At 41.6% G+C, this 57,671-nt stretch carries 54 protein-coding genes (2 of these 54 running past the window's edge); 37 read left to right on the forward strand and 17 right to left on the reverse strand.

Annotated elements, in window-relative coordinates; all coding sequences use genetic code 11:
* On the reverse strand, positions 1-1,112 hold the 5' portion of the coding sequence (gene paaZ / locus F895_RS09520) for a phenylacetic acid degradation bifunctional protein PaaZ (RefSeq protein ID WP_005241329.1). It extends 991 nt beyond the left edge of the window; the window shows 1,112 of its 2,103 coding nt (coding positions 1-1,112); it begins with the start codon at positions 1,110-1,112; the stop codon falls past the left edge of the window.
* A 265-nt stretch (positions 1,113-1,377) separates the two neighbouring features.
* Here paaZ and paaA point away from each other — a divergent pair, with 265 nt between their 5' ends.
* From paaA to F895_RS09455, 13 genes are all read left to right on the forward strand, one after another.
* Entirely contained in the window at positions 1,378-2,316 is a 939-nt protein-coding gene (paaA, locus tag F895_RS09515) for a 1,2-phenylacetyl-CoA epoxidase subunit PaaA (protein ID WP_005241330.1), read from the forward strand.
* 34 nt (positions 2,317-2,350) lie between these two features.
* Complete coding sequence (gene paaB / locus F895_RS09510) at positions 2,351-2,641, forward strand: 1,2-phenylacetyl-CoA epoxidase subunit PaaB (RefSeq protein WP_004807366.1); 291 nt, start codon at positions 2,351-2,353, stop codon at positions 2,639-2,641.
* Positions 2,642-2,653: 12 nt separating this feature from the next.
* Positions 2,654-3,409: a 1,2-phenylacetyl-CoA epoxidase subunit PaaC gene (paaC, locus tag F895_RS09505; RefSeq protein WP_005241331.1), complete on the forward strand. Its 756-nt coding sequence runs from the start codon at positions 2,654-2,656 to the stop codon at positions 3,407-3,409.
* A gap of 16 nt (positions 3,410-3,425) precedes the next feature.
* Positions 3,426-3,926, forward strand: coding sequence for a 1,2-phenylacetyl-CoA epoxidase subunit PaaD (gene paaD, locus F895_RS09500; RefSeq protein WP_005241332.1), 501 nt, complete (start codon positions 3,426-3,428; stop codon positions 3,924-3,926).
* A gap of 23 nt (positions 3,927-3,949) precedes the next feature.
* The gene (locus F895_RS09495) at positions 3,950-5,011 is read left to right on the forward strand and encodes a 2Fe-2S iron-sulfur cluster-binding protein (protein ID WP_005241333.1); all 1,062 of its coding nucleotides are present in this window, start codon (positions 3,950-3,952) and stop codon (positions 5,009-5,011) included.
* Between the two features lie 10 nt (positions 5,012-5,021).
* Complete coding sequence (locus tag F895_RS09490; protein ID WP_010589750.1) at positions 5,022-5,795, forward strand: enoyl-CoA hydratase-related protein; 774 nt, start codon at positions 5,022-5,024, stop codon at positions 5,793-5,795.
* Complete coding sequence (paaG, locus tag F895_RS09485; RefSeq protein ID WP_005241336.1) at positions 5,795-6,586, forward strand: 2-(1,2-epoxy-1,2-dihydrophenyl)acetyl-CoA isomerase PaaG; 792 nt, start codon at positions 5,795-5,797, stop codon at positions 6,584-6,586. The genes F895_RS09490 and paaG overlap by 1 nt, the downstream gene beginning before the upstream one ends.
* 2 nt (positions 6,587-6,588) lie before the next feature.
* The gene (locus F895_RS09480; RefSeq protein ID WP_005241338.1) at positions 6,589-8,127 is read left to right on the forward strand and encodes a 3-hydroxyacyl-CoA dehydrogenase; all 1,539 of its coding nucleotides are present in this window, start codon (positions 6,589-6,591) and stop codon (positions 8,125-8,127) included.
* 12 nt (positions 8,128-8,139) lie between these two features.
* Positions 8,140-9,351: a 3-oxoadipyl-CoA thiolase gene (pcaF, locus tag F895_RS09475; RefSeq protein WP_005241340.1), complete on the forward strand. Its 1,212-nt coding sequence runs from the start codon at positions 8,140-8,142 to the stop codon at positions 9,349-9,351.
* 47 nt (positions 9,352-9,398) lie between these two features.
* Positions 9,399-10,688, forward strand: coding sequence for a phenylacetate--CoA ligase PaaK (gene paaK / locus F895_RS09470; protein ID WP_005241342.1), 1,290 nt, complete (start codon positions 9,399-9,401; stop codon positions 10,686-10,688).
* Positions 10,689-10,750: 62 nt separating this feature from the next.
* Positions 10,751-11,710, forward strand: a complete 960-nt coding sequence (gene paaX, locus F895_RS09465; protein ID WP_005241344.1) for a phenylacetic acid degradation operon negative regulatory protein PaaX — start codon at positions 10,751-10,753, stop codon at positions 11,708-11,710.
* On the forward strand, positions 11,697-12,299 hold the full coding sequence (locus tag F895_RS09460) for a carbonic anhydrase (protein WP_005241353.1): 603 nt from the start codon (positions 11,697-11,699) through the stop codon (positions 12,297-12,299). The genes paaX and F895_RS09460 overlap by 14 nt, the downstream gene beginning before the upstream one ends.
* A gap of 215 nt (positions 12,300-12,514) precedes the next feature.
* Positions 12,515-13,969, forward strand: a complete 1,455-nt coding sequence (locus F895_RS09455; RefSeq protein ID WP_005241355.1) for a benzaldehyde dehydrogenase — start codon at positions 12,515-12,517, stop codon at positions 13,967-13,969.
* 54 nt (positions 13,970-14,023) lie between these two features.
* On the opposite strand, the gene pobR is transcribed toward F895_RS09455, so the two are convergent.
* Entirely contained in the window at positions 14,024-14,839 is an 816-nt protein-coding gene (gene pobR / locus F895_RS09450) for an IclR family transcriptional regulator PobR (RefSeq protein ID WP_005241357.1), read from the reverse strand.
* Between the two features lie 139 nt (positions 14,840-14,978).
* On the opposite strand from pobR, the gene pobA reads away from it, so the two are divergent.
* Positions 14,979-16,163: a 4-hydroxybenzoate 3-monooxygenase gene (gene pobA / locus F895_RS09445; RefSeq protein WP_005241360.1), complete on the forward strand. Its 1,185-nt coding sequence runs from the start codon at positions 14,979-14,981 to the stop codon at positions 16,161-16,163.
* A gap of 111 nt (positions 16,164-16,274) precedes the next feature.
* On the forward strand, positions 16,275-17,003 hold the full coding sequence (locus F895_RS09440) for an alpha/beta fold hydrolase (RefSeq protein ID WP_005241361.1): 729 nt from the start codon (positions 16,275-16,277) through the stop codon (positions 17,001-17,003).
* A gap of 119 nt (positions 17,004-17,122) precedes the next feature.
* Here F895_RS09440 and F895_RS09435 read toward each other — a convergent pair whose 3' ends face one another.
* Positions 17,123-18,499 (reverse strand): ABC1 kinase family protein, encoded by a 1,377-nt coding sequence (locus F895_RS09435; protein WP_005241363.1) that lies wholly within the window; start codon positions 18,497-18,499, stop codon positions 17,123-17,125.
* A gap of 194 nt (positions 18,500-18,693) precedes the next feature.
* Complete coding sequence (locus F895_RS09430; RefSeq protein WP_005241366.1) at positions 18,694-18,999, reverse strand: hypothetical protein; 306 nt, start codon at positions 18,997-18,999, stop codon at positions 18,694-18,696.
* Between the two features lie 165 nt (positions 19,000-19,164).
* On the opposite strand from F895_RS09430, the gene ybaK reads away from it, so the two are divergent.
* From ybaK to F895_RS09350, 16 genes are all read left to right on the forward strand, one after another.
* A complete protein-coding gene (gene ybaK / locus F895_RS09425) occupies positions 19,165-19,632 on the forward strand; it encodes a Cys-tRNA(Pro) deacylase (RefSeq protein WP_005241368.1) in 468 nt (155 codons plus the stop codon).
* 334 nt (positions 19,633-19,966) lie between these two features.
* Positions 19,967-21,751 carry an IucA/IucC family protein gene (locus F895_RS09420; RefSeq protein ID WP_005241370.1) on the forward strand — a complete coding sequence of 595 codons (1,785 nt, stop codon included), beginning with the start codon at positions 19,967-19,969 and terminating at the stop codon, positions 21,749-21,751.
* Complete coding sequence (locus F895_RS09415) at positions 21,744-23,225, forward strand: lysine N(6)-hydroxylase/L-ornithine N(5)-oxygenase family protein (protein ID WP_005241377.1); 1,482 nt, start codon at positions 21,744-21,746, stop codon at positions 23,223-23,225. The genes F895_RS09420 and F895_RS09415 overlap by 8 nt, the downstream gene beginning before the upstream one ends.
* Positions 23,222-25,039: an IucA/IucC family protein gene (locus F895_RS09410; protein WP_005241379.1), complete on the forward strand. Its 1,818-nt coding sequence runs from the start codon at positions 23,222-23,224 to the stop codon at positions 25,037-25,039. The genes F895_RS09415 and F895_RS09410 overlap by 4 nt, the downstream gene beginning before the upstream one ends.
* A 30-nt stretch (positions 25,040-25,069) precedes the next feature.
* Positions 25,070-25,708 carry an acinetoferrin biosynthesis acetyltransferase AcbD gene (gene acbD / locus F895_RS09405; RefSeq protein ID WP_005241381.1) on the forward strand — a complete coding sequence of 213 codons (639 nt, stop codon included), beginning with the start codon at positions 25,070-25,072 and terminating at the stop codon, positions 25,706-25,708.
* On the forward strand, positions 25,705-26,076 hold the full coding sequence (locus F895_RS09400) for a hypothetical protein (RefSeq protein ID WP_005241383.1): 372 nt from the start codon (positions 25,705-25,707) through the stop codon (positions 26,074-26,076). Before acbD ends, F895_RS09400 begins: the two co-directional genes overlap by 4 nt.
* Positions 26,073-27,323, forward strand: a complete 1,251-nt coding sequence (locus F895_RS09395) for an MFS transporter (RefSeq protein WP_005241385.1) — start codon at positions 26,073-26,075, stop codon at positions 27,321-27,323. Before F895_RS09400 ends, F895_RS09395 begins: the two co-directional genes overlap by 4 nt.
* 9 nt (positions 27,324-27,332) lie before the next feature.
* On the forward strand, positions 27,333-29,591 hold the full coding sequence (locus tag F895_RS09390) for a TonB-dependent receptor (RefSeq protein ID WP_005241387.1): 2,259 nt from the start codon (positions 27,333-27,335) through the stop codon (positions 29,589-29,591).
* Between the two features lie 25 nt (positions 29,592-29,616).
* On the forward strand, positions 29,617-30,873 hold the full coding sequence (locus F895_RS09385) for an MFS transporter (RefSeq protein ID WP_005241389.1): 1,257 nt from the start codon (positions 29,617-29,619) through the stop codon (positions 30,871-30,873).
* Between the two features lie 203 nt (positions 30,874-31,076).
* Positions 31,077-33,200, forward strand: a complete 2,124-nt coding sequence (mtlD, locus tag F895_RS09380; protein ID WP_005241391.1) for a bifunctional mannitol-1-phosphate dehydrogenase/phosphatase — start codon at positions 31,077-31,079, stop codon at positions 33,198-33,200.
* Positions 33,201-33,282: 82 nt separating this feature from the next.
* A complete protein-coding gene (locus F895_RS09375) occupies positions 33,283-33,906 on the forward strand; it encodes a 2'-5' RNA ligase family protein (protein ID WP_005241393.1) in 624 nt (207 codons plus the stop codon).
* A gap of 2 nt (positions 33,907-33,908) precedes the next feature.
* The gene (gene cobU / locus F895_RS09370; protein ID WP_005241395.1) at positions 33,909-34,427 is read left to right on the forward strand and encodes a bifunctional adenosylcobinamide kinase/adenosylcobinamide-phosphate guanylyltransferase; all 519 of its coding nucleotides are present in this window, start codon (positions 33,909-33,911) and stop codon (positions 34,425-34,427) included.
* A 1-nt stretch (position 34,428) separates the two neighbouring features.
* Positions 34,429-35,499 carry a nicotinate-nucleotide--dimethylbenzimidazole phosphoribosyltransferase gene (cobT, locus tag F895_RS09365; protein WP_005241396.1) on the forward strand — a complete coding sequence of 357 codons (1,071 nt, stop codon included), beginning with the start codon at positions 34,429-34,431 and terminating at the stop codon, positions 35,497-35,499.
* Positions 35,489-36,094, forward strand: a complete 606-nt coding sequence (locus F895_RS09360) for a histidine phosphatase family protein (RefSeq protein WP_010589745.1) — start codon at positions 35,489-35,491, stop codon at positions 36,092-36,094. The genes cobT and F895_RS09360 overlap by 11 nt, the downstream gene beginning before the upstream one ends.
* 110 nt (positions 36,095-36,204) lie before the next feature.
* Entirely contained in the window at positions 36,205-37,788 is a 1,584-nt protein-coding gene (locus F895_RS09355; protein ID WP_005241398.1) for a histidine-type phosphatase, read from the forward strand.
* A gap of 100 nt (positions 37,789-37,888) precedes the next feature.
* Positions 37,889-38,632 (forward strand): adenosylcobinamide-GDP ribazoletransferase, encoded by a 744-nt coding sequence (locus F895_RS09350; protein WP_005241399.1) that lies wholly within the window; start codon positions 37,889-37,891, stop codon positions 38,630-38,632.
* A gap of 60 nt (positions 38,633-38,692) precedes the next feature.
* Here F895_RS09350 and F895_RS09345 read toward each other — a convergent pair whose 3' ends face one another.
* The 5 genes from F895_RS09345 to F895_RS09325 form a co-directional block, all read right to left on the reverse strand.
* Positions 38,693-40,156 carry a PepSY domain-containing protein gene (locus tag F895_RS09345; protein ID WP_005241400.1) on the reverse strand — a complete coding sequence of 488 codons (1,464 nt, stop codon included), beginning with the start codon at positions 40,154-40,156 and terminating at the stop codon, positions 38,693-38,695.
* A 3-nt stretch (positions 40,157-40,159) separates the two neighbouring features.
* Positions 40,160-42,271: a TonB-dependent receptor gene (locus F895_RS09340; protein ID WP_005241401.1), complete on the reverse strand. Its 2,112-nt coding sequence runs from the start codon at positions 42,269-42,271 to the stop codon at positions 40,160-40,162.
* 73 nt (positions 42,272-42,344) lie between these two features.
* Positions 42,345-42,848: a hypothetical protein gene (locus F895_RS09335; protein ID WP_005241402.1), complete on the reverse strand. Its 504-nt coding sequence runs from the start codon at positions 42,846-42,848 to the stop codon at positions 42,345-42,347.
* 338 nt (positions 42,849-43,186) lie between these two features.
* Positions 43,187-44,278 carry a 3-deoxy-7-phosphoheptulonate synthase gene (locus tag F895_RS09330; RefSeq protein WP_005241405.1) on the reverse strand — a complete coding sequence of 364 codons (1,092 nt, stop codon included), beginning with the start codon at positions 44,276-44,278 and terminating at the stop codon, positions 43,187-43,189.
* A gap of 118 nt (positions 44,279-44,396) precedes the next feature.
* Positions 44,397-45,284 carry a sulfite exporter TauE/SafE family protein gene (locus F895_RS09325; protein WP_005241407.1) on the reverse strand — a complete coding sequence of 296 codons (888 nt, stop codon included), beginning with the start codon at positions 45,282-45,284 and terminating at the stop codon, positions 44,397-44,399.
* 215 nt (positions 45,285-45,499) lie between these two features.
* Here F895_RS09325 and F895_RS09320 point away from each other — a divergent pair, with 215 nt between their 5' ends.
* Entirely contained in the window at positions 45,500-45,874 is a 375-nt protein-coding gene (locus F895_RS09320) for a hypothetical protein (RefSeq protein ID WP_005241408.1), read from the forward strand.
* A gap of 35 nt (positions 45,875-45,909) precedes the next feature.
* Entirely contained in the window at positions 45,910-46,101 is a 192-nt protein-coding gene (locus F895_RS09315) for a hypothetical protein (protein ID WP_005241410.1), read from the forward strand.
* A gap of 56 nt (positions 46,102-46,157) precedes the next feature.
* On the opposite strand, the gene F895_RS20275 is transcribed toward F895_RS09315, so the two are convergent.
* From F895_RS20275 to F895_RS09300, 3 genes are read right to left on the reverse strand one after another with little or no spacing between them, the layout of a single operon-like run.
* Positions 46,158-46,436, reverse strand: coding sequence for a hypothetical protein (locus F895_RS20275; RefSeq protein ID WP_005241411.1), 279 nt, complete (start codon positions 46,434-46,436; stop codon positions 46,158-46,160).
* Positions 46,433-47,992: a PepSY-associated TM helix domain-containing protein gene (locus F895_RS09305; RefSeq protein WP_005241416.1), complete on the reverse strand. Its 1,560-nt coding sequence runs from the start codon at positions 47,990-47,992 to the stop codon at positions 46,433-46,435. Before F895_RS09305 ends, F895_RS20275 begins: the two co-directional genes overlap by 4 nt.
* A 2-nt stretch (positions 47,993-47,994) precedes the next feature.
* Positions 47,995-48,288, reverse strand: coding sequence for a hypothetical protein (locus tag F895_RS09300; RefSeq protein WP_005241418.1), 294 nt, complete (start codon positions 48,286-48,288; stop codon positions 47,995-47,997).
* A 246-nt stretch (positions 48,289-48,534) separates the two neighbouring features.
* Here F895_RS09300 and lpxB point away from each other — a divergent pair, with 246 nt between their 5' ends.
* Positions 48,535-49,713, forward strand: a complete 1,179-nt coding sequence (gene lpxB / locus F895_RS09295; RefSeq protein ID WP_010589744.1) for a lipid-A-disaccharide synthase — start codon at positions 48,535-48,537, stop codon at positions 49,711-49,713.
* 43 nt (positions 49,714-49,756) lie between these two features.
* Here the strand turns inward: lpxB and F895_RS09290 are convergent, their stop codons facing one another.
* Positions 49,757-50,626, reverse strand: coding sequence for a DUF2797 domain-containing protein (locus F895_RS09290; RefSeq protein WP_005241422.1), 870 nt, complete (start codon positions 50,624-50,626; stop codon positions 49,757-49,759).
* 37 nt (positions 50,627-50,663) lie between these two features.
* On the opposite strand from F895_RS09290, the gene F895_RS09285 reads away from it, so the two are divergent.
* Together F895_RS09285 and F895_RS09280 are read left to right on the forward strand one after the other, a co-directional pair.
* Positions 50,664-51,125 carry a DUF6231 family protein gene (locus F895_RS09285; protein WP_005241424.1) on the forward strand — a complete coding sequence of 154 codons (462 nt, stop codon included), beginning with the start codon at positions 50,664-50,666 and terminating at the stop codon, positions 51,123-51,125.
* A gap of 118 nt (positions 51,126-51,243) precedes the next feature.
* Positions 51,244-51,858, forward strand: coding sequence for a YidB family protein (locus F895_RS09280; RefSeq protein WP_005241428.1), 615 nt, complete (start codon positions 51,244-51,246; stop codon positions 51,856-51,858).
* Positions 51,859-51,923: 65 nt separating this feature from the next.
* On the opposite strand, the gene F895_RS09275 is transcribed toward F895_RS09280, so the two are convergent.
* Genes F895_RS09275 through speB form a run of 3 tightly spaced genes read right to left on the reverse strand, consistent with a single transcriptional unit; the run spans position 51,924 to position 55,813 of the window.
* On the reverse strand, positions 51,924-53,429 hold the full coding sequence (locus F895_RS09275) for a purine-cytosine permease family protein (protein WP_010589743.1): 1,506 nt from the start codon (positions 53,427-53,429) through the stop codon (positions 51,924-51,926).
* A gap of 53 nt (positions 53,430-53,482) precedes the next feature.
* Positions 53,483-54,799: an MFS transporter gene (locus F895_RS09270; protein WP_005241435.1), complete on the reverse strand. Its 1,317-nt coding sequence runs from the start codon at positions 54,797-54,799 to the stop codon at positions 53,483-53,485.
* A gap of 51 nt (positions 54,800-54,850) precedes the next feature.
* Entirely contained in the window at positions 54,851-55,813 is a 963-nt protein-coding gene (gene speB, locus F895_RS09265; RefSeq protein WP_005241436.1) for an agmatinase, read from the reverse strand.
* Positions 55,814-55,959: 146 nt separating this feature from the next.
* Here speB and F895_RS09260 point away from each other — a divergent pair, with 146 nt between their 5' ends.
* A complete protein-coding gene (locus F895_RS09260) occupies positions 55,960-56,838 on the forward strand; it encodes a LysR family transcriptional regulator (protein WP_005241438.1) in 879 nt (292 codons plus the stop codon).
* A gap of 75 nt (positions 56,839-56,913) precedes the next feature.
* Here F895_RS09260 and F895_RS09255 read toward each other — a convergent pair whose 3' ends face one another.
* Positions 56,914-57,671: the 3' portion of a porin gene (locus tag F895_RS09255; RefSeq protein WP_005241439.1), read on the reverse strand. Its footprint extends 343 nt past the window's final position; 758 of the gene's 1,101 nt are visible here — the last part of the coding sequence; its start codon lies beyond the right edge, outside the window — the gene reads right to left on this strand; its stop codon occupies positions 56,914-56,916.

Genomic DNA, 57,671 nt, shown 5'->3' on the forward strand with positions numbered 1-57,671 from the left:
TCAGCAACTTTCGCAGCTACATCCAGTTTTTGTTTAGGGCTGGCCAACGCGCCCATGGTGGTGTCTTGTTTTTGTGGATCACCTACGACGACTTTTTCCAGTTTAGCACTGAGTTTTTGTTGGACTTGTTCAAGTAATGCTTGTGGTACAAAGGCACGGCGAATGGCAGTACATTTTTGTCCTGCTTTGGTGGTCATTTCAAGGAAGACTTCTCGTACAAATAAATCAATAGTTGCTTCATTTGCCGATGGGCTGAGAATTGCACTGTTTACCGAATCTGCTTCCATACTGAATGGAATTGAATATTGGTTCAAGTGAGGATGATTGCGAAGCTTTTGTCCTGTAGAGGCTGAACCTGTAAAGGTGACACAGTCTTGTGGGCCTAAGTGATCAAAAAGATCATCAATTTGTCCGCAAATCAGTTGTAGAGAACCTTTCGGTAGGATGCCAGTCGCAATAATTGACTCCACTACGGCTTGAGTCAGTTGAGCACCATCAGTGGCGGGTTTGACGATACAAGGCACACCAGCCAATAGCGTCGGCGCAATTTTTTCCAGCATGCCCCAAATCGGGAAGTTAAAGGCATTGATATGTACTGCGACACCAGCTTTAGGACTCAGAATATGCTTGGCGCCAAAAGTGCCGTTTTTAGAGAGCTGAATCCAGCTATCTTCAGTGATAATTTTTTCGTCATTGAGTTCTCGGCGTACCAGACTTGAATAGGCAAATAAGGTTTGGATGCCACCCTCAATATCAATCCAAGCATCTTTTCGTGTTGCACCAGTGGCGTAGGCAAACGTATAAAACTGTTCTTTCTGCTCCAGTAGCTGCTGGGCAATTTGTTTTAAAGCATTGGCACGTTGATGAAAGGTCCAGTTTGCCAGCTCAGTACCATGCTGTTTGGCATATCGCACGGCTTGATGCATGTCGATGCCATGACTGCTGACGCTATAGATCGGTTCGCCAGTAATGGCATGTACAACGGTACGTCGTTCTTCATGGCTTGAATGCCATGTTCCATAAACATAAGAAGGCAGTTGTGGCAGCTGTTGAGTTGGGTTTTGGTATTCAGTGTCCTGTGCCGTTTCTACATGTTGTGCTTGTTCAAGCATAATCAAACTCCATTTTTATGTGATACATCAATTATAGAAATATTTAAAATATGATTCATAATTTCATATCGATTGAGCATAAAGTCAACCATAATTTATTTATAGAGCTTAATTTAATTTTTATTTATTTTATTAAAATTATTAAATACAGTAACTTAAATTCGATTTGCTGATTGATTTCAATTTGATACAAAAATATTAATTGACTTTGTTTTTTGTGTATCGAAAAATAGGTTCATGGATGGAATTCTCAAGGGAATCTACAATGGAAAATAAGTATCAGAAATTTGAGCATAACATAGCCAATGACATCACCATTGAAGCCAAAGATGAAATGCCTGAGGCGTATCGCAAAACTTTGATTCGTCAGATTGGGCAACATGGTCATTCAGAAATTGTCGGTATGCTCCCAGAAGGCAACTGGATTACCCGTGCACCGACCTTGAAACGTAAAGCCGTGTTATTGGCAAAAGTTCAGGATGAGGCAGGGCACGGTCTTTATCTTTACAGTGCAGCTGAAACCTTGGGTGCAGATCGTGATGAGATGATGGAAAAATTGATTGATGGAAAAATGAAATATTCCTCCATCTTCAATTATCCAACTATCAGTTGGGCCGATGTCGCGGCAATTGGTTGGTTGGTCGATGGCGCTGCAATTGTCAATCAGGTGGCCTTATGTCGTACCTCTTATGGCCCTTATGCACGTGCCATGGTGCGGATTTGTAAAGAGGAAAGTTTCCATCAGCGTCAAGGTTTTGAAGCCATGATGGCATTGGCGGCGGGTTCAGCAGAACAAAAACAAATGGCGCAAGATGCGGTGAACCGTTTCTGGTGGCCTGCATTGATGATGTTTGGCCCAAGTGATGATCACTCACCGAATAGTGCGCAAAGCATGGCATGGGGAATCAAGCGCTTTAGTAATGATGAGTTACGTCAAAAATTTGTCGATAACACCGTACCGCAAATCTTACAGCTTGGCTTGACCGTGCCTGATGCGGATTTGAAATGGAATGAGGAAACTGGTCATTACAGCTATGGCGAGATTGACTGGCAAGAATTTAATGAGGTGATTGCGGGTCGTGGCCCTTGTAATCATGAACGGATCGAAGCACGCCGCAAGGCTTGGGAAAATGGCAAGTGGGTGCGTGATGCAGCCGTTATCTACGCCAAAAAACAGCAAAACCAAGTCGGTAAAGTCGCTTAAAACAGAATTGATGGAAAAATTTAAGGATATCGCAATGGAAAATAACAACAACTGGTCACTTTACGAAGTGTTCGTGCGGAGTAAGCAGGGTTTAAGTCACCGTCATGTCGGTAGTTTAAGAGCACCAGATGACGAGATTGCGTTGCAGCATGCGCGTGATGTGTATACCCGCCGCAATGAAGGCATCAGCATCTGGGTGGTGCGTTCAGAACTGATTAAATCTTCGCAGCCAGATGAAAAAGCCGAGTTTTTTGAACCTGCACTGGACAAAGTTTATCGACATCCCACCTTTTATCACATCCCTGATGGCATTGAGCACATGTAAGGGAGGATGAAAATGACCAATATCGCTTTATCTAAATTTTTATTACATATCGGTGATAGCCAACTGGTATTGGCGCAACGTTTGGCTGAATGGTGCGGTCATGCGCCAGAGCTGGAAATTGATATTGCTTTGGCCAATATCGGTCTGGATTTACTGGGTCAATCTCGAAATTTTTTGACCTTGGCAGGCCAATACGAAGCTGAAAAACGTGATGAAGACCAATTGGCTTATTTCCGCAACGAACGTGAATTTTTTAATTTATTGCTATGTGAACAGCCGAATGGTGATTTTGCACAAACCATCGTACGCCAATGGCTGATCGATCATTACCATGTGTTGCTATTAAACGCTTTAACTCAATCCGCAATGCCAGAAGTCGCTGCATTGGCGGTGAAATCTTTAAAAGAAGCCAAGTATCACATTCGTTTTTCCACCAGCTGGATGGAGCGTTTAAGCCTCAGCACAGCAGAAGCACATCAACGTGTACAACAGGCATTAGACAATTTGTGGCGTTTTAGTGCGGAACTGTTCGAATTGACCGCAGAAGAACAAACATTGGTTGAGCAAGGTATCCTTCCTGATTTATCCAGCGAAAAAGCAAAATGGGATCAGGTCGTAGCTGCCGAACTGAAGCGTTTTGAACTCAGCGTTCCTGTAAATGGTGCCTACCGTCGTGGGGCCAAACAAGGTTTGCATACTGAACATCTGGGTTATCTGTTGGCTGAAATGCAATCCCTGCAACGCAGTTACCCTGAGATGACTTGGTAGCACAAGGAGCGTCAGCATGCAGATGATTCGTCATTGTATTGACCAATGTTGGGATGTTTTACAAAAGGTCAGTGATCCAGAGATTCCAGTGCTGTCGGTGGTGGATTTGGGCATGATTCGTGGTGTGGAGTTGAATAAACAGCAAGAAATTATTGTTCGATTGACCCCAACCTATAGTGGTTGTCCAGCCACTGACTTATTAAAAGCACAGATAGTCGAAGCCTTGGCGGCAGAAGACTTGACCCCTGCAAAAGTCATGATTGATTTATCAGAAGCTTGGACCACGGACTGGATGTCGGATGCAGGTAAACAGAAGCTGCAAGCCTATGGGATTGCACCACCCGAAGGGACTGCTCAGCTATGCGGAACACATGTACATCTCAGTGATGGCGTGGTCTGTCCACACTGCAAGAGCCGGAAAACCCGATTGTTAACCGAGTTTAGTTCGACCGCTTGCAAAGCACTGTACAAATGTCGGGACTGCCTTGAACCCTTTGATTATTTTAAATGTATTTAAAGTCTTGGATAAGGAAATCAGCCATGAGTCAATTTATTCCATTAAAAGTAAAAACAATTACACCACAGACCGATCAGGCGATTTGCATTGCCTTTGATCTCGTGCCTGAACTACAGCAGCAGTTTCAATTTCAACCCGGCCAGCATCTGACGATTCGCCATTTAACCGAAGCAGGGGAAATTCGCCGTTGCTATTCAATCTGTAGTTATGCGCCAAAAGAAGACATCAGCATTGCAGTCAAAAAGATTGAGCAGGGCCAATTTTCCAATTGGGCCAATGAGTATTTAAAAGTGGGTGATGTACTGGAAGTGATGCCGCCACAAGGGGCGTTTTTTCAGAAGGCAGCACGCACAGGTGGTCAGTCCTATTTGGGTATTGCTGCGGGCAGTGGAATTACCCCAATTCTTTCCATCATTAAACAGGTGCTATTTGAGCAAGAGTCGGCAAATTTTACCTTGTTATATGGCAATCGTTCGTGGAAACAGACTATGTTTTCCGAGCAGATTATGGATTTAAAAGACCAGTTTAAAGAGCGTTTTCAACTGATCAATATTTTCTCACGTGAATTCAATGACAGTGAGTTATTGAATGGTCGTATTGATGAGAACAAGCTCAAACAGTTATTTGAACATGACGTATTAGAGTCAGACTTTGACCATGTGTTTGCCTGTGGCCCTGATGAAATGATGGACACCGTTGAAAGGCTCTTTCCTATGTATGGTGTGACCAAAGATAAGATTCATACCGAACGTTTTAACACAGGTCATATCCGTAAACGTCCAGCGGAAGCCGATGCCCATCGTCAGGAAGAAAAAGTCAACATCGTGCTAGATGGACGAGAACTAATTGTTGCGGTTGGACAAGAGGACGAAAGTATTCTCGATGCTGCATTACGTGCAGGTGCAGATTTGCCTTATGCCTGTAAAGGTGGCGTATGCGCAACCTGTCGCTGCAAGGTACTTTCAGGTGAAGTGGATATGTTCCTGAATTATAGCCTTGAAGACGATGAAGTGGAAAAAGGTTATGTACTGAGCTGCCAGACTTTACCGAAAGGCGCGAATGTGCGTTTGAGCTTTGATGAGTAGAGAAACAGCGATGCAAACATTGATTCAGGTAGAAACACCGCTTGAGGGTGTCATGCTGCTGAGCTTAAACCGTCCAGAAAAACGCAATGCTTTGAACAACGCCACCTTACAGTGTTTATGTGATTTGCTAGAACACGCTGAACACGATCCTCAAGTCAAAGTGGTTGTGTTAACGGGCAATCGTAATTGTTTTGCTGCAGGCGCAGATCTGAGTGAATTGGCAGAAATGGATGCAGTGGCTTTACAGCTCGATATTCGCCCAAAGTTATGGCAGAAGATCGACAGTTTCACCAAACCCATCATTGCAGCAGTGAATGGTTATGCCTTGGGTGCAGGCTTTGAGCTGGTGTTGCATTCGGACATGGTGATTTGTGGTGACAATACCAAATTTGCCTTGCCCGAAATTGGTCTAGGCATGTTACCTGGTGCGGGTGGTACCCAACGTCTTGCACGTCTGGTGGGGCAGCAACTCACCATGCGCTGGGCAATGACAGGTGAAATGATCTCAGCTAAACAAGCGCAGCAGTATGGCATCTGTAGTGAAGTGGTGCCGACTGTACTCACGGTGGAATATGCCATTCAACTGGCAAGCCAGATTGCCAATCAAGCGCCTTTGGCAATTGGGGTGATCAAACAATCGATCAAAAGTATTCATGAGACCACCTTAAGTCAGGGACTGAAATCAGAACGACAAAATTTTGTCTGGTTGGCAGCAACCAAAGATCGAAACGAAGGCATTAATGCATTCTTTGAAAAAAGAAAACCAATCTTTAGAGGTGAGTGATGGACTATAAAAATATTATCGTGGAAGAAAAAAATGGTGTGGGGTATTTAACCTTCAATCGTCCACAAGCATTGAATAGCTTTAACGTGGACATGCACCGTGAGGTGGCTGAGGTTTTGAATCTTTGGGCAAAAAAACCAGAGGTTCGCTGCATCGTGATCAGCGGCGAAGGTCGTGGTTTCTGCGCAGGGCAAGATTTAGGCGATCGAGTGGTTGATCCAAATGCTGCAGCACCTGATTTAGGTTACTCGATTGAAACCTACTATAACCCGTTGATTAGAAGCATTGTGAATATGCCGAAGCCCGTGATTTGTGCGGTAAATGGTGTAGCTGCAGGGGCCGGTGCCAATATTGCCTTGGCCTGTGATCTAGTGATTGCCGCGAAATCTGCCAATTTTGTACAAGCATTTTGTCGTTTAGGCTTGGTTCCTGACTCCGGTGGAACTTGGTTCTTACCACGTGCTGTAGGCCATGCGCGTGCTATGGGGCTCGCGTTGCTGGGTGATAAATTGCCTGCGGAAACGGCTAAAGAATGGGGCATGATCTGGGATGTAGCTGAAGATAGTGAATTGAAAAGCAAGGTTACTGAACTGGCAGAACGTTTAGCCAAACAACCTACTTTTGGTCTGTCACTGATTAAAAAGGCCATTCATCAATCCAGTAATCATAGTTTTGATGAACAGATGCATTTAGAACGAGATTTTCAGCGTATTGCTGGGCGTTCGGAAGATTATCGCGAAGGCGTCCAAGCCTTTATGAATAAGCGCGAGCCAAACTTTCAGGGGCGTTAAGCATGAATAATCTGGATTTGTCTCATGCCAAAATCGCCGTGATTGGCTCGGGCACTATGGGAATCGGCATTGCCCAATTGGCGATGGTCAATGGGCATTCGACTGTTCTCTACGATCTCGATCGTGAAAAGACCAAAAAGGCTGTTGAAGGGTTACGTCAGACCTTTGCTAAACTGGTTGAAAAAGGCAAGATAATAGATAAACAGGCTGAACAAGCACTTTCACGTTTGACCATTGCTGATCGTATAGAAGATTTAGCAGATGTCGAGTTGGTGATTGAAGCGGTGGTCGAGAAACTTGAAGTGAAGCAGTCTTTATTTCAACAGCTTGCAGAGATTTGTCGTGATCACACTATTTTTGCTAGCAATACCTCTTCAATTTCGGTGACGGCAATTGCAGCAGGGATTTCACATCCTGAACGCATGGTAGGCTTACATTTCTTTAATCCAGCCCCCGTGATGAAACTGGTCGAAATTGTGCAAGGTTTAAAAACGCCAATCGACCTATGTCAGTCTTTAAAAAGTTTGATGCTGGCTTGGCATAAAATCCCAGTACTGACCAAATCGACCCCAGGATTTATTGTCAATCGGATTGCTCGCCCATTTTATGCAGAAGCGTTTCGTGCACTACAAGAGCAAGTGACGACCTATGACCAACTGGATTATGCCTTAAAGCAATGCGGTGGTTTTGCGATGGGGCCGTGTGAATTAACGGATTTGATTGGGCAAGATGTCAATTTTTCCGTGACTCAAAGTGTGTATGAAGCGTTCTTTTATGAGCCGCGTTATCGTCCAAGTTTGATTCAGAAAGAGTTGGTTGATGCTGGTACGTGGGGGCGTAAGTCAAAACAAGGTTTCTATCACTACGATGAAAAAAATCAGTATCTGACTTTTCAGCCTCAAACCAATGTCACTCAATCCTTTCATGCTGATGTTCAAGTTAAAGGTACATGGGCTCAATGTCCGCATTTATTAGAACGTCTAGGCTTAAGTCGTGCTTTAGCAAGCAATGAAAATATCATTCAAATTGATGATATTGATCTACGTCTAAGCCAGGGTGAATCAGCCAATTTACAGTATTTAAGTCGAAAAACGGTGTTGATGGATTGGCACCATGATTTCGCGCAAGCGCAAGCCATAGTACTGAGCCATAATCATCTTTGCCAAGCCGATGATCTGGCAAAAATCGAAGCGTTTTTTGCTCAATATCAGATGTATGTGATCTGGGTTACAGACCATCCCGCACTGTTAACTTTACGTACCATTGTTTTATTGATCAATGAAGCCTGTGAAGCCAGTCTGCATGGGATTGCCAGTATGGAAGATATTGATAATGCCATGCGCTATGGCGTCAATTATCCTAAAGGGCCGTATCAATGGATGATGCAATTGGGTGCTGAATATGTCTTGGCAACGTTAAACAATTTATATGCCATCTATGGCGAAGAAAAATATCGTGCAAGTCTTTATCTCAAGCAATACGTGGCAAAGCAGCAAAGTGTAACTACCGACCATTCAAAAACTTTAACAGAATGTGCATAAGCAGGAGCGATCATGGAAGACGTTTTAATTTGTGATTTTATTCGTACCCCAATTGGACGTTATGCAGGGTCATTGAGTTCGGTGCGTACTGATGATCTTGCGGCATTGCCAATCAAACATTTAAAAGAAAAACATGCGCATCTACCTTGGCAAGATTTAGATGAAGTCTATTTGGGCTGTGCCAATCAAGCGGGCGAAGATAACCGTAATGTGGCACGTATGGCAACCTTATTGGCGGGTTTACCTGAGGCAGTTCCTGCAATGACGGTGAACCGTTTATGTGCATCTGGTTTAGATGCTGTCGGATTGGCGGCACGTTCGATTAAATCGGGTGAATCACAATTTGTATTGGCAGGAGGGGTCGAGTCGATGAGTCGGGCGCCTTTTGTACAGGCCAAGCCAACCGAAGCATTTGGTCGTAGCCCTGAAATATTTGATACGACCATTGGCTGGCGTTTCATCAATAAAAAGATGAAAGCAGACTATGGCACTGACAGCATGCCTGAAACAGCTGAGAATGTGGCTGAGAAATACCAGATTAGCCGGCAGGATCAGGATGCGTTTGCTATTCGTAGTCAACAAAAAGTGGCTGAGGCACAACAAGCAGGCTTTTTTAAGGGGGAAATTTTACCCGTCGAACTGACTGATCGTAAAAAGAATATCACTGTCTTTTCACAGGATGAGCATCCGCGTGTGGATACCAGTCTAGACAGCTTGGCGAAACTGAAAGCACCATTCCGTAAAGAAGGTGGTTCGGTGACTGCGGGCAATGCATCGGGTGTCAATGATGGCTCAGCGTGTGTTTTGCTGACCAATCGTCAGTTTGCAGATACATATGGTTTAACACCTTTGGCGCGCGTGGTAGCGATAGCCAGTGCTGGGGTTGAACCGAAATATATGGGCATAGGTCCTGTGCCTGCGGTACAGAAATTGTTGAAACAAACGGGCCTCAGCTTAGATCAAATGGATGTGATTGAGCTAAACGAAGCTTTTGCTGCGCAATCATTGGCCTGTATGCGCGAATTAGGTCTTAAGGATGATGATGCACGAGTCAACCCGAATGGTGGTGCAATTGCATTGGGCCATCCATTGGGGATGAGTGGGACGCGTTTGGTGATGACTGCGACCCGAGAATTGAAAAGACGCCAAGGAAAATATGCACTGTGTACCATGTGTGTGGGTGTAGGACAAGGTGTTGCCCTGATCTTAGAAAATTTAGCTTAAAGTAATTGAAACGGTTCGAATAATATAACGACATAGGAGAGATGGCAGTGGATAGCCTGATAACAGAAGATGTAGAAAAAATGACGCTTGCGGAGTTACGAGCGCTGCAAACCAAACGCTTAAAAGACACCTTGACATATGTTTATGCCAATAGCCCTGTCTATAAGAAAAAGTTTGACGATGCTGGTGTGCATCCTGATGATTTCGTTAACTTGGATGATCTGGCCAAGTTTCCATTTACCACCAAACAGGATTTACGTGACAATTATCCATTCGGCATGTTTGCAGTGCCACAAGAGCAGATTGTTCGTTTGCATGCTTCTTCAGGCACCACAGGGAAACCAACCGTCGTTGGCTATACCCAAAAAGATATCCATACATGGTCGGATATCGTAGCGCGTTGCTTGCGTATGGCAGGTCTAAGTGCCAAAGATATGATTCAGGTCGCCTATGGTTATGGTCTGTTTACAGGCGGTTTAGGCGCACATTATGGCGCTGAACGCTTAGGTGCAACCGTGATTCCAATGTCAGGTGGGCAGACGGAGAAACAGGTGCAACTGATTCAGGACTTTAAACCGACAGCGATTATGGTGACGCCATCGTATTGCGTCAGCATTATTGAAAAACTGGAGCAACAATTCGGCAGTGCGCGTAATACCTCGTTAAAAGTTGGTATTTTTGGTGCTGAGCCTTGGACCAATGAGTTACGCCGTGAAATCGAAGAGCGTTTAAATATCAAAGCATTGGATATTTATGGCTTATCGGAGATTATGGGGCCGGGCGTTGCCATGCAATGTCTGAATGAAGGTGAAGGACTGACGATTTGGGAGGATCACTTCTATCCTGAGATCATTCATCCTGAAACGGGTGAAGTGTGTAAAGATGGTGAATTGGGTGAGTTGGTCTTCACCACCATTACCAAAGAAGGTTTGCCGATTATCCGCTATCGTACTCGCGATTTAACCCGTTTATTGGCAGGTCAGAATCTTGCCATGCGCCGTATGGATAAAATTGTAGGGCGTAGTGATGACATGTTGATTATTCGCGGTGTCAATGTATTCCCGACTCAGATCGAAGAACAGATTTTACAAGTGCCGAGTCTGGTACCGAATTATGAAATTCTGGTGGCAAAGAAAGGGCATATGGATACTTTGCATATCCGTACCGAAATGTGCCATAACTGTGACAAGCAGGCGCAGCAATTGGCTCAGCAGTTGATGCAGCGGATTAAAACCATGATTGGGATTTCAGTCACGGTGGAAGTGGTCAATGAATTGACCTTACCGCGGAGTGAGGGTAAAGCAAAACGCGTCATTGATATGCGTCAGATTGCTTAACATTATGATCATTCAGGGTATAGTATCCTCTATACCCTGAATCTAAATGCCAAGATAAACGTATGAGTGCAAAGTTACAGCAAATTATTGATTCAATTATTCAGAATGAACCCTTAAGTGGGACCTCATTGATTTCGACCATTTTTGGTGATTCAGTGTTGCATCGAGGCGGAAATATCAGTCTTGCCAGTTTGATCCAGTTAATGGAACTGTTTGATTTTAATGATCGTGCTGTACGAACCTCGGTTTTTCGTTTGGTTAAAAGTGATTGGCTCGGTTCAGATAAAATTGGCAGAACCAGTTTTTATCGCATTACCGATGCCAGTCGTTCAAAATACTTACAGGCAGAGCAGCGGATTTATAATGATCAAATGAAAGAATGGGATCATTCTTGGGATTTGATCCTGATGTCGAGTCTGGACACCGACAATAAGGCTTTTTTAAAGAAAGAACTGGAATGGTTGGGCTTTGCCAATATTTCCACCAATCTGATGGCGTATCCAGGTTCGAATCGTCTACAACTACAAAAGCTGTTGGTTGACCTCAATATGAGTGAACAGGTGGTGGTGTTTAAGGCCGAAACTTTACAACTGTTTAATAACTCAACTGATACGATTAGCCGTATGCTAGAAGCCAATTGGCCGATTGATGAGCTGCGTCAACGCTATCTCCAATTTCTGGATCGGTTTAGGGATATTGGCGCAATTTTGATGCAGGAAGATGAAACGATTGAACCGATACAAGCTTTTCAGATTCGGACCTTATTGATTCATTATTATCGTCGGATTTTACTCAAAGATCCTGCGTTGCCATTGGAACTATTATCGGCGGACTGGCCAGCAGTGAATGCCCGTACATTATCCATGAATATTTATAAGAAAGTATTTGAAGCAGCGGATAACTATTTCCTGTCAGTCGCTGCAACATCAGAAGGACCAATGCCGAATGCGACTGCACATTTTTGGCGTCGCTTTGGCGGTTTAACCCAGACCAATGAGAGACTGAGTCATGCCTTGTTATAGCATTGATGGGGTGATCCCTGTGGTTCATCCCAGCGCATTTGTTCATCCCACTGCGGTTTTAATTGGTGATGTGGTCATTGAAGCTGGGGTTTATATTGGGCCATTTGCTTCATTGCGTGCTGATTTTGGTCGTATCCATATCAAGCAGAATGCCAATGTACAGGACAACTGTATCATTCATGGTTTTCCACAAAGTATCACGCTGATTGAAGAAATGGGACATATTGGTCATGCTGTCACTTTACATGGATGCCGTATTGGTAAAAATGTGTTGATTGGCATGAATAGTGTGATTCTGGATGATGCCGAGATTGGTGAAAATACCATTATTGGTGCAAACAGTTTGGTCAAAACCAAAGATGTGATTCCTGCCAATGTACTGGCAATCGGAAGCCCTGCAAAAGTTGTGCGAGATTTAACAGAACAAGAACGCGCATGGAAAATCAAAGGAACGCAAGAATATATTCATTTGGCGCAGCGTTGCTTAAACAGTATGACAGAAGTGCTGCCTTTAGTGGAAAATTCACCTGAACGTAAGACCTATCAAGATTTTCAGTCCGATCATCAGATTAAACCAACAACAGCATAAATTGAACCTTTAAGCTGATCAATTTGTTTTAAACCTCAGTGATAACAAGACATCAAAAAGCAACAGTTTGTTTTTAAATATTAGTTGATGATGGAGTGTAAATTTTTCTACTTTTTTAGTCAGAAAAATACAGGCAAGCATTTTTCACTACATTTTTGAATATAAATCGGCCTAAAAGTGAATAGTTTATTTAAGGAAATACAACGAGGTTAATGATGTCTATTTTAACAAAAGAAATTTGGGATCAAAAATTATTTCGTGGTATATGGCAATCCGCCAAAAACGGTTATCAAGTGGTTGAAGTTGCGACAGGTGAGTCCTTAGGGCAGATTGGTTATGCCGATGCATCCGATGTGGTCGAGGCGGCTCAGCAAGCCAAGATTGCACAAAAGCAATGGTGGGCGCTCAGTTATCAAGAACGTCAGGCGGTATTTGAGCGTGCTGTGCAGATTTTAACTGAACATCAGGCTGAAATTATTGAATGGTTGGTGAAAGAAAGTGGTTCGCTACAGTTGAAAGCTGGTTTTGAAGTGAACATTGCTCTTCAAGTACTCAAACATTGTATCGCTTTACCCGCAACCGATCAGGGCACATTACTGCCAACAGCTGCAGGTAAATTGAGTTTGGCCAAGCGAGTTCCTTTGGGTGTAGTCGGTGTAATTTCACCGTTTAATTTTCCGTTGTATCTTGCACTACGTGCAGTTGCGCCAGCCTTAGCGCTTGGAAATGCGGTGGTCTTGAAACCTGATGAACGCACTGCAGTCTGTAGCGGTTATGCAATTGCCCGTATTTTTGAATTGGCTGGTTTACCACAAGGACTGCTACATGTATTGCCGGGTGGTGCTGAAGTCGGTGAAGCACTGACCTTGGATAAAAATATTGCCAGTATTCAATTTACCGGTTCAACCCATGTAGGTCGTATTGTGGGTGCAAATGCGGCTAAAACACTGAAAAAAGTATCGCTTGAGTTAGGTGGCAAAAACTCACTGATTATTCTGGATGACGCCGATATTGAGCTTGCAGCAGAAAATATCGCGTGGGGGGCTTTTTTGCATTCAGGTCAAATTTGTATGACTTCTGGAAAAATCCTGATTCAGGAAAAGATCTATCCGCAAGTCAAACAACGTGTGATTGAAAAGGTCAAAAATTTTGTAGTGGGTAATCCATTAAATGCAGATGTCACGATTGGCCCTTTGATTAATGCCAAGCAATCACAACGGGTTGAGCAGTTGGTCAATGAAGCAATAGCACATGGGGCAAAACTGGAAGTTGGTGGACAAGCCAATGGTGTGTTTTTTGAGCCAACGGTCTTAGCTGAGGTAAAACAGGACAATCCAATTTTTTCTGAGGAAATTTTCGGTCCTGTTGCTGTTCTGATTCCTTTTAGCACGGATGAACAGGCTATTGAACTTGCAAATGATGGAGATTATGGGCTTTCAGCTGGGATTATTACCGCCAGTGTTGGGCGTGGCATGCAGCTTGGTCAAAAACTGAATGTCGGGTTATTGCATATCAATGATCAAACCGTAAATGATGAAACAGTGAATCCCTTTGGTGGCTTTGGAGCCTCAGGCAATGGCACACGGATTGGTGGACCTGCGAATGCGGATGAGTTTACCCAATGGCAATGGATGACCATTCAGGCACAAGCGTCCCATTATCCATTCTAAGCAATCTTGAAAATTTCTTCTGATTTGTCCCTAAAGCGTTAGGGACAAATCCTTTTAAATCACATTGCGAAGTTCATTGGCGGTGTTGCGCAGTAGCGGCAAAATCTGCTGGACTAAATAATCCTCTTGTACACGATTGGTCTGTGACATGCAGTTTAGAGCGGCAATCGCTTTTCCTTGTGCATCAATCACGGGCACAGCAATCGCGATTACACCAAGTTCGTGTTCTTCTTTGGATAGGCAGTAATCTGCTTGTGATATTGCTTTCAGTATTTCAAAAAACTTGATTTCGTCGGTTATTGTAAAAGGGGTTAAACGTCTTAAAGCAAACGTTTTTACCCAATCCCGTTGAGCTTGTTCAGATAACGCTGCTAATAATACTTTGCCTGTTGAGGTTGCATGTGCAGGTAAGCGATTGCCCAAATGCATACCATAAGGACTGACACGCAGATTATCCTGTTGAGGTAAATAGCTACGAGCAATCGGGACGACCTCGTTATCATCTAGAACCACTAATGAAAAGGTTAATGTGGTTTGTGCAGATAAAAGATTCAGGAAGGATTGGGCAATTTTAGGTAGATGGGCTGAGCTTAAGTAGGAACTTGAGAACCGTAATACACGGTGGGTGAGCCAGAAATAATGTTCATCTGTATCTAAATAGCCTAAGTATTTCAAAGTTTTAAGATAACGCCGTGCTGCAGTGCGACTGATCCCCGTCCGTTCAGCCACTTGAGTGACATTCAAACGTTGTCGATCAACGCCAAAAGCTTCCAGTAAGGTCAGACCTTTGGCTAAACCTGCAATATAGTCTTCCTGACGTATACATTCATGTGAATTGGGGTGCTCTAACACAGCATCAACCTTCACCATACTTCCATTCCTGTTCTTATGATGTTTTGTCCGCTATTCGGACAAATGAAATGATAAACGGTTCTTTTCGACTTGGATAGATCGTATACAAAACTTAAAAGCAGTAAGTTAAAAAACAGGAGATCACAAGGAAGATGTCATGGATATTTTAACAACACAGGTCGCAATTATTGGTGCTGGTCCAGCCGGATTGTTACTCGGACAGCTCCTATACCAAGCTGGTATTGAGCATATTATCGTGGAGCAGCGCAGTGCAGATTATGTCGCTTCTCGGATACGTGCTGGCATTTTAGAACAAGTATCGGTTGATTTACTTAAGCAGGCTGGTGTCGATCAACATCTAAAAGAGAAAGGATTGCCGCATTCAGGCATTGAAATACTCACTAATGGACAAAAACATCGAGTCGATTTATCCGCATTGACTGGTGGAAAGCAAGTCACAGTATATGGTCAAACCGAAGTGACCAAAGATTTAATGGCCGCCCGTCAAACTGCACATCTTAAATCATTTTATGAAGCACAAGATGTACAGGTCAGCAATTTTTATCAAACACCTAAAGTACAATTTGAATACCAAGGTAAAACCATCCAGATCGAATGTGATTTCATTGCAGGTTGTGATGGATATCATGGAATATGCCGAGCCAGTGTGCCTAAGGAGAAAATCAAGACCTATGAAAAAGTGTATCCATTTGGCTGGTTAGGCGTGTTAGCCGATGTGCCTCCCGTTGCGGATGAATTGATTTATGTCCAGTCAGAACGGGGTTTTGCCTTATGTAGTATGCGTTCAGAAATACGGAGTCGTTATTACTTGCAAGTGCCACTTAATGATCGAGTTGAAGACTGGTCAGATGAAAAATTTTGGCAGGAATTGAAAAGTCGTCTTGACCCTGAAAGCCGAGAGAAATTGGTGACAGGGCCGTCAATCGAAAAAAGTATTGCACCGCTACGCAGTTTTGTGACAGAACCCATGCAATTTGGCAAGTTGTTTTTAGCGGGCGATGCAGCGCATATCGTCCCACCAACAGGGGCAAAAGGACTGAATCTTGCAGCTTCGGATATTGCTTATCTTTCCAATGCATTGATTCAATATTATGTCGAAGGTTCAGATCAGGGCATTCAGGAATATTCAGAAAAATGTCTGCAACGGGTTTGGAAGGCAGAGCGTTTTTCTTGGTGGATGACACACTTATTGCATCGCTTTGAAACAGAAACTGAGTTTGATCACAAAATTAAACAAGCTGAACTGAGTTATATTCTTGGCTCTACTGCGGGAAAGACGACTTTGGCAGAGAATTATGTCGGATTGCCTATACACGCCTAAATCGTAATTCAAATACTTTTAGCACATTGCATTGATAACGATTTTCAAAATTTAAACAAGATGATATGTGACGTGTTGATCCACTTACATAGGGAAATAGAGAGATTGATCATGGTTGATACTTATATTATCGTACACGGTGCATGGCACAACGGCGCCTTAATGGAACCAACGGCTGAATATCTCCGTTCTCAAGGTCATATTGTTCATTGTCCAACCTTGGCAGGTAATCGCTCCAATGAAGATTGTAGTCAAATTGGTTTAGAAGATGCCATTAACTCACTGATTCAATATATAGAGCAGTATGATTTAAATAATATTCGCTTGGTGGGGCATAGTTATGCGGGTATGGTGATCTCTGCGGTTATTGATCGTATTCCACTGCGGATTCGTCGAGTAGTATATGCAAATGCCTTCGTACCATTTCCAAATGAATGTCTGAATGATATGGCCCCAGCAAAATATAAAGCTTTGTTCGATCAAATGGCTGAGGCTAATAATCATGCAGTCTCTTTACCATTTTCTGTTTGGCGTGAATGCTTTATGAATGATGCAGATGAAGTGCTTGCTAAATCTGCGTATGAATTATTAACGCCACAACCCTATCGTTGTTTTAGTGATCCTATTGTACTGTCAAAACCTATTGCGGAGATGGAAATTGCAAAATCATATCTGAATTGCAAACAAGATACGGCACTGCCACAGAGTTTATCCTGGCATCCACGTTTGTCTGAGCGCTTAGGTTTATTTCGTTATATAGAGGCGGACGGGGGACATGAAACTTTATTTACTGATCCTACTGGTTTTGCTAAGGCGATTATGATTGCAGCACGTGATTGAGTTTTACAGAAAAGATTACTCAAGACTCAGAATTCATTGTCTTCGAGTGTTCAAGCTCTGGATTTATAAAAAAAGCTGTTCAGAGAATTGAACAGCTTTTTTATACTCGATTGAGCAATTTATTCGGCAAATTGCGGAATCATTTTGCGTACATTGGTCTTTGCTTCAATCACCGTCATAAATGTATACGCGCCAATAAACTTACGGCTAATGAACATAAACTCTTTTGGTGGAACCGAGAAATAGCGTGAAGCCATCGATTGTCCCGCCTGTTGCATCACACGGTTATGCAATTGGCTTTTTTTCCAGTCATAACGATCTTGCTCATCCATTATGCCTGCAGGCATATCTGGATTGTTGCTCGGGCAACTAAATGCCTCTGTTGCAATCAAGAATACGTCGGCCATGCCAGGCTTAACACTGTCTGGCATGCTATCAAAGAATTCATAACCAGTCATGGCTTTGATCATTGCATTTTTATCATGATCGTAACCCGCATGAATCAGATTACGGGCAACAGTCAGTAAATTGTTATCGAATTGGCGAATGGCACCAAAGTCGAGTAATACAATTTTATCTTTAACATCACTACCATTACCTAAACGAACCAAGTAGTTACCAAAGTTCGGGTCGGTTTGCATTTCACCCCATTCAAATAGTTCGCGCACCGCGATTTCTAAAGAGGCTTCACCCAACAGGTTACGGCGTTCTTGTGGCAGCGAAAGCATAACAGGACTATTAACTGGGACACCGCGTTCAAAGGTCATGCACAGCACTTTTTCAGCACAGAACTCATCTACAATTTGAGGCACAGCGTAACGAGGATCATCTTTCAGTCGCTCAGCAAAACGACGAGTAGTCGCCGCTTCAATACCATAATCAACTTCGCGATGCATCATCTCACGGACTTCATCAAACCATTGATCAAATTCGCGGGTTTGCGGCACCATCCGTGTCAGTTTGAGCATGTTCTTAAACAGATTCATATCAGAATCGATGGCTTCAGCAACACCCGGATACTGAATTTTAAGTACCAATTCTAAACCATCTGACTTACGGGTAGCTCGGTGGACTTGAGCAAGTGATGCTGTTCCAATCGGCTCATGATCAATCGTAAGCTCGTCAAGTTTTGAGCCCAGTTGATCTTGTAGATGTGCTTTGATCGCAGGCCAAGCTAAGGCGACGGTCTGGTTGTTGAGAGTATTTAAAGCTTGTGTGATTTCTTCAGGTAAGAAATGTTCACCATACAACGCCATCATTTGTCCGATCTTTACGATTGAACCTTTGAGTTTGCCAATTTCAGAAACTAAATAATGTGCTTGCTCAGCCATGGCTTTTTTACGTTTCTTCTCTTTTTCTTCCTCACTGGAAAAGAGGGAAGTTGCACTTGCAGTTGCCCAACGTGTTCCAGCAAGTAAAGAAGCTTTTGCAATAGATAAGCGACGATCCACCGACGAGGTTTTTAGATTCTTAAGCTTATCGTTCTGATCTGACATGAAAGAAAAATCCTATGCTGAAATCGGAGGGTTGAAAGCCGAGACTTGAATTGTAGCGGATATTACAGCTTTTGAACGTATTAAAATAGTTCAATCTCTTGAATTATCAGTCTAAATTTGTGCAATAAGGCATCTATTTTTAAAGAGCCTAAGTAAATATTTCACATTTACTTCGTCATTACTATACATTTGTCCTAAATTTTGAACTGAATCTTTAGTGAAGACTTTTGCATTAAAGCTGCCCGATGGTTATGAATATGTTTCACTAACATCTGCTTGACTTGACTATGGTGAAAGCCAACCGCGTAAGCCTTAACAATAATAATACTGGGCAGCGTGAAGAAAAAGTACTTGGTGTCGTCTAAAGTTGCATCTTTGAAAATTCCTTCTTCAATCAGCATTTTTCTGAGAAATTGTTTTTCCGCCTGTACTGTGCTGGATGACTCATCATCCCAATAATTTTGGCGCATTGCCATCAAATTATTATGCTTATAACTCATAGAACTATTGAGCCTGTTTATTTCACCTTTAGCCACTATATGAGGTTGCTCATGCATTTATCAAGCACAGATTGATATCGAAAATAGCCTAAGTAAATTTCATCCTTTATTTAAAAATGCTACACTTATATAACTAGTAAGCTTAAACAAAAATACTGAATCGTTATGACACCTGCTTGTAAACTGTTGGAAAAAAATAAAATACCATTTTCTATTCACGAATATGAACATGATGCCAATGCCAAAAGCTTCGGACTAGAAGCTGCTGAAAAGCTTAACTTGAAGGTAGAAGAAGTTTTCAAAACATTGATGGTAACTGACGAAAAAAATTATTTTATTGCGATTTTGCCTGTAAACCACCAACTCAATCTAAAAAAAGTGGCGACAGCAGTTGGATGTAAAAAACTACAAATGGCAAACCCTAAAGATGCAGAGCGTTTAACGGGGTATTTGGTCGGGGGAATTAGTCCACTTGGGCAAAAGAAACGCTTGAAAACCGTTATTGATGCAACAGCAAAATCGTTCGATAAAATTTATGTCAGCGGCGGTAAAAGGGGACTAGACATTGGTTTGGATCCGCAAGTTTTAGCCACATTGTTAGGCGCAAGCTTTTTTGATGTTTTAGACGAATAAAATAAACATTATAGGAAATATTATTTTAATTCATTGTTATTTATAGATAAATTTAAATCTGTAAAAACTATTGCCAATACAAAAATTATCATTTTATTTAATGAGAATTATTATTATCTTTTTGTATCTTTTTTGCGCTAAATTCTAAATTAAAAAGATTTAATTCAATAGCTTGAGCGATATTTTTGCAAAGTTGAATCTGAATTGAAATTATAAATAATAATAATTATCATTAGCTCAATCTTAATCATAAACTCCCTTGCGATTAAGACGTGTTTCAGGCCTAAAACATTTCGAAAAACAAATTAACTCTCTTGAAAGAGGAAACCGTCAGATGCAATCACTTGCCAATCGGTTGGCGATGCAACATTTCGTCAACGCATATACGCAAGAAACTGGCAAAGGTCACTTGCTAGATAACAGTCAGCAAAGTCCACAACAACGAGCGTTTAGCCAAGGTTTGACGCTGTTATCCATTCCTATTCACTCTATTCAAGCACACTGTAATTTTCCTTTATCTTATGTCAGTCGAGTCGGGCGACACCGTGTAGCAGATCTTCCTCAAATCACGATGCATGGACAAGTTAAGACATTCAGTTCTGTTGCAATCGTCGGGTTATTGCTTGAAGAACTGGTTTTTGAATCATCTGTGCCATTGGATGCCGCTTCCTTGCTTGAGAAGTGGATTCAAAGCCGTGATGCACTTGAACAGTTTTTGCTACAACGCGAAGCTGATTTCGATGACCTTGTCAAAGCGGGTCAAAACTTTATTGAAACAGAACAAGCACTGATTCTAGGGCATAGCATGCACCCAGCACCAAAAAGTAGAACCGGTTTTGTGCATGAAGATTGGTTAAAGTTTTCACCTGAGCATAAAGGCAAGACTCAACTGCATTATTGGCTGGTGCACCAAGATTATATTTCCGAAGGCAGCGCCACTGATGACAGCATTTCAGCGCAATTAAAAACGGCGTTGCAGTGGTACCTGTCTGAAAATGATATCAACCTGCTAAAAACCCATACCGAATATAAGCTGCTTCCACTGCATCCATGGCAAGCTCGTTATTTACAAAGTAAACCGTGGTTTGAGCGACTGAAACAAACAGGACAACTCATTGATTTAGGTTTACGTGGCTGGCAATTTTCTCCAACCACTTCAATCCGAACACTGGCGAGTTTTAATGCACCGTGGATGGTGAAGCCGTCACTTTCAGTGATGATCACCAATTCTATTCGCGTCAATTTAGCTAAAGAATGCCATCGTGGTGAACTGACTTATCGTCTTTGGCATAGCGAGTTTGGTCAAAATATCTTAAAGCAGTGTCCAAGTTTGAAAGCGGTGAATGACCCTGCATGGATTGCATTAAAAATTAATGATGAAGTGGTAAATGAAAGTATTTGTATTTTCCGTGATCAGCCATTTCATCCGCAACAGCAAGTCACCTGTATCGCATCCTTATGTCAGGATCATCCAGATAAGCCTTTAAACCGTTTTAATGCTTTATTCGCAAAAATTGCCAAAACACACCTTGAAACCGATTTCTCTGAAATTGCTTTGGATTGGTTTAATCGTTTCCTTGAGGTCAGTTTGCAACCGCTGATGTATGTATATCATCGCTATGGCATGGCCTTTGAATCACATCAGCAGAATGTATTGTTGGAATTAGAAAATCATTTCCCAAAAACTTTATGGCTGCGTGATAACCAAGGTTTTTACTATATCGAAGAATTTGCAACTGAAATTCTGCAAGCATTGCCTGAACTGAAAGAAAAAGCCTTTGCAGTGGGTCCGAAAGATTTTGTCGATGAACGTTTTAGCTACTATTTCTTTGGTAATACCTTGTTTGGCATTATCAATGCGATTGGCGCTACAGGTTATATCACTGAAGATGAATTACTGGAACACCTCACAGCTTTCTTACAAGAGCAATTACAGCAATATCCTGATAGTACCTTGTTACAGGGATTACTGTTCAATTCGACTTTACCGTATAAAGGCAATTTACTGACACGCTTGCATGAGTTAGATGAGCTCATCGCACCTGTCGAAAACCAATCGGTGTATGTGCAACTGCCAAATCCGCTGCGTATTTCACAGAAGGATGTCAGTTATGCTTGATTTTATTGGAATTGGCCTAGGGCCATTTAATTTAAGTCTGGCTAGTCTGCTACAAAATAAAAGCTCTTTAAATTATGTATTTTTCGAGCAGAAACCACAGTTTGACTGGCACGCAGGAATGCAATTACCGAATACCGTATTGCAGGTTCCATTTATGGCTGATTTGGTGTCGATGGTTGATCCAACCAGCCCATTCAGCTTTTTGAATTATCTGCGCCATCAGCAGCGGTTATATAAATTTTACTTTTTAGAACAACCCCATATTCCACGTTGTGAATATAACCACTATTGCCAATGGGTGGCAGAGCAACTGGATTGTATCGAATATCAATCTCGCGTTCTGGAGATCGAACCTCAAACCATTGGTTTTAAAGTAGTTGTAGAATCGGAAGGCGTTCAGCACAGTTATTTATGCCGTCATTTGGTGATTGGCAGTGGAAATGTTCCTTATCTACCTGAATGCTTGGCAAAAGTTCAGCAACAACGGCCGCAACAATGTCTCCATTCCGCTCAATATATGACGCATGCTGATGCGGATTTGCATGGGGATGTGGTCGTATTAGGTTCTGGACAATCTGCTGCAGAAGTCTTTATTGATTTGTTTGATCAACAACAAGATGAAGCGAATCATCAGTTTGATCTGCACTGGTTGACCCGTTCACAAGGTTTCTTCCCGATGGAGTATGCGCCATTAGGATTGGAGTACTTTAGCCCAGACTATGCGCAGCATTTTTATGATTTGCCAGCGCAACAAAAACAACAGCAGTTACAGCAACAAGCACTGTTATATAAAGGGATTAGTGCAAAAACTATCCGCGAAATCTATCAAAAACTGTATCACCGCAGTATTGCAGGAAAAAGCTTACAGACACATTTACATAGCCAATGTGATCTGAAAGATGCAGAAGTGTTGGATACACAAAAAATCCGACTGCATTTCCAACACCGCGCGACGGCACAGACCTTCCATCTTGATTGTGATTTCCTCGTTGCGGCAACGGGTTACTTTAGCCCTGATTTTGGATTTATGCAGTTGCTGAAACCTTATATCGAATTTGACCATAAACAGCGTTGGCAAATTACCGCAGATTATCGAATCGTACACCGTCTGAATGGTCATATCTTTGTCCAGAATCAAGAAATGCATAGTCATGGTGTCGGCACGCCAGATCTGGGTCTTGGTGCTTTTCGTGCAGCCACGATTATTAACCAATTGGCTGAAAGCCAAGTTTATGATCTTGGTCAGCAGGCACAGACCTTCCAGCATTTTGCAATTAGTCAAAATCCTAAAATCCAAATGGCTGATGACAACGTAGCTTCAGAAGTAGGTTTTCCTGACAAAAAGGTCGATCAAAACCATCCCATTTTAAAGAAAACAGAACAGAGCACGATTACGGCACATTCAACTAGTCGCTGTACAAATACACGGGCACAGAGTGCTTCTGTACATTCAACTTATGAGAAATTGATATGAACTTTGCAACTTTAAAAATTAATCAGCAGCAATGGCGTGCTGCTGGGCAGCGTCTCATTGAAATGGCGATTGCAGAGTTTCTATATGAAGAAATTATTGAAGTGAAAGCCTTATCAGCAGGACGTTATCAGTTAGATCTAGGTAATCGTCAGTATGAGTTTCAAGGCCATCAATATTTGTTAGGGCATTGGAATATTCAGGAAGGCTCGGTACGTGATGTAACGACTGGTCAGCAGAGTGATCAGCTCGCTTGGAATTTACATGAGTTTATTGTCGCAATGGCCGACAGTTCCAATGTAAAGCCTTTCACCAAAGCCTATTTGATTAAGGAAATGAATAATACTTGGTTGGCAGAAGCACATCTATTTAATGAAGCACGCCTACCAAGCACCGCGGTGCTAACTGAAGCGCATTATAAAGTTGAAGGCATGTTACGAGGCCATCCATGGCTGATTATGAGTAAGGGACGCATGGGCTTTGGTTATGATGATTATCTGACCTCGGCACCTGAACTTTCACCGGAAGTGAAAGTACTCTGGTTGGCGGTGCATCGCGATTTAGCAGAGTATCGCAGCACTGAACAATGGGATGCCTATGGTTTATATCAGCATGAGTTTGATGCCGATGAACTGCAGCAATTCATCAATATCTTAAAAGAAAAAAATCTGGACCCTCAAAATTATTTTTTGATTCCAGTACATGCATGGCAATGGCATCAATGGTTGGTTCCAACCTACGCCAATGAGATCGTTGATCAGAAAATCATTGAGCTGAATATTAGTCAAGACAGCTATGTGCCAATGCAGTCGATTCGTACATTATGCAACACATCAAACTTACAACGTCATTACATTAAGCTGCCAGTGAGTATTTTCAATACCGCTGTTTATCGTGGACTCCCATCAAAACGGAATCTTGCAGCCCCAGCTGTGACGGGATGGTTAAAACAGATCCATCAACAAGATCAAGACCTACAAAAAACTGGCGTGATTTTCTTGGGTGAAATTGCAACTTTAACGATTCATCAACCCTGTTTTGACCGAATTGACGGCGTACCTTATCAATTTAAAGAATTGTTTGGTTGCTTATGGCGTGAAAGTATCGATCGCTACGTTGACCCATCACAACAAGTGCTTTCTCAAGCAGCGTTATTACACCGAGATATTTCAGGTCAATCAATCCTGAGCGTACTGATTCAAGCATCAGGTCTAAGTCCTTTGACATGGTTGGCGCAGTTTGCCCAAGTGTGTTTAAGCCCGTTATTACTGTGTCTGTATCGCTATGGCTTAGCTTTTTCACCGCATGGTGAAAATACTATGTTGGTACATGAAAATGGCGTGCCGAAAGCATTGGTCTTAAAAGACTTTATTGATGACATTAATTTAGTGGATGAAGATTTTCCTGAACTGACTCAATTGCCAACCGAAGGCGATCTGTTATTACGCCATGAAGCTACCGATTTAAGCCATTTCATTTTCACAGGTCTGTTCATGGTGCATTACCGCTATATCTGTAATGTGTTCTTGCAAGATTATCCTGAATACACCGAACTTGATTTCTGGCAGACCATTTCCAACACCATTGTTGCGTTTAACCAACAACATCCAGAGCTGGCTGAACGTGCTGAAAAATTTGCCATGTTGCGCCCAACCTACACCAAAATTTGTTTGAACCGTGTGCGCCTGTTTACCACCAGTTATAACGATGAAGCAGAGCGTCCAGTGCCTGTATTCCTTGATCCAATCCCGAACCCAGTCAGCCCTGAAACATTGGCAGACTGGTCAACTCAGCAAGCTGAGTCGAAAGCGGGTTAAGTCTTCTTCTAAATTTTATAAAGGTTCGATATGAAAACTATTTCTCAGCAATTACCCGATTATTTTGAATACCACGAAGATGGAACACAGTACTACTTACGCCAAGTGCAATATCCACAAGATATTCCTTTGCTGCATCAGTGGATGCATGAGCCGCATGTTATTCCACAATGGCAATTAAATAAATCAGAGTTAGATCTACAGGTTTACTTCGACAAAATGCTGGCAGATGACCATCAACGTTTATTGATTGTGGGGGTAGATGGCAAAGATGTGGGCTATACCGAGATTTATGAAGGTAAGCGTGATCGTTTAGGTCGTTATTACGACGGTGATGACAATGATCTCGGCTGGCATTTGCTATTTGGTGATAAATCCGTATTTGGTAAAGGTTTCTTACGCCCAACCATTCGTTTACTGAGTTTTTATATTTTTGAACATTCGCAAGCGAAAAAAATCGTGGGTGAACCAGATCATACGGTTAAGCCTTATGCCGCAGTTGTTGCAGAGCTTTGCTATGAAAGCCAGCGTTTAATTCCGATGCCAGAAAAAACGGCGATGTTGTATTACTGCTTTAGAGAAACTTTTTATAACAAGTTTGGTGAATTTTACCAAACTTCACAACAACAGCTCGCTGATCAGCCAGCCAAAACCTTGAGTGTTACATGAGCTTATCCATCAATGAGGTACACATCTTGGACATGTGCTTTGCAGCGCATGTCTCAGTGACAGAATTTGAACAATGGTTAACGCATATTCAGCAATATTTCGAGCAAAAAAGAAGTTTTGTGCTGATTATGCAAACCGAACCAAACACTGAATTTCCCGAAGAATATCGCGAAATTCAGGGCAAGTGGTACAAGCAATATAAACAAGATTTTTACCAATATTGCTTAGGACTTGCCCGAATTGCCCAAGATGAAGCAGATCGCATTCGACTGGACACACCAGCTTTACAAAAAGCTTGGCATATTCCTTATTTTGTTAGTTTAGAAAAAACCGCTGCCATGCAATGGGCCATGCAGAGGTATTTATGAACCAACCATTAAAACATGATCAGGATTTTCCAATAAAAACAGTTTCAGCACTGAGTCTATCTGTTGTTGTTGTGCTCTATCTTGCACATGCGTTACCACTATATTTTTACAATGTCGCCTTACCTGCGATTTTACGCCATCAGGGCGTCGATTTACGCTGGATTGGGATGTTGTCGCTACTGTATATCCCGTGGGCATTTAAGTTTTTTTGGGCACCGTTAATTGATCGCTTTTATTTTAAAGCGCTGGGTAAACGTAAAACTTGGCTTTTATTCACCCAGATCGCCTTGGTCTTGGGTGTCGTTGCCTTGGCTTTGACGCAATTTGATTATGGTCTAAGTATCTTTGTCATTGTCGGTTTATGGATTTCAACCTTTGCTGCAACCCAGGATATTGCGATTGATGGCTATACCGTTGAAACCTTCTCCGAGTCCGAATACCGATTAGGCAGTATGGCGCAAAGTATTGGTGTGGCGCTCGGCAGTATGATTGGTGGGGCTGCAACTTTATGGCTATATCAATTATATGGTTGGCAAACCGCACTGATGTGTTTAGCTGCGATGACGGCATTGACCATGATTGCAATTTTTCTAATCAAAGAAAATTCAAATACAGAAAAAATTGCCAAGCAGCCACCGAGTCTGATCCGAGCATTTAAACGTCCAGAAATATTATGGGCTTTGGCGTTGATTGTGTGTTATCGCATTGTCGAAGCGCCTGCAATGGCCATGCTAAACCCGATGTTGATCGATCAAAAATGGTCTTTGGCAGAGATTGGTGTATTGATGTCTGTGATTGGTGCGGGCATTGGTTTATTGGCCGCAGTGACAGCCGCTTTCCTATTAAAAAAAATAGCAGCAACACAATTACTGATTTGGGCTGGTTGGGCACGCAGTCTGGTTTATGCCTTACTTGGCCTAGCCGTTTTACTCAGCTGGTTTAACCAGTGGCATATGTTATTGGGACTATTCGTTGTCGTTATTCTGGCAATCCGCTATATCGCCATGACAGCTTTATACGCCCATTTCATGCATACCAGCTCCAAAGAACAGGCAGGAACCGATTTTACCATTTTGGTCTGTTTTGAGCTGCTGGTTTATTTCATTGGTGGTGCAATGTCAGGCTTCTTGGCCAAAGCTTTTGGCTATGGAAATTTTTATCTCATTTTAGCGGCAGCATCTGTCTTGAGCGTCTTGCTCAGCCAAGTGTTAATCCACAAAGCAAAACAAACGGAACAACTCACCTAGGGGAAATCTATGAAAGTACGTTCACTTTCGACATCATTAACACTGCTCAGCTTAGCTATCAGCACACAATTGTATGCAGAGACGGTTGAAGCAGATGCCACTGTTCAAACCACTGCTGCAGTTACAAGTCAAAAACCAGCACAACTTGCACCCATCGTAGTGACCGCATCGCGTTCAGCACAAAGTATTGCTGAAATTGCAGGAACAGTTCAGGCCATTGAGCAAAAACAGATTGAACAACAATCAGCTGCGGGACGTAAATTGGCTGATATTTTGGCTCAATTGGTGCCTTCTCTAAGTCCAAGCAGTGGTACAACTACTAATTATGGGCAAACCATGCGTGGTCGTCAGGTTCTCATTTTGATTGATGGGGTCGCGCAAACTGGATCTCGTGATGCCTCACGTCAATTAAATAGTATTAGCCCTGATTCAATTGAGCGTGTCGAGGTTGTTTCTGGTGCGAGCAGTATTTATGGTTCTGGTGCAACGGGTGGGATCATCAATATCATTACTAAAAAGGGTTCTGGTGAAGGCTTAAACTTTGAATCAAAACTTGGTGTGACTTCTGGTGATAATTTTAAAAGTGATGCTTTGGCCTATGAAGCATACCAATCCGTTGCTTTCAAACAAGGTGACTGGAATGGTTTTCTGGGTGCAGGCTATACCAAACGTGGTGAGATTCAAGACAGTCACGGTGATCGAATTGGGCCAGAAGTTGCACAAACCGACCGACAAGATACGGAAACCGTTGATATCAATGGACGTTTAAGCTGGCAGTTTACAGATAAGCAGAAGTTAAGCGTTGGGGCACAATATTATGACGATAAACAAGACTCGGATTACGGTCCTGATTATGGCCCTAATTTTGCAGTTTTAAGAGGGAATCCGCCAAGCTTAAAAGCATTGAAAGGGTTTGAAATTGATGATCAGCCATTTACCAAGCGCTATGCTGTCAATGCCCAGTATCAAAATACCGACTTATTAGGTCAAGAGCTGAATGTTGAAGCCTATTACCGTAACGAAAAGGCCCGATTTTATCCAACCATACTTAGTAACTTTATCCCAGCAGGGTACTACTTAGCTTATCAATCAGAGTCTGATATTGATGTTGCTGGTGTACGAGCTGCGATGACATCAAAGCTTAATCTTGCAGATCGTGATTTAAAACTGACTTATGGTGTTGATTATGATCATGAAAAAGATAAGCAAGTAGCTGACTTATATAGTTTTACCGACAATGGATTGAAATATAAGAATACTGGCCGTAGTTATGATTTTGGCCCCGATGCGACCATTAAAAATTTAGGTGCATTTATTCAAGGGAACTATGATTTAACAGATGCATTAAATGTACAGGCAGGTTTGCGTTATCAACGCATTGAAAGCGATACCACAGCATTTAAACCAACGGTTTCGGCCATTCAAGGGGATATCACCGGCCAACCCGTCGGTACAGTCGCAGCGGGCTCTGTAAAACATGATAAGACACTGTTTAATTTGGGGGCAGTGTATAAATTAAATGATCAACAACAAGTGTTTGCTAATTTCTCGCAAGGTTTTAGTTTGCCTGATATTCAACGTGTATTACGTGATGTTTCAGCAGGTTATGTCGTTCGCTCAGGTAATGTCGATCCAATTACGGTCAACAACTATGAACTTGGTTGGAGATTCCAAAACGACCTTGGCGCAAATTTAGGTTTAACCACTTTCTATAATACATCTGATAAAGTGGTTCAATTTAAAGCAGATCGCTCAGTCACGGTTGCAGATACAGATCAACGAATTTACGGCGTTGAAGCGAATGCAAGTATGCCTGTTTTAGATCAGTTTAGTGTTGGTGGAACACTGGCATATACTCGTGGGCAATTCAAGGATGCGGGTGGTTCTTGGCGTGAACTGAATGCCTTACAAGTTTCACCAGTCAAAGGTACATTGTTTGGTGAATGGAATGATGATAAAGGCAATGGTCTAAGAGTGCAGATGTTGGCGGTGAAGGGAACGGATAAAGCATATGAAGATTCTCTAAAGGCAAAATATGATACCAACGTCCGACCAAATGCTGCTACGAAGATCAAAGGTTATGCCGTTATGGATGTGATTGCCAATGCGAAAGCAGGTCCCGGAACGGTGGGCTTTGGTGTCTATAATGTTTGGAATACGGAATATAAAACTGTATTTAGCCAAGCAGCTGAGGCGGTTTATGGGCCAATCTCTAGCCTGCCTGCACAAGGCCGTACTTATGGTTTGAGCTACACCCTCAAATATTAATCTAATCAAAAAGGCATCTGTTTAGATGCCTTTTCTTTTGATGATTTGCATGATGAACAATAATTTAAAATTTTTAGTACTGGCTGCTTTGATCAATGGCACCTGTTTTTCCATGATTCTCCCATTACTCGCACCTTTGACACGCCAGCTCCATTTATCTGAATTTCAGGGTGGTGTGATTGTTTCAGCAGGGGCAATCTGTATGGCGATTGCCTCAATCTGGATTGCGAAAAAGAAAGGTCAGCTATCTCCCAACCAGCTCGTTAATTATGGTTTTTGGGGAATGACCTTTACTTGGGCTATTTTCAGCTTGATTCTGTATTTGGGAACACGAGCGTTTTTACCGACATTACTGATTTTTATTTTGCTGGTACTGAGTCGTGCTTCTACAGGCATTTTTATGGCTTTGCCACAAATTGGTCTGCAAAGTTATGTGATGACGCATGCAGCAGAAGCGGATGATCGTAGTAAGCAGATGGCAATGTTTGGTGCAATGAATAGTTTTGGCATGATTGTTGGGCCATTTGCGACGTCAGTCTTATTATTCGGCGGTCTACTTTTTCCGATGTGGATTGCCGTGGGATTACTGGGTTTAGTCAGTATTGCGCTCAGTATCCTGTTTGGCAAAACTGCACAAATTCAGTCTGATATTTCTCAGCTTAAACAAGAAGAGAATAACACTTTAGAGCAGGAGCCAATTCTCAAGCAAAGCTTGATTTGGCTAGCCTTAGGTTTTGTGACTTATGTTGCGATCGTGACCTTAAACATGACAGCAGGTTTTTACATTCAGGATAAATTTTATCTCAGTAGCCAGCAGAGCGCAGTGTATTTCTCTCAATGCATGCTGGTGGTTGGCGTTTGTCTGTTACTCACTCAACTTTTAATCGTGAAAGTGTTGCAGCTTAAATTAAATAGCTTAGTGATTATTGGCTTAGTCACCATGTGTTTTGGCTTATCACTTTCATTGTATGCACCTACAATTTGGGTATTTCAGGCCAGCTATATTTTTTATGGCGTTTCAGTCGCATGTTTATTACCTGCATTTACTACGGGTGCTGCTCAAGCAGTTTCACAACAGTCGCAGGTTAAAATGGCAAGTTTCTGTACTGCGACACAAGCATTGGGTTTAATTGTGGGTCCTTTACTCAGTACTTTTTTATATCGTTTTAGCAGCCATTTTCCATTCTATTTATTGCTGTTTTTAACCCTGTTAATTGGGCTGTATTTTAGCTGGATACTGATTCGAAAAGAAGGTGAGGCAGCGCTATTACTGGATGAATAAAGCTGAGTTTTTGGTTAAAAAAGACTCATCTTTTTTATGGTAATGCAAGTATTCAGACTATTTCAGTCGAATATTGTCTAGAAACATGGCTTTGTTGTTTATTTTTTGATCAAATTTATTTCATTTATTGAAGATTTGAATTTTAGCGTCACTTTTTATGTACCCTATAAAACGTCATAACAAGATAGATAAAAGGAGTAAAGATGCTTATTTTTCATGATTATCCTGTTCAAGGCGCACTTTTTGACATGGATGGAACAATGTTTGATACCGAGCGCTTACGCTTCCAGACATTGAAACAGGCATCAAAAGAGCTGATTGGACAGGAATTTTCAGATGAATATTTGATGCAGTGTCTAGGGCTCAGTGCGAAAGCATCTGAGCAGCTGGCACAAAAGTTTTATGGTGCAGATGTTCCTTATGGTGCGATTCGCAAACGTGCAGATGAAGTGGAACTAGAATTTGTGCGTAACAATGGTGTACCAATTAAAAAAGGATTGATTCAGGTCTTAGAACGCCTAAGAAAATCAGGCTTAAAAATGGCAGTCGCGACCTCAAGCCGTCGAGCAATTGCCGAAGAATATCTCATTAATGCGAATGTTTATAAATTTTTTGATCTTTTGGTCTGTGGGGATGAAGTTGAAAAGGGCAAACCGCATCCAGAAATCTTTTTAAAAGCCGCACAAAAACTAAACCTACAACCGCAGCAATGTTTAATGTTTGAAGACTCGGAGAATGGTATTTGTTCAGCCTATGATGCAGGCGGAATCACGATTTTATTTAAAGACATTAAAGAACCTAACGATCATATGCTCTCTAAAGCAAATTTCTATTATCCCGACATGTATGACTGTCTGAATGCTTTAGACCAATATATTCCTGAAATGGGCATGCCACAGTTACAAGAGCTATTTCCGCAGAGTTCCAATCAATTGACCGTCGGCATTCATGGTTTTGGTGCCATTGGTGGCGGTTATGTGGCTCAGATATTGTCCTATTGGGATGGTTATACGCGACCAAAACGTATTTTAGCCTCAACCCGAAATCGTCTATACCTAGAGTCCGTGAATAGTTTTGGTCGCTACAGTATTCGATATGGTCAGTCTTCTTATGATGAGCGTATTGATAATCTCACAGTGATTGATGCTGATAATGAACAGCAGATGCTAGAAATGTATATGCAATCTAGTCTGATTGCACTTTGCTTACCTGAACAGGCAATTGCGTCTGAGGCCAAAACCATTGCCAAGGGGCTACTGGCTCGTTTTATGTCAGCAGATGTACAAAATAATGAGCCGATTACTTTTTTGATTATTTTAAATAAAGTCTGCGCAAAATATTTGGTCTTGAAACATATCCGTGAAGCCTTACTGACCATGACGGATGAGGATATTGCCGAACATATTTTAAGTGAGCATTATTTTTGCGATACCGTGGTCAATCGAATGGTATCCAAACTTAGTGATCAAGCCTTATATCGCCAGCTCAATATCAAGCATAACCTGTTTAAGCAATATCAAAATGAGCTGAATCCTGAAGCGATTGAGTTGTCAGATGAGACTGCGCTGACTGAACAGCAGGAACAGCAGATCACACATTGTTTAGATGATATGCGTGGGCAGTTTCAAACAGGGCAATTCCTACAGAATATGGATCTCATCCTGTTCCATAGTGAAACGGATATGCCGATTTATGTGGAGAATCGTAGTCCCTTACTGAGTAAAATGCGCCAAATGATTTTAGTTGATCAGATTTCCGAGATTCAAATCATTAAGAATCGCTTATGGAATGGCTGTCATGCCATGCTGGCGTGGTATGCCAGTGCACTTGGACATGACACCATTGGTATTGCCATGGCGGATCCAAAGATCATGAAATATGCTGAACAGGTGGTCAACGAAGTTAAATTGGGCCTAGCCAATATGATTCCCAACCAAGCCAAAGAACTGGATCGTATGGCGGAAAGTTTCCTGCATTCTTGTCGATCTGCCTATAAAGATCCCTGTGAGCGCGTGGCTCGTGATCCACTCAGAAAACTCAATCTAAGCGAGCGGGTGTTAGGCAGTTTAGAAGGCCATGTGCAACAACAGCTTCCTTATCAAAAGTTAATGCAAGGCGCAATTTATGGTTATGTCTATGCCTTGAAAATGCTTGAGTTGGACGAAATTAAAATCGTAAAGCATGTACAGACCAATATTGAACATATGGATATTACTGAAAACCAGAAGAAAGCCTTATTAAATCAACTCTATCAAGGGATTCAGGCAGAACTAAATCATGAAGCATTCTTGTCACAGTTAGATGAACTGAAACTTCAGACAGCTTAAATGCCCGTGATTGGGGAAGATATCTTAACTTCTAAACAGGTTTATGTTTGAATAACACAACTTTCAACAGAATGCTGAAGTTGTGTTATTACAAACAGAGACGCAATTGATTGCAACCGAACAGCGTGATTATCCTGAATGGCATGTGGGGCGCTCGGACTATGGGGTGTGGTATATCGAGATTGCTCAGCCAGAACTGATTCAATATTTAGATGAAATCCAGGCACAATTTTCAGACTTGCTGCTTCCGAAACAACAACGTCAATATCACATCACCCTATTTGTTTGTGGTTTCTTGCAACCTTCTGCTCAGCAGTACGATGATGATTTTCAGATTCAGCAGTTAGAGCAACAGATCAAAATGCTTAAAGCATTACAGCTGACAACTTTTGAGCTGGAAATTAGACAGATAGATAGCTTTAGCAGTGCTTTATTTTTGCATATCAAAGACCAAGATCATGTACTGGCTCAGCTTCGCCAACAATTTGTTCAAGTGACGAATGAGGTTGCCGCACTTGAATATTGTCCGCATATTACTTTAGGTCTGTATCGTGAAGCTTGGCTCAGTAATATTGTACTGGAGCGGATACAACAACTTTCAATAAAAAATATAAAGTTTCAGGTCGAAAAAATAACTTTCGGTTATTATAAAGCTCAGATTTTACAAGGATTACTGTATCCTTATCATCAAATTGAACTAGGTTAGATATGTTGCAACTGATTTTAGGCGGAGCACGCTCAGGTAAAAGCCGTTTGGCAGAACAAATTGCCAAAGATACAGGTTTATCGGTGATTTACATTGCAACGGCGCAAGCCTTAGATGCAGAAATGCAGCAGCGTATTGCACATCATCAACAGCAACGCCCAGCACATTGGCAGGTACTTGAAGAACCGATTTATCTGGCAGATCAACTCTTGCAATGCGATCAAGCCAATCAGCTGATTTTAGTTGATTGCCTGACTTTATGGCTGAGTAATTTATTATTGGCTGAAGACCCAGCTTTTCAGTCACAACAGATGCAAAAATTATTCGAAGTACTACCACAACTAAAATCTCAAATTATTCTGGTCAGCAATGAAACTGGGCTGGGAGTGGTACCAATGGGAGAAATTAGCCGTCGTTTTGTCGATGAAGCAGGGCGTTTGCATCAGACTCTGGGGCAACTTGCCGATAAAGTCGTGTTTTGTGTAGCAGGCTTTCCAATGATTTTAAAAGATGAGAAATAACATGACTGAACAAGCGCCATGGTTTTTAGCCCTAGTACAGCAACCCGATTTAGATGCGAAACAACAAGCTGAACAACGACAACTTCAATTGACCAAACCAACTGGTGCTTTGGGCCAACTTGAACAACTTGCAATACAGTTGGCCAGCTTACAAGGCACGCTCCATCCACAGATTCAGCAGCCTTGGATCACAATTTTTGCAGGCGATCACGGCGTTGTAGCCGAAAATATTTCGGCTTATCCGCAGGCCGTGACCCGTCAAATGCTGCAAAATTTTGCTTCAGGCGGTGCAGCGATCAGTGTGATTGCCAAACATCATCATGCACATTTACAAGTGGTGGATTGCGGTACAGTGGGTGAAGCCTATGATTATGTTGGGGTTGAGCGGCATTGCATTCGTGCAGGTACCGCTAATTTTGCTCAACAAGTCGCAATGACGGAACAGGAATGCTTAGCGGCTTTACAACTGGGTAAAGACTGCGTTGATCGTGCTAAAGCACAAGCTGCTGATATTTTTATTGCAGGGGAAATGGGGATAGGAAATACCTGTTCAGCTTCAGCACTGGCCTGTTTGTTGTTGCATGAAGGTGCTGCACAACTGACGGGTGTGGGGACAGGAATTAATAACCAACAACTACAACATAAGATCGCTGTCATTGATCAAGCCGTGAAGCTGCATCAACAGAATGTGGCGGATGACGCTTTAAAAATTCTGGCAGCTGTTGGCGGTCTAGAAATTGCGGCAATGACAGGTGCTTATATTCGCTGTGCACAAATCGGTTTGCCGATTGTGGTAGATGGCTTTATTAGCTCGGTTGCAGCCTTGTGTGCAGTACGTATGCAACCACAAAGCTATGCATGGATGCTGTTTGGACATCAATCAGCTGAGTATGGACATCAACGTGTCTTAAATGCATTGGATGCACAACCTATTTTAAATATGAATTTGCGTTTGGGTGAAGGTAGTGGTGCAGGAGCTGCACTGTCTATGTTGCAACTGGCTTGTGTGCTGCATAATCAAATGGCAACCTTTGCCGAAGCTGCGGTTACGGGTGATAAAGTTGCACCTTGATTTACTGCGGCATGGGGAAACGACACTCAGCCATACCTTACGTGGACATTTGGATGATGTACTTACTGAACAAGGTTGGTTGCAAATGCAATCCACCATTGAGCAGCATCTTGCTGCTCAAGTACAATGGGATGTAATCATCAGTTCGCCATTACAACGCTGCCAAAAATTTGCGGCAGCACTGGCGAAACAACTTGAATTACCTTTGCTGCTCAATGCAGAAATTAAGGAAATGTATTTTGGCGATTGGGAAGGTATTGCCACGCAAACCATTTATGAAACAGAGCCTGAGTTATTGGCAAATTTCTGGCAATTTCCAACCCGATATCAAGCACCCAATGGGGAGTCACTGAATCAATTTCAGCAGCGCGTTATGCATGGTTTTGATGATATTTACATGCAAATGCAGCAGCATCATTGGAACAGGGCTTTGGTGGTGACACACGGTGGTGTAATTAAATTACTCACTTGTTTGGCACGTCATCATAAGTTAGATGATCTATTAACCATGCCCGCAGAGTTAGGTAAGCTATATTCTTTAAACTTAACTCAAATTGAAAATAAAATTCATTTTTCTGAAAAAATAGCAACTTAGCAGCGATAAAATCTTATTCTATTTCCAGTATTTGCTTTGGTCTTGTAATCGAACTGTCATTGCCACTGCCTATGATACAGGGCATTTCTTAACCTATAAGCAAATCATTCATGAATATATTATTAAAAAGCAGTGTGTTATGCGCAAGCATTGTATTGGCGGCATGTAATAACGACGATCACGTAGAATCGCAAAATCCGCCAGAAACGAATACTGCATCAAAATATTATCAGACTAAAACTCCATACCAACCGCAACAAGATCTAAAAAAATATGAAGCCATTCCGCAAGGGTTTCAGCCAGTATTTACTGAACTGGTTGCCCGTCATGGTTCTCGCGGCTTATCCAGCATCAAATATGATTTAGCACTGTATAACCTGTGGAAACAGGCCAAAGCTGAAAATGCGCTCACACCTTTAGGCGAAAAGCTGGGGGCAGATTTGGAAAGCATGATGAAGGCTAATATTCTTCTCGGTTATGGTGTAGATGGCATCCGTCAGTTTGGCTATGGTAATGAAAGCATGCAAGGTATTCAGGAGCATCGCGGTATTGCCGATCGTTTATTGCAACGGCTTCCAACTTTGTTCCAAACTGCAGCCCAGCAATCATCATCAATTTTAGTACAAAGCTCGGGTGTAGACCGTGCTGTAGATAGCGCCAAGTTTTTTACTGCTGAATTGCTCCAACAGCAGCCACAATTAAAGACACATATCATCCCAGTCTCCTACACCAGCTTAGCCAGTAGCAGTGTACCATCAATTGAAGATGGTGGCGTTGATCGTTTTAAACTCTATTTTCATAGTTTGAACAAAGAGCAAGATCTAGTACAACCTTTATCGGCGCAACAACAGGCGATTTACGATGCCAGTCAAGCCTATCAGCATTTTGAAGAAGATGATGCAGATTTGGTCAATAAACTCAATGAGCTTGTGAAAAATAACCGTGCTGAACAGGTGGCAATGAGCGTGTTGAATCCACTTTTTAAGTCTGAATTTATTAAAAAATTGGGAACAACGGGATATGTATTTAGCAATACCGGCTCTTATAGCGTCACGTCACCTAAAGGTGAAACCATCACTGAAAAAGGTAAGGGAAAAAATAGTATTGCCAGTGCTGTGGATGCAGCGGCCTATATCTATGAGTTGTATTCGATTTCAGGCGGCATGAAAACTGAACTGAAAGGGACTGATTTTGATCAGTATATGCCTGTAGATGCAGCAAAGTTCTATGCTGAATTTAACGATGCCAATGATTTTTACACTAAAGGTCCAAGTTTTACCGAATCGAAGAATGTCACCAGTGCAATTGCCCAAGGTTTAAAACAGGACTTATTTAAACAGGTCGATGCGATTGTGGATAAACAGCAAACTCATCGTGCAGTATTACGTTTTGCCCATGCTGAAATCATTATTCCTTTGGCGACCAGTTTAGAGTTGCATAACATGATGCAGCCGTTACCGTTACGTCAAACTTATAGTTATAACACCAGTGCTTGGCGTGGTGAGACGGTGTCACCAATGGCAGCAAATCTACAGTGGGATATCTATCAAGACAAGCAAGGCACAACGTTGGTTAAGATGTTCTATAACGAGAAAGAAACTTTATTTAAACCGAGTTGTAACTACGCACGTTATAGCAATAACAGTTTTTATTATGATTATTTGAAGCTTAAACAATGTTATCAAATTCAATAATCTAAGATATTCGACCTTTTCATTTGGGAATAGCTTGCTATTCCCAATTTTATTTCTTCATAATCCATGCACGATGAACCTGATGTGATTGAGAGGTTGCATGACACCTTTTTGGATTGCCTTGCAGTTTTTGACCGTTTTACCGATTGAGCTCAAAACAATGCCAAGTGCCAAGCAGAATGGTCAGGCATTATTATTTTATCCTTTGGTTGGCTTGTTGCTTGGAATGATTTTATTTGCCTCAGCAATGTTATTGATAAAGCTTCCGATCATCTTGAGTGCAGCGTTGATCCTTGTACTCTGGATTTGGCTGACGGGTGGATTACATTTCGATGGTTTAGCGGATAGTGCAGATGCGTGGGTGGGTGGATTTGGTGATCCTGAACGAACCCTGAAAATCATGAAAGACCCTGCTTGTGGTCCAATCGGCGTGCTGAGTTTAGTCGTAGTCTGCTTGCTGAAATTTGTGGCCTTATATGTTTTGCTCGAACAACAAATGGCTGCCTTTTTAATTGTCTTGCCTATGCTGGGGCGCAATGTGCCACTGTTTTTATTCCTCACTACACCTTATGTGCGTGCTCAAGGCTTAGGGCGTTCTATGACTGATTTTATGCCAAATAAGCAACTTTGGATGGTTTTTGTCATTACAATTTCATTGCTTTGTATATTTAAATGGGTGGGTTTAGTTGCACTATTGGTTTTTTTACTGATGCTTTTCTATCTGCGTTCTGTATTTATTAAACGTATTGGCGGGATTACTGGCGATACTGTAGGCGCAGCAATTGAGCTGACTGAAACGGGTGTGATTCTCAGTGTTGTGATTGCTTCATTCTATATCATTTAAAAAAATTAATCGCTTGAGGTGACGTGATCCTGCTAAAAAAGAAGGATCACTCTCATGATGTTAGCGCTTACGTAGTTGAACCAAGAAACCAAGTACAGAAAGTACAGCAACCAATCCGGCAATCGTACCTAGAATGATATCTCGAAGTGTTTTATCTATTGGCAACCATGTCCATTTGTGCAAATAAGCAAAGCTAAATCCTTCTAAAGCATCTTGTTGGGTAACTTGTGCTGCAATCATGCCACTGCTAGGCTCAATATACAGTCTGAGTTGATTCTCTAACTGCGTCTCAACTTTGATCACGGGTAGGCGTTTGTTGATAAAACCATATTCTCCTCCAAAGCTGGTCACCCATGAAGCGTGTTGCACTTGCTCAGGCTGTAATCCTAAATAGCTTGCAGCCAATAGTTTGCTTTGTTCAAGAATATCAAGTGCCTTAGTATTATTGGCATCAACAAATTGAATGTTAGGTGCCGCTGTTTTGCTAGGGTGATGATTGTGCTCCTTCCTTGCTGCTGTCATGCTTCCTTGTAGTGGTGTTTGTCCAATGGCTTGAATCATCCATGCTGCATGGCTATGTGTTTCGCTAAAGGATGTTGGAACAAGATCCAGCCGTTGAATGGGGTGTGTCGTGACCTGCTGCCATGCTTGAGTAGTTAAATCAGTAGTATGAAAAACAGGTTGAATGTTTTTAATATCAGGTTTTTTCTGCCAAAGATGATAGAAACCACTCATCACCCAAAGCAGAATAAACACGCTTAGACTGATGCCTAAATAGCGGTGTAGAAAACGAGTTGGCTTATGCCCTAAGCGGTGATTGCGTCGATTGTGAATTTTAAAAAATAAGCCAATGCCCATAAAAGTCATGCACAGTATGCCAATCAAAGCCAGCTGCATGAGAATAGTCTGACCTGTCCAAGCTTGATCACCCCATGTCCAGGTATGACCTAAGCGGAAGATTTTTGCCATCCACATCTTTTGATCATTGGAGAGTGTGGCCAATCGGGCTTGTGAAGGATCAACATAGGCACGTAAACCATTTTGAAAATCAACACGCCAAACAGGCAGTAAACGATTGACACTCGGATAATCATCACTGAATGTGGTGATGATTTGGCTGGATACAATGTCCTGTCGCGATAAGCCTGTATACCAAAGTGCTAAACGTTGGGCATCTTGTTGTTCTGCATCAATCAGCAATTGACCTGTCTGACTATCATAATATTCAGCAATATTTTGATTGGGTTGTAAGACGCGATAAGCAAAATGCTGAGGCTTTAATTCAATCACCTGTAGTGCTGAAAATTGTGCTATCTGATGTTGTTTTAAAACATCCGTTGCCGCTAATGCATGTGTTAAATCCAATTGTTGAGATGGGGGCATTCGTTTTACAGGTTGAGGTTGTGTTGCACTCATGATTGGATGCAACACACCTGTTAAAGACCAAAGCAAAACGAGAATACCGAACACCATCCCAAAATTACGGTGTAATGACAGTAGTTTTTTCAGTAGTCTGGCATTCATGGCTTATTTCCCAAAGTGGTAGCTTAAGCCTAATAAATAGGTGCGTGGTGCAGCAGGTGTATAGCTGGCCTGATTATTACTAAACGAAGTACTTTCTGCATAATGCTTATCTGTGGCATTCAGGATTTGCCCAAAGATTTCATAGGCATTTTTACGGTAGTTGGCCCGTAGATTCAGCAAAGTATGACCATCATACTTTTCCGTGTTAGCATCATTAATCCAGTAAGAGCCGACATAAACGGCTTCCGCAGAAAGTAATAGTTCAGGTATGGGCTTGATCTGGTATTCAAGCGTACCAAATGTTTTAGGTGCACTTGGCATGGTGTTGCCGCTGTAATCTAAAACGCTGGAAGGTTGAAACTGTTTATATTCATGTTTGGCAACACTGCCTGAAAGTTTTAAGCGCTGATCATAAAGTTCACTGAGCTTCCAAGTTCCCCCAATTTCAATGCCTTGATGTAAGGTTTTACCTGTATTGCGTGGCTCACGGGTATTATCTGGCTTGGTATAGCTCATCACTTCATCTTCACCTGCTAAACGATATACAGTGATTTCACCATCTAAGCGATCATCCAATAATTTGAAGCGTAAACCCGCATCAATATTCTCAAATGTTGCTTCTTTTAAATTTGGTGTCACCAGATTCGCACCATATAAACTGCTGACTTCGGGTGGGACAAACCCCTGTGACCAATTGCTATACAGGTCAATTGCTGGTGTCATGTTCCAGACAAAACCGACTTGAGGGCTGGCTTTGTGGAAATTGCGCTTTTCATCTGGCGCACCTGTAATTTTTGAAGGCGTTAATTTATTTTCATAGTCATAACCAATCCAGTCATAACGTGCACCACCGACTAAATTTAAAGTCGGTAAAACTTGCCAATTGGCTTGCGCATAGACGGCCTGATTATTCACGTCAACATTAAAATCTCGTAGGCGTTGGCGTTGTTGATAACCGGTATAGACCAAAGTGTTCGGATCACGGAAAACTTGAATATCATTGGTTTTGGTTTGGTTGGGAGAGTGTTCAGCCATTGCACCCACAATCAGTTTGACTTGATCAAAACTAATCGCGTGTTGAGCATTTAAACCATAAGACTGAAAGGCATTATAGGTAGTTTGCCCACTATAAGTGCCTGTCGGTTTGCCATTTTGGATATCGGTACGAATGTTATAACTTGGATTTTGCTCGGTGGTATTATCACGATAATATAAAGTGACTTGGCTTTGTTGCTGATCATTCCACTGGTGGCTAATTTGAGAAGAAAGCCGGGTGGCATCGACTTCACGATAGGTAAATGTTTGGTAGCTATATCCTGGGCGTTTACGATAATCCTCCAGATTTAAGCTACCGGTCATATCTGCTTTTAAATGATTATAACTGACAATATTTTTGATTTGTGTGGCATCAGAGATGCGCCAATCGTGTCTGAGCGTTATGCTTTGTTTATTGCTTTCAGCATGGTCTTGCCAGCTATCACCACGGTCACTGGCATAGGCTGAGAACCTTAAACCATGTTCACCAAATTCGCTGTCAAAGGTATTTGAAGCACCGATATCGACACGGCGATATCCCTCAGAACTGGCACTGATGCCTAGATCGGCCGTTGGTGTTGAACTTGGTGCTTTGGTCAGGAAATTAATGGTTCCACCAATCGCATTACTTCCATATAGGCTACTGGCAGGGCCCCTTAAAATTTCGATACTATCAATACCTGCCAAATTCACTTCATATAAGGCATTGTGGTTAAACACACCCACGGGACGAATTGAAATCCCATCTTCTAAATATTGATAAACAGCAGCTGTGGTCATCGGTTGGCGAATCGACATCATATGCTGTTCATTGCCCAAATCATTCATCAACACACCTGGTGTTTGATTAATGATTTGTCCAATAAAGGTTGCATGTTTATCTTCAATGTCCTTGTTGCTAATTTTACTGATCGCAGCAGGGGTATTATTAATCGATTCACCTTCACGACTTGCGGTGACTACAATCGTGGTTAAGGTTTTGGTTGCATCAGAAGGTACAGTTTCTGCAAAAACAACAGAGCTATAGCCAACAGACAGGCACGCAGCCGCAAGTACAGACAAACGGAATGGAGTATTCATTTTGAACTCAATAAAAAGCAATAAACGAGAACGCACCACCGTTATTTACGGGGTACGAAGTAAAATTTGCGTTTTATAAAGCGAGTGGCGGGGCTTGTTTGATTGGGAAAATATAGAAGATACGGGCGATGTGCAGATCTTCTGTCCACGTATGGCACAGGCAGCGAACGCGACTGAACCAAGCCAGTAGAAATATAATAATGAATGCAATGAGCGGGACGATTGCAGCAGCATCTAGACCATGGGAGCAGAGAGGACAATGTTTCATGATTTGGCTAGCCAGTGCATACACCTGTTGTGCATATTCACTGAGCTGAGCATGTTTAGCATGCTGTAGCTGCTGTCCGTGATGCATGTCATGCATGCTGTGTTGATGATGACCTGAATGCGTCTGAGACATCAACGGTGCATTTTGAATTTCAGTGACCTGGCAATGACTCGGCATTGCATAAAGTGCAGGTACGACGCCTGTATGAACCATCGTTGGTAAGAAGATATGCCAGAGCAAACACAGCAAAGTAACCGCGCCGAGACTGGCACGCCACTTAAGCAAATGTTGACGAAAACTGGACTTCATATCAGCGCTACGTCGTAGGAGAAATGTGGCAGCAGTATAATCAAAAAATGACTGCTAGATCAAAGTAAAATTAAGGTATTCAGACTGCTAAACTTAATATTTTTAGGCAGATCAACTTATCAAAAACAGTAAATCGTCATGATTGGATTATTCGGGCTTCTGATAGTGATTGTTTAGCAAGAATTAAAACTTTCTCTTATTATTAAGTGTATGAATCATATCAAAACTACAGTCCACATTGAGCAAAAAGCTATAAGCTGTATTATGCGTTTGTACGAGTTAATCGAATCGATAAATAAAAAACAGGCTCATAAGAGCCTGTTTTTTGAAAGATTGAATTAACGTGTTGGTAATACGTCTTTCAATGCTTCATGCATTTCTAATAATGCTTTTTCGGTAGTTTCCCAATCGATACAGCCATCCGTCACGGATTTACCATATTCAAGATCACTCAGGTTTGCAGGAATATCCTGACGACCACCTTTTAAGTGACTCTCAACCATGATGCCAACGATGGACTTGTTACCATCAAGAATTTGTTCAGTAATGTTTTTTAACACCAATGGTTGTAAGTATGGGTCTTTGTTTGAGTTGGCATGACTCGTATCAATCATGATCTTATTGCTGACTTTGGCTTTTGCCAAAGCGGCTTCAGCTTCTGCAACGGAAGTTGCATCATAGTTTGGTTTACCATTACCACCACGTAATACCACGTGCGCGTATGGGTTACCTTTGGTATTGATAATCGCAACTTGACCGTCTTCATTTAGACCTAAGAAGCTATGACCATGCTTTACCGATTGCATGGCATTGGTTGCAACGGTTAAGCCGCCATCGGTACCATTTTTGAAGCCAACAGGTGAAGATAAACCTGAAGACATTTCACGGTGGGTCTGGCTTTCAGTGGTACGTGCGCCAATTGCAGACCATGAAATCAAGTCTTGATAGTATTGTGGTGAGTTTGGATCCAGTGCTTCAGTTGCACATGGCAAACCTTTTTCATTCAAATCAATCAATAAACCACGACCAATATGTAAGCCTTTTTCAATATTGAAAGAGTCATTCATGTCTGGATCGTTGATTAAACCTTTCCAACCAACTGTAGTCCGTGGCTTTTCAAAATAAACACGCATTACCAGATATAAGGTATCTTTTACTTTTTCACTAAGAACCTTGAGGCGATCAGCATATTCATGAGCAGCTTTAGGATCGTGAATCGAACAAGGACCAATCACCACAAACAAGCGCTTGTCGTTGCCATCTAAAATATTACGTACAGTTGCACGTCCTTGTAATACAGTTTGAGACGCAGCTTTTGATAAAGGCAGGTCTGCTTTCAGCTCAGCTGGAGTAATCAAGGTTTGAATGCTTTTAATATTAACGTCGTCGATATCGGGCTGAGAAACTGTATTTGGCTGTAGAGTATTCATTGCTGTCACAAATTCAATCGGAAGAAAAGGTTATTTTGTCTGCGAATATAGCATGAAATGCCGATCGGTTAACTAGCGATAATTATAAATTATGCAGAAATAATCAGCATTTTAATGCTTAAACTGTTGTAGTTACATGCTTTGTTTGCTGAATGACCACGGCATGCTGCGTTTCAACTGGCTTTGGTTTAGCCTTGATAGGATTGAGCATAAAGTTGACACCGAGTGCAAATAAAGTGATGCCTAAAATTTTTCGAATCAGTCTTTCTGGCATACGTGAGCTAATAAGCGTACCCACAATAATTGCTGGAATTGAGCCAACGAGTAACCACATCAATAGGGTAAAGTCGACATTACCCGAAGACATATGGCTTAGACCGGCAACTGCCGTCAGCAATACCGCATGTACGACGTCTGAACCAATGATACGGATCATAGGAAGATTGGGGAACATAAGTACTAAGGCCATGATACCGAAAGCACCAGCACCCACAGAAGACAAGGTCACAAAGATGCCTAATACAATGCCCATAATCACAATGTAATGACGCTTATGCTGCAATGCATGCTGTTCGCTTTCCATATTGGCTTGTTCGCGGTTACGGAAACGGTCAAAGAACTTTTCAATTTGCGCACGAAATACAATTGAAATACCCGTCAAGGTCAGCATAAAGCCCAAGACCATGGTCAAAACAGCTTTATAATGGGTAGATTGACTTAGGTAATGTTCAAGCACCCAAGCAGTTGCAAAAGATGCAGGGATACTACCAAGCGCAAGCCATAAGACAATGGGCCAAACAATGTTCAGTTTTTTAGCATGAACAACTGAACCGCAGAATTTAGAAATAGAGGCGTAAAGTAAATCAGTACCAATAGCAATATGTGGTTCGATCTTAAACAGGCTAATCAGGATTGGGGTCATTAATGAACCACCGCCGACACCTGTAATACCTACACAGAAGCCAACCAATACCCCAGCCATAATAAATTCTATAGGACCAAACATCGACAATATGCCTAATTATGCAAAAATCAGCATATCTTATGCTTTTTTTAGATAACTCGTTGTGATGAATAGTGATTTACTTATGCAAAAAAAAGCTAAAGAAAGTTAAATTTTGGCTTTATTTGATTACGGGGATTGAGAACCGCTTGCTTTATCAACGGTGATTGATTTATTTTGAACCCATACACGGATGGTATATTTGATCATTTTGCCCTATGTCTGTTTTTATTCGAAGCCTCATTTCATTGCTGATTGCACTATGTTTTATAAGCAATAGTTTTGCAATGGCGATCTCTATGAATGAAGCAGCTCAACCTGTAGAGCAAGTGATTTCAAATCATGCTGTCATATCTGATTGTGGTGTAGCCATGATGAGTAAGCATGATCACTTGGAAAGCAGTGATAAAATGGATACATCACATTGTCAAAAGAGTCTGTGTTGCTTAGGTGCTACATTTGAGCAAAGGTCTTCTTGCATTGAGCGAAGTCTACAATCAATTAAAGCAGCAAATTCAGCTTATGTGCATCAACTGACTTTAGGGATTTATCAGTTGCCTTATCGGCCTCCAAATCATGTCCTGTTTTTATAAATGTGAATTTCTTATTTTATTTAAAGGACATGATCATGTTTAACTTAAAAACTGTATTATTTTCAACGCTTTTATTGGCCACTACTGTACCCGCTTTTGCTGCAACTGATTGTTGCAAAGAACAAGAGGCCGCCAATAAAAAAGAGTGCTGTGAAAAAAAGATGAAATGTTGTGATGACAAAGACAAAGCTACTTCTCAGGAAGACCATAGCCGTCACGGGCATTAATTTTTAAGTCATGAAGCTATCCTTGGCAGAAGTTGAGGATAGCTGTTGAATCAAGATTATTTTAGTTTTTTAGTGGGTTTAAGCTCATTTACGGATAACACCAATAAAAAGGTCACTGGTGTAGCGAAGATCCACCAACTGATAAAGCCAATGGAACTGCCATATTCTAAACAAAGCAGGCTACCCGCACATAAAAAGCAGAGGTAAGCTACAACTCTCAAGATAGTTCGATAACGTATGAAAAGTTGCTGTTTTGCTTTGTTAATCTGTTTAGAACTACATTTATAGAGCAGCAGCATCCCGATGAAGATCAATACAAGGCTCAACAGAATCATGCTTTAACCTCTTGTTGCTTGGTTAACTTACTTTTGATTTTCTGAACGGATTTTTCTTGAATCGGTTGGATATTTCTAAAAATAAACACCGCAAATAGGGCACAGACCAATAAGAACAAATCAACTCGCAAGAAGAGCCAATAGCTGTGCAGATCCTGAATCAATTGATGCTGAATGAGGTACAGCGCGTTATAGAGTGGGAGAGTTACGGCAATGAGTCCAAAGACGGCGATTTGTGATTTCCATAAATATTGTTTTTTTGTCAATAAAGCGATAATAAAACTCAGTCCCCATACGCTGAAAAAAGTATAAATTTCATAGTTTGGCGTGGTGTCAGTGATATGTACAACCCGATTGGCAAATAGATAGCTTAGCATTGCCGTTGGAAGACCGACAAAGGCCGCAACATTTAGGCGATCCACCAAATAATAGCCAAAATGAAATTGATTGGATTTATTTTGAATTTGGCGCTTTAGGCTCCAGAGCAATAGTCCTGAGGCAATCATCAAACAACCTAAAATACCTGAGCAGAACAAAGCAAAGCGTAATATTGGCTGTGCAAAAGTTGCCATATGCAAGCCGTAAACACCTGCATTCAGCGTCGCAACCGCGCTTTCATTGCGGGTGTTGCCTAAGATTTTGCCCTGTCCATCAAAGGTGATTTGTGCCTGATTTAAGCTAATTGAACGATCTTCTAACTGTTTAAATGTAATGATTGCCTGATCTGTATTTGGATTTTTCACCTCAATGGATGCTAAGGCTTGATCTCCCCATTGTTGTTTTACTTTTTCTAATAGCGTGCCAATGGGTAACATCTCGGCTTTTTGAGGTTCTGTTTGGTGTACAGTATTTTTTTCAGTTGTTCGAATCTCAGTGAAATATTGAAAAGAATTTTCTGGATAGAGCTTTTGCATGCCCCAAGGCAAGTATAGATAGAAAAAAATCGCCAAACCCGTAAAGGTAATGGTTAGAAAAAAGGGCAGTGCCAAAACAGAAGAAACATTGTGAAAGTCTAGCCAGGAGCGCTGTGATTTAAAGGTTCTCAGGGTAAAAAAGTCGGTAAATATTTTCTTATGAGTAATGATGCCAGAGATCAAAGCGACCAACATAATGAATGCAGCGAGGCAGGCGATCAGCCGTCCAACCATGATGGGAACACCATAGAGCTGAAAATGGAAGTTATAAAAGAAATCACCACCTTGAGTCGCTGAGAGTTTAAACGCTTGTCCAGTATTGGCATCTAAACTTCTACTTTCATAACTGCCACTGACTTGTTGCCAATACACTCGGTTGACAGGTTCTTCATGATTGGCAATTTTGAAATACCATGATTTGGCATTTGCTGCATTTTTGTTTAAATAATCGGTTGCGGTACGAATCGCAATCTCTTGATTGATTTGATATTGAGCTAACTGTGGTTGCATCCATAAATTAAGTTGATGGCGGTAGTAGGAACTTGTACCCATCAAGAATATGGCAAATAAAAGCCAGCCAAAAATCAAACCTGTCCAAGCATGTAACCATGCCATTGATTGGCGAACACCTTTATTTTGCATTTTTAATTCAAACCTACAGATAAGCCAAACAATGCGCCTGTAACAATCAGGCTGGTTAAGCTGAGTTTTAGTAAAGAATGCACACAAAAACTCAGGATAATAAAAAACAAGTAAAAGAAAATTGAAATAAAGGCTGCAAGATAAATCGCTTCTGCTTTGTCTAAAACATAAATAAATAAGGATGTAAGCGCCAGACATAAGTACATCATCGACAAGTAGCCCATGACAAAGGTCAATACAAAGCGATAGAAAATGCTCAGTCGATAGACAAGCGGAATAGAAGCAGATTTAGCCATAAAGGGTCTTGAACTGGGAGAACAGGAAAATAAATCACATATGAAAATGATTCTTGTTTATGTTAAGCCTTCAATAACTCACAATCAATTATTCAACCATCGTAAATCTAGATAATATTTTTAATAATTAATGATGTATCAGATGAAATGATATTCACCAATCAAGAACAAATTGCATTGTTTGGCCTGATTCGATGTAAAATCATTCTGTTAGAATCATTTAAACATTTCTGTGGGGTGTGGATCTTGTCAAAGCAAAAACTAAAGATTGGTATCGTAGTGGGAGAAGTTTCTGGAGATACTCTAGGGGTGAAACTCATGCGCAGTTTTCGCGAACAAGGTATCGAGGCCGAATTTGAGGGAATTGGCGGTCCACAAATGATTGCAGAAGGATTTCATAGTTATTATCCGATGGAAATTCTATCAGTGATGGGAATTGTTGAAGTTCTTAAAGATTTAAAGAAGCTATTTGCAGTACGTGATGGTCTGGTTGAACGCTGGACTGAGCATCCCGTTGATATTTTTATTGGTATTGATGCGCCAGATTTTAATTTACGCCTCTCAAAAACTATTAAAGAAAAACAGTTACCGATTAAGACCGTACAATATGTCAGTCCATCAGTATGGGCTTGGCGTCAAGGTCGTGTCCATGGGATTAAACGCAGTATTGACTTGGTTCTGTGTTTATTTCCATTTGAAAAAACCTTTTATGAGAACTATGACGTTGCAGCTGCGTTTGTCGGGCATCCATTGGCCAAGCAACTGCCTTTAAAAAATCCAATTACTGAGGCCAAACATCAATTGGGTCTGTCTGCAAACAAAACCCATATCGCATTACTACCAGGTAGCCGTCGTGGTGAGATTGAGCGATTATTGCCCTTATTGACTGGCGCTGCAGAAATCTTGCACCGTAAACATCCTGATCTGGAGTTCTTAATCCCAGCAATTAATGATGCACGTAAACACCAGATTGAACAGGGTATTCAACACTTGGATGTCAGTTTAAAAGCAAAAATTCATGTTTTAGAAAATAGTGATGCGGAATCTAAAATTGGTCGTACAGTCATGAATGCCAGTGATATTGTGGCATTGGCATCGGGTACTGCGACACTGGAAGCGATGTTACTACATCGCCCAATGGTAACGTTCTATAAATTAAATTGGTTGACCTATCTGATTGCGAAATTCATGGTTAAAATCCCGTATTACTCCTTACCGAATATTATTGCGGGTAAGAAAGTGATTGAGGAACTGATTCAAGCCGATGCAACACCACAGCATTTAGCCACTGAAATTGAACGTTTAATGGATCACGAAACGGCACATATTCAAATGATGCAGCATTTAAGCATGCATAAGCAGCTGATTTCAGGAAATACTGAAGATCCAGTACAGGCGATTCTGAATTGCTTAAAAACGGGTTAAATAAAAAAGGTGGCGATTAAGCCACCTTTTTTATGCATATCATTCAGGCACGAAGGATTAGTTCATAACCTGTATATTTACGGATATTGATCACACCAATATCCATTAATAAATACTGACCTTTGATTCCTTGCAACACACCACGAATTTTTGGTGTTTTATCCAAATTCAGCGATTTAATCTTTTCAGGATAATGCTCAACTGGATAGATAAATTCACGTGGCGTTTCATCTTCCAAGAATTCCAAACTTTCGTTAAATTCAAGGTTCTGATTGAATTCTTCACGGATGCTTTGAATTTTCGGCGCAAATTCTTCCAGAATCTGATCGCGTTTTTCAATCAGATCTAATGGCTCAGCTTCACCTTTGAGCAGTTTACGCCAGTCGGTTTTATCTGCGATCTGCGTACCAATTAAAGTTTCCAGATGACCAGACAAACGACGTGAGCCAACTTTCATAATGGGTAAAGCTTGTGTTGCCCCTTGATCTAACCAACGGGTCGGCATATTGACGATACGGGTAATCCCGATCTTTAAGGCACTTGAGTTAGCTAAATATACAATATGCGGCTGGAAGCAGACATCATGTGCGAACTGGTCTTCACGACACGTTCCTAAGTGATAATGGCAGGTTTCAGGCTTCATGATACAGAGGTCACATTCAGCTTTAGTTTTAAAACATTTAAAACAATGACCTTGTGAATAAGACTTCGGTGTTTTTGCGCCGCAAGAGGTACAAAAAATATTACCGGTCCATTCAATCTCGATTTCTTGCCCTAAAACAAAGGGAAGGTCAGTTTCTGAACGATCTAATATAAATTTATATTCAACATTTGCCTTGCTTGTTGATTGATCAGTTACACTATGCGTTTTGAGCGCTGCATGCATTTTATGACAAATGCCTTGTAGTTCCATTAATAAACTCTCATCTTTTCAATCAAGGGTTGCAGTTATGGCTGAACAAAATGTCATCACTTCTATGCTAGACGATTTATCTCAAGAACAGCCCATTCATACTGCACTTTGTATCGGTCAGCAGATTGACCAAAATGCTTCAATTCAATGGCATTATTTTAACGTAACTGACTTTTTAAGTCTGCCATTTACGCAGCGTTATGATTTAGGTTTTGTATTATTTGATACCGAAGAAATGCAAAACATCACCGAAACACAAAAAGCACAGCTATTGGTGAAGTTAAGAGACCTGATGGCAAAGCGGATTGTGGTGGTTAGCAAGTTGGATGATGAAAAGTTACTACGTTCGCTTGGTTTTACTCAATTGATTGATAAAACTACGCATGACAATGATTTTGCTTTATGGCAATTCAATATTTTGACTTATAAGCATGTGCCTGATTGGTTTAATTCTAAATTTTGGGCGAATCCTGAGAATTGGGATAAATTCCGCTGGTAAAATAATCAGGCTGGGAAAGGTTGCAAGTTCTTGCAAAATTTAACAATTTAACTTTGTTTTGTGCTTTCAAAGCAGCGTATGCTTTTTGCATAAATAATTCCAAAGGAAAGTTTAAGTCATGACTGATTTAACCAACATTGTTGAAATTTTAGCAAAGCAAGCTTTAGGCGGTCAGCAGCAATCGGGTCAAGCTGGTGGTTTAGGTGGGATTTTAGGTTCTGTTCTTGGACAACTGGGTGGACAACAGCAAAATACCCAAGGCCAACAAGGTGGTTTAGGTGGGATATTAGGCTCTGTATTGGGACAATTGGGTGGGGCAAATAGCTCAACCCAAAGCAATACAACGGGTGGCAATACTGCACAAACTTTATTAATTGCAGTATTACCTTTGGTTTTGGCTTGGATTCAAAAACAAGGTGGTTTGCAAGGCGCATTGGATAAACTGAAAAATGCGGGTTTATCCAATCAAGTACAAAGTTGGGTTGATCCGCAACAACAAAATGCAGCAGATGTTCCAGCACAAAATATTCAAAGTTTGTTTGATGATCAGGATATTGAACAGGTTGCACAACAAACTCAGGCACCAAAACAGGCCATTTATGGCGCAATTGCCTCTGTTTTACCCCAAGTCATTGATTCTTTAACACCTCAAGGCAGCAGCACCAATCCTCAAGAAGCCAATCAAGATATTCAGCAAGTCTTGAATTTGGTGAGTGGCTTCCTTAAAAAGTAAAATATTTTTATGCAAAAAAGCCTGTTCATTTGAGCAGGCTTTTTTTTTAGACTAAGTATCGATCGCTACTCTGAAATAAATGATGTACTACATTTTAGCTTTAACTTTTCAGCGGTCGGTGCTGCTCTGTAAACGATGCTTGGTTCAGGGAATAGCTTGAGCAGTGAACTATACAGTAGTGCTGCAAGAAAGATACTGATGGGTAAACTTAGATCGAGCCCATTGAATAAATGCCCCCAAATACCAATAAACTGATCAGGTAAATGCACGAAACATAAGCCGATCACGGCACTTGGAATCCATGCGATGATGCCACGCCAATTCCAGCCATGGTGAAACCAATAAGCCCCACCTTTTAGACCATTTGCAAATACCTGTAAATCATCGTTTCTGTAATATCCGTTACGTTTGATAAATCCAATAATCATAATAATGATCCATGGGCTGGTGCATACTACAATTAGGGTGGCAAACGTCATGACGCTTTGAGTCAAGTTGGCTGCAAAACGGCCTATAAAAATAAATAGGATAGAGAGTAGGCCGACCCAGATCGTGGCTTTAACACGTGTCAGTGACTTTGGAAAAAGGCTCGACAAATCCAAACCCGTGCCATAAAGAGCCGTAGTTCCAGTAGATAGACCACCAATCAGTGCAATTAAACATAGCGGAATAAAATACCAAACAGGTGCAATCTGGATTAGCCCACCAATATAATTATTCTGTTGCATAAATGTCGGAACACTATTGGCAACAATACTGGCCGTCATGAGACCAAAGAGAAAAGGAATTAAAGTTGCGAGTTGCGAAACAAAAACTGCCGCCATAATCTTGTGGGATGCAGTTTCTTTTGGAATATAACGTGACCAACCACCTAAGAATGTACCAAAGGAAACGGGATTGCTGAATGCAATTAATGCTGCGCCCATGAACGCTGCCCAAAAGCCAGTATGCCCCAATTGAAGTTGTCCTGCATAGCTTGAATCAAATTGTGTGGAAAAAGCGAACATCCCTAAAAAGAATAATAGGCTGGAAGCGATCACTGCAATGCGATTGACCAGCAGCATAAAACGAAAGCCATAGATACAAATAATCAGTACCAGTAAGGCAAATCCACAATACACCAGTCCATACAGCCAATTACTTTGATATGAGCTTGCAAACAGTCGCTCGGTTGCACCAATCAGGGCATCACCAGAACTCCAAACGGAGAGGGAAAAGAAGGCAATGGCTGTCAGTAAGGATAAAAATGAACCAACAATTCTACCATGGACACCAAAATGGGCAGCCGAAGCAACGGCATTATTGGTTCCAGTTCGAGCGCCAAAAATGCCCATCGGTGCTAAAATACATCCACCCAATAAGACACCGCATAAGATTGCCCAGAATCCAGCCTGAAAAGACAGACCAAATACAATCGGGAAGCTGCCTAAGACACAGGTGGAAAACGTATTGGCGCCGCCAAAACTGAGGCGAAATAAATCAAATGGCGTTGCTGTCCGAGCATGCGCAGGGATTTCTTCGATACCATAACTTTCAATTGTTGTAATCTGTTTAGAACGATCTCTATGCATGATGAGCGACTCTCCATATTCATTCATGAATAACCCTAGGTTCTTTTTGTTAGTTATCCATTCAGCAGCTTGTTCGGGACTTGGTTGCTTTCGTATTGGTGGCTGAGCTGTTGTTGTCTTAATCGGGTAATGCCAGAAATTCCAATCAGAGATAACAGTGATAGGAAACTAAACAGAAAAGCTAAAGGGAGCCATTGGCCTGCATAATGTTGAGCCAACAAAGTTCCAATGATGGGTGTAGTGCCACTGGTGATTGCCGCAATCATTTGATAGGAAATGGAAATCCCTGAATAGCGGACATGTGCAGGAAACGCTTCAGCCATAAAACCTGCGACCACAGCATATAAAGATGACAAGGCAAGTACAGCCAAGGTGATACCTAACACGATGAAATAGATATTTTTAGTGCTGACCAACATAAACATGGGATAAGGAATGACGATGCAGAGGATTGCTGCCCAGAATAAAAAGCGATGTGCTCCAATTTTACTGGCATACCAAGCAGCAATAGGCATGGCTAAAAATTCAAATAGGGTGACCCAGAACAATGCATCTAATATCGTTGGTCGGCTGATACCCATATACTGCGTGACATAGCTAATCATAAAAGTATTGGTAAAAAAGAAACCCGCAGTGCCAATGGTGATGGCGAGACCCGCAAAGACCACTTGCGGCCAATAGTTTTTAAGTAATTCTTTGACAGGGTATTTGGCTATTTCTTGCTTGGCTTGCATCTGTTTGAACTCTGGGGATTCTTCAACGCCTAAGCGAATGGCAAGGCCGATCAGCATAAATACAAAACTGAGTAAAAAAGGCACACGCCAGCCCCAGCTCAGTAAGGCTTGTTCATCCAAAGACGTAATGCCTTTAAAGACTAAAAGACACAGAATCAAACCTGCTGGACTACCCATTTGCGCAAAAGAAGCAAAAAAGGTTTTTTTATGGGCAGGGGCATGTTCGCTGGCCATTAACACGGCACCGCCCCATTCACCACCGACAGATAAGCCTTGCAAAAAGCGCAGTCCAATCAGCAGAACAGGTGCCCAAATTCCGATATGATCATAACTGGGTATCAAGCCAATGCCTGTAGTCGCGAGTCCCATCAGTAGCATGGTAAACAGCAGCATTTTTTTGCGGCCTAATTTATCGCCTAAATGTCCGAAAATAACGGCAGCAATTGGTCTGGCAATAAAACCGACAGCAAAGGTTGCAAAAGCTGCCAATGTGCCAGTTACAGGATCAGTTTCAGGAAAAAATACCAAGCCGAGAACCAAGGCGGCAGCTGTTGCATAAACATAGAAGTCATAAAACTCAATAGTTGTACCTACGAAGGCTGCTGCCGCAGCCCGTTTTGATTGATCTTTTTTCATTCCGTATCGACCTATTCAAATCCATGTTTTTTCTTGTTTTATAGCGGGGAATTATTTTCGTATTTTCACTCCGGGAAGCACGCATAACATTTCATAGAGCAAATTTGCACCCAGTAATGAGGTGTTACCGGTAGTGTCGTAAGGCGGAGAAACTTCAACCAGATCACATCCGATCAGATCTAATCCCTGACAGCCACGAATAATCTCCATCGCTTGAATCGTGGTCAAACCACCAATTTCAGGTGTTCCTGTACCTGGTGCCCACGCTGGGTCAATCCCATCAATATCAAAAGATAAATATACAGGCCCACCACCGACTTGCGCTCTCACTTCCTGCATTAAGGGTGCAAGTGATTTATGCCAGCATTCTTCTGCTTGAACGACACGGAAGCCTTGACGGCGACTCCAGTTAAAATCATCTGCACTATAGCCTTGGGCGCGCAAACCGATTTGAACGACACGTTGACAATCCAGTAGACCTTCTTCGGCAGCACGTCGAAAAGTGGTGCCATGTGCAACTTTTTCGCCAAACATTTCGTCGTTGACGTCAGCATGTGCATCGATATGAACCAAACCTACAGGACCATGTTTTTTATGGATTGCACGTAGGATAGGCAGGGTCAGCGTATGATCCCCGCCGATAGTGAGTGGAATAATCGGATGTGCCAGTATGCGGTCATAATGCTCTTCAATAATGCGCACCGCTTCTGTCAAATTAAAGGTATTGATCGGGACATCACCAATATCAGCCACATTGAGTGAGTCAAACGGTGCTGCACCTGTTGCCATGTTATATGGACGAATCATGACGGATTCAGCACGGATTTGCCGAGGGCCGAAACGTGTCCCAGAGCGTAGGGAGGTCCCAATATCTAAAGGAATCCCAACAAAAGCGGCATCGAGTTCTGCCAGACCTGCGTCATTATCCACAACTGGTAGTCGTAACATAGAGGCAATACCACCAAAGCGTGGCATTTCATTTCCACCGAGCGGTTGATTTAACGTCTTGTTCATTTGTTTCTCCTTTTTTCTATTTATTGACCAACATTGAACAGGGTTAAATCCTATTTTTAAAAAACTTAGTTGTGATTTTTCTAAACTAAGTCTTATAGGAATGCTTTAAGATCGAATAATGCAGAGCGATATATGAGATGGAAGCCATGACGCATATGGATATCAAGTTGGTTCGAATTTTTGTCAGTGTTGTAAGAAGTCAGGGGTTTGCTAATGCTCAGCAAGAGCTGAATCTTTCTACTTCAGCCATTAGTACGTATATGACACAACTTGAGCAACTGGTTGGTTTTAAGCTATGTGAACGTGGACGTGGAGGTTTTTCTTTAACGCAAAAAGGAGAAATGTTCTTTCAAGAAGCCAAGCGTATATTGAATGAACTGGATAACTTTTCCAGACATACAGCACAGATCAAAGGTGAACTAACTGGAACCATTAAAATCGGCATGCTGGATTCTATGGTGACAGATCAAAATATTCCTTTAGATCAAATTATTCAGCAGTTTTCAGAGCAAAATCCGAATATTTATATCAAGTTGCAAGTACAATCCCCTTATGAGCTACAAACCGGGGTTTTGGAAAACCGTTTTGATGTGGCGATTGGTTGTTTTTTTCTAAAAATGAATGGGGTCATGTATCAGCCCTTACATAAAGAGCAACAATGGTTGTTTTGCAGTAATACCCATCCTTTGTATCTGCAGCAAGGTTTAACCGCAGAAAAAATTCGACGTGAAAAAATGGTGAGTCGTGGTTATTGGAGTCACACTGAATTGGCAAAGCAGGGCTTTAAGCATTCGTTTGCCACAGTTGACTCAATGGAAGCACAATTGATTCTTATTTTATCGGGGCAATATATCGGTTATTTACCCGAACACTTTGCACACTATTGGCTAGAGCAACAGCGTTTAAAGGTCTTATTACCCGCAACTTTTGGCTATGCAGCACCTTTTTCTCTTATTTTCAGACGGGGTCGAACCCAAGATCCTGTGATTCAGAATTTCCGTAAAATTATTAAAAACTTTTTTTGAAAAATCTCTTTTTTTTATAAAAATAAAAAAAAGGGCAGATTGCCCTTTTTCTATAAGTTTGGATATAACTTCAAATTAGAAGTTGTATTCCATACCTAAACCGATAACAGTTTTCTTGTTATCATCTTTTTGCCAATCGATTTTTTGCTGAGCAACAACCCCATAGAAGCGAGCTTGCTTGTTAATGTTGTAGTCTGCGCCTACGCCATATAGGTCATTTTTACGATCTTCACGGCCATCAACTTCAGTTTTAGCAGAGATATATTCTGCTTTTAACTTGATTGGTGTTTCAGGAATTACATATGCAGCCGTTACGCCAAATGCATTTTCTTTTAAGCCTTTATAAGAAACAGCAGCAGGTGCAGTGCCTACAACGACTGTATTATCAGTCGGCTTAGCTGTTTGCCATAATGCACCAAATACCAAGCCTTTAGCACCAACTGGTGTTAAATCTAATGAACCTGTTACACGCACCGCATCAGAGTAAATTTTACCACCAAGCTCTTTGTTATAAGCATTATATGTTGATGCTACACCACGGTTACCCGCAACAGCTGCCGCTAAACCGATGTCTTTGTTTTCATAGGTAAGAGATGTTGAGATACCATCACCAAAACCATCACGGCTACCTTTTTGACCTTTAGCATCATTTTTGATAGCTGAAGATTCTTCACCTTGTTGGAACATGATGTTGAATGCCAAGCCGCCTAATAATTTTTTGTCAGTTTCAAAGCCAACTACGTTACTTAAACGATCTTCACCGACTAGAACTTTGGTCATATCAAGTTCAGTGTGATCGTTATAAATGTCTTGGTTATTACCTGCGGCATTTT

It is taken from the genome of Acinetobacter sp. CIP 64.2, assembly GCF_000369645.1.
Taxonomy (GTDB): Bacteria; Pseudomonadota; Gammaproteobacteria; order Pseudomonadales; family Moraxellaceae; genus Acinetobacter.

Coding starts and splice junctions, on each gene's coding strand:
- paaA (WP_005241330.1), top strand. CDS start 1,378: ATGGAAAATAAGTATCAGAAATTTGAGCATAACATAGCCAATGACATC.
- paaB (WP_004807366.1), top strand. CDS start 2,351: ATGGAAAATAACAACAACTGGTCACTTTACGAAGTGTTCGTGCGGAGT.
- paaC (WP_005241331.1), top strand. CDS start 2,654: ATGACCAATATCGCTTTATCTAAATTTTTATTACATATCGGTGATAGC.
- paaD (WP_005241332.1), top strand. CDS start 3,426: ATGCAGATGATTCGTCATTGTATTGACCAATGTTGGGATGTTTTACAA.
- F895_RS09495 (WP_005241333.1), top strand. CDS start 3,950: ATGAGTCAATTTATTCCATTAAAAGTAAAAACAATTACACCACAGACC.
- F895_RS09490 (WP_010589750.1), top strand. CDS start 5,022: ATGCAAACATTGATTCAGGTAGAAACACCGCTTGAGGGTGTCATGCTG.
- paaG (WP_005241336.1), top strand. CDS start 5,795: ATGGACTATAAAAATATTATCGTGGAAGAAAAAAATGGTGTGGGGTAT.
- F895_RS09480 (WP_005241338.1), top strand. CDS start 6,589: ATGAATAATCTGGATTTGTCTCATGCCAAAATCGCCGTGATTGGCTCG.
- pcaF (WP_005241340.1), top strand. CDS start 8,140: ATGGAAGACGTTTTAATTTGTGATTTTATTCGTACCCCAATTGGACGT.
- paaX (WP_005241344.1), top strand. CDS start 10,751: ATGAGTGCAAAGTTACAGCAAATTATTGATTCAATTATTCAGAATGAA.
- F895_RS09460 (WP_005241353.1), top strand. CDS start 11,697: ATGCCTTGTTATAGCATTGATGGGGTGATCCCTGTGGTTCATCCCAGC.
- F895_RS09455 (WP_005241355.1), top strand. CDS start 12,515: ATGTCTATTTTAACAAAAGAAATTTGGGATCAAAAATTATTTCGTGGT.
- pobR (WP_005241357.1), bottom strand. CDS start 14,839: ATGGTGAAGGTTGATGCTGTGTTAGAGCACCCCAATTCACATGAATGT.
- pobA (WP_005241360.1), top strand. CDS start 14,979: ATGGATATTTTAACAACACAGGTCGCAATTATTGGTGCTGGTCCAGCC.
- F895_RS09440 (WP_005241361.1), top strand. CDS start 16,275: ATGGTTGATACTTATATTATCGTACACGGTGCATGGCACAACGGCGCC.
- F895_RS09435 (WP_005241363.1), bottom strand. CDS start 18,499: ATGTCAGATCAGAACGATAAGCTTAAGAATCTAAAAACCTCGTCGGTG.
- F895_RS09430 (WP_005241366.1), bottom strand. CDS start 18,999: ATGAGTTATAAGCATAATAATTTGATGGCAATGCGCCAAAATTATTGG.
- ybaK (WP_005241368.1), top strand. CDS start 19,165: ATGACACCTGCTTGTAAACTGTTGGAAAAAAATAAAATACCATTTTCT.
- F895_RS09420 (WP_005241370.1), top strand. CDS start 19,967: ATGCAATCACTTGCCAATCGGTTGGCGATGCAACATTTCGTCAACGCA.
- F895_RS09415 (WP_005241377.1), top strand. CDS start 21,744: ATGCTTGATTTTATTGGAATTGGCCTAGGGCCATTTAATTTAAGTCTG.
- F895_RS09410 (WP_005241379.1), top strand. CDS start 23,222: ATGAACTTTGCAACTTTAAAAATTAATCAGCAGCAATGGCGTGCTGCT.
- acbD (WP_005241381.1), top strand. CDS start 25,070: ATGAAAACTATTTCTCAGCAATTACCCGATTATTTTGAATACCACGAA.
- F895_RS09400 (WP_005241383.1), top strand. CDS start 25,705: ATGAGCTTATCCATCAATGAGGTACACATCTTGGACATGTGCTTTGCA.
- F895_RS09395 (WP_005241385.1), top strand. CDS start 26,073: ATGAACCAACCATTAAAACATGATCAGGATTTTCCAATAAAAACAGTT.
- F895_RS09390 (WP_005241387.1), top strand. CDS start 27,333: ATGAAAGTACGTTCACTTTCGACATCATTAACACTGCTCAGCTTAGCT.
- F895_RS09385 (WP_005241389.1), top strand. CDS start 29,617: ATGCCTTTTCTTTTGATGATTTGCATGATGAACAATAATTTAAAATTT.
- mtlD (WP_005241391.1), top strand. CDS start 31,077: ATGCTTATTTTTCATGATTATCCTGTTCAAGGCGCACTTTTTGACATG.
- cobU (WP_005241395.1), top strand. CDS start 33,909: ATGTTGCAACTGATTTTAGGCGGAGCACGCTCAGGTAAAAGCCGTTTG.
- cobT (WP_005241396.1), top strand. CDS start 34,429: ATGACTGAACAAGCGCCATGGTTTTTAGCCCTAGTACAGCAACCCGAT.
- F895_RS09355 (WP_005241398.1), top strand. CDS start 36,205: ATGAATATATTATTAAAAAGCAGTGTGTTATGCGCAAGCATTGTATTG.
- F895_RS09350 (WP_005241399.1), top strand. CDS start 37,889: ATGACACCTTTTTGGATTGCCTTGCAGTTTTTGACCGTTTTACCGATT.
- F895_RS09345 (WP_005241400.1), bottom strand. CDS start 40,156: ATGAATGCCAGACTACTGAAAAAACTACTGTCATTACACCGTAATTTT.
- F895_RS09340 (WP_005241401.1), bottom strand. CDS start 42,271: ATGAATACTCCATTCCGTTTGTCTGTACTTGCGGCTGCGTGCCTGTCT.
- F895_RS09335 (WP_005241402.1), bottom strand. CDS start 42,848: ATGAAGTCCAGTTTTCGTCAACATTTGCTTAAGTGGCGTGCCAGTCTC.
- F895_RS09330 (WP_005241405.1), bottom strand. CDS start 44,278: ATGAATACTCTACAGCCAAATACAGTTTCTCAGCCCGATATCGACGAC.
- F895_RS09325 (WP_005241407.1), bottom strand. CDS start 45,284: ATGTTTGGTCCTATAGAATTTATTATGGCTGGGGTATTGGTTGGCTTC.
- F895_RS09320 (WP_005241408.1), top strand. CDS start 45,500: ATGTCTGTTTTTATTCGAAGCCTCATTTCATTGCTGATTGCACTATGT.
- F895_RS09315 (WP_005241410.1), top strand. CDS start 45,910: ATGTTTAACTTAAAAACTGTATTATTTTCAACGCTTTTATTGGCCACT.
- F895_RS20275 (WP_005241411.1), bottom strand. CDS start 46,436: ATGATTCTGTTGAGCCTTGTATTGATCTTCATCGGGATGCTGCTGCTC.
- F895_RS09305 (WP_005241416.1), bottom strand. CDS start 47,992: ATGCAAAATAAAGGTGTTCGCCAATCAATGGCATGGTTACATGCTTGG.
- F895_RS09300 (WP_005241418.1), bottom strand. CDS start 48,288: ATGGCTAAATCTGCTTCTATTCCGCTTGTCTATCGACTGAGCATTTTC.
- F895_RS09290 (WP_005241422.1), bottom strand. CDS start 50,626: ATGGAACTACAAGGCATTTGTCATAAAATGCATGCAGCGCTCAAAACG.
- F895_RS09285 (WP_005241424.1), top strand. CDS start 50,664: ATGGCTGAACAAAATGTCATCACTTCTATGCTAGACGATTTATCTCAA.
- F895_RS09280 (WP_005241428.1), top strand. CDS start 51,244: ATGACTGATTTAACCAACATTGTTGAAATTTTAGCAAAGCAAGCTTTA.
- F895_RS09275 (WP_010589743.1), bottom strand. CDS start 53,429: ATGCATAGAGATCGTTCTAAACAGATTACAACAATTGAAAGTTATGGT.
- F895_RS09270 (WP_005241435.1), bottom strand. CDS start 54,799: ATGAAAAAAGATCAATCAAAACGGGCTGCGGCAGCAGCCTTCGTAGGT.
- speB (WP_005241436.1), bottom strand. CDS start 55,813: ATGAACAAGACGTTAAATCAACCGCTCGGTGGAAATGAAATGCCACGC.
- F895_RS09260 (WP_005241438.1), top strand. CDS start 55,960: ATGACGCATATGGATATCAAGTTGGTTCGAATTTTTGTCAGTGTTGTA.